Source organism: Galbibacter sp. (assembly GCF_048266365.1).
Taxonomy (GTDB): Bacteria; Bacteroidota; Bacteroidia; order Flavobacteriales; family Flavobacteriaceae; genus Galbibacter.
In genome coordinates this window covers 173,015-220,545 of record NZ_JBLWZP010000007.1, presented here as the reverse complement: position 1 = coordinate 220,545, position 47,531 = coordinate 173,015, and the positions used below count along the sequence as shown (strand labels likewise).

General features: G+C 37.7%; 48 protein-coding genes, 1 tRNA gene and 1 pseudogene (1 of these 50 cut by a window edge). 24 read left to right on the top strand and 26 right to left on the bottom strand.

Annotated features, from left to right (window positions below; genetic code table 11):
- Positions 1 to 211 precede the first annotated feature (211 nt).
- The 3 genes from ACN0TV_RS12140 to ACN0TV_RS12130 form a co-directional block, all read right to left on the bottom strand.
- Positions 212 to 379: a hypothetical protein gene (locus ACN0TV_RS12140; protein ID WP_417363183.1), complete on the bottom strand. Its 168-nt coding sequence runs from the start codon at positions 377 to 379 to the stop codon at positions 212 to 214.
- A 405-nt stretch (positions 380 to 784) separates the two neighbouring features.
- Positions 785 to 1,954: a HEPN domain-containing protein gene (locus ACN0TV_RS12135; protein WP_417363182.1), complete on the bottom strand. Its 1,170-nt coding sequence runs from the start codon at positions 1,952 to 1,954 to the stop codon at positions 785 to 787.
- Positions 1,955 to 1,994: 40 nt separating this feature from the next.
- Positions 1,995 to 2,312 carry a hypothetical protein gene (locus ACN0TV_RS12130; RefSeq protein ID WP_417363181.1) on the bottom strand — a complete coding sequence of 106 codons (318 nt, stop codon included), beginning with the start codon at positions 2,310 to 2,312 and terminating at the stop codon, positions 1,995 to 1,997.
- A gap of 164 nt (positions 2,313 to 2,476) precedes the next feature.
- Between ACN0TV_RS12130 and ACN0TV_RS12125 the strand changes: the two genes are divergently transcribed.
- A complete protein-coding gene (locus ACN0TV_RS12125; RefSeq protein ID WP_417363180.1) occupies positions 2,477 to 2,899 on the top strand; it encodes a helix-turn-helix domain-containing protein in 423 nt (140 codons plus the stop codon).
- Between the two features lie 68 nt (positions 2,900 to 2,967).
- On the opposite strand, the gene ACN0TV_RS12120 is transcribed toward ACN0TV_RS12125, so the two are convergent.
- From ACN0TV_RS12120 to ACN0TV_RS12110, 3 genes are all read right to left on the bottom strand, one after another.
- Positions 2,968 to 4,206, bottom strand: a complete 1,239-nt coding sequence (locus tag ACN0TV_RS12120; protein WP_417363179.1) for a site-specific integrase — start codon at positions 4,204 to 4,206, stop codon at positions 2,968 to 2,970.
- Between the two features lie 235 nt (positions 4,207 to 4,441).
- A tRNA-Asp gene (locus ACN0TV_RS12115) sits at positions 4,442 to 4,515 on the bottom strand.
- An 85-nt stretch (positions 4,516 to 4,600) separates the two neighbouring features.
- Positions 4,601 to 5,530, bottom strand: coding sequence for a DUF58 domain-containing protein (locus tag ACN0TV_RS12110; RefSeq protein ID WP_417363178.1), 930 nt, complete (start codon positions 5,528 to 5,530; stop codon positions 4,601 to 4,603).
- Between the two features lie 203 nt (positions 5,531 to 5,733).
- Here ACN0TV_RS12110 and ACN0TV_RS12105 point away from each other — a divergent pair, with 203 nt between their 5' ends.
- Genes ACN0TV_RS12105 through ACN0TV_RS12085 form a run of 5 tightly spaced genes read left to right on the top strand, consistent with a single transcriptional unit; the run spans position 5,734 to position 9,192 of the window.
- Entirely contained in the window at positions 5,734 to 6,612 is an 879-nt protein-coding gene (locus tag ACN0TV_RS12105) for a cell division protein FtsX (RefSeq protein ID WP_417363177.1), read from the top strand.
- A 4-nt stretch (positions 6,613 to 6,616) separates the two neighbouring features.
- Positions 6,617 to 6,874: a DUF3098 domain-containing protein gene (locus tag ACN0TV_RS12100; protein WP_417363176.1), complete on the top strand. Its 258-nt coding sequence runs from the start codon at positions 6,617 to 6,619 to the stop codon at positions 6,872 to 6,874.
- A gap of 6 nt (positions 6,875 to 6,880) precedes the next feature.
- A complete protein-coding gene (locus ACN0TV_RS12095) occupies positions 6,881 to 7,663 on the top strand; it encodes an undecaprenyl-diphosphate phosphatase (RefSeq protein WP_417363175.1) in 783 nt (260 codons plus the stop codon).
- Complete coding sequence (truB, locus tag ACN0TV_RS12090; RefSeq protein WP_417363174.1) at positions 7,663 to 8,352, top strand: tRNA pseudouridine(55) synthase TruB; 690 nt, start codon at positions 7,663 to 7,665, stop codon at positions 8,350 to 8,352. The genes ACN0TV_RS12095 and truB overlap by 1 nt, the downstream gene beginning before the upstream one ends.
- A 39-nt stretch (positions 8,353 to 8,391) precedes the next feature.
- The gene (locus tag ACN0TV_RS12085; RefSeq protein ID WP_417363173.1) at positions 8,392 to 9,192 is read left to right on the top strand and encodes a hypothetical protein; all 801 of its coding nucleotides are present in this window, start codon (positions 8,392 to 8,394) and stop codon (positions 9,190 to 9,192) included.
- Here ACN0TV_RS12085 and ACN0TV_RS12080 read toward each other — a convergent pair.
- On the bottom strand, positions 9,178 to 9,789 hold the full coding sequence (locus tag ACN0TV_RS12080) for a thioredoxin family protein (RefSeq protein WP_417363172.1): 612 nt from the start codon (positions 9,787 to 9,789) through the stop codon (positions 9,178 to 9,180). The two genes, ACN0TV_RS12085 and ACN0TV_RS12080, sit on opposite strands and share 15 nt — an antisense overlap.
- Before the next feature lie 102 nt (positions 9,790 to 9,891).
- Between ACN0TV_RS12080 and ACN0TV_RS12075 the strand changes: the two genes are divergently transcribed.
- On the top strand, positions 9,892 to 10,488 hold the full coding sequence (locus ACN0TV_RS12075; RefSeq protein WP_417363171.1) for a DNA-3-methyladenine glycosylase I: 597 nt from the start codon (positions 9,892 to 9,894) through the stop codon (positions 10,486 to 10,488).
- Here ACN0TV_RS12075 and aat read toward each other — a convergent pair.
- The 3 genes from aat to ACN0TV_RS12060 all read right to left on the bottom strand — a co-directional run bounded on the left by aat (position 10,485) and on the right by ACN0TV_RS12060 (position 12,768).
- Complete coding sequence (aat, locus tag ACN0TV_RS12070; protein WP_417363170.1) at positions 10,485 to 11,123, bottom strand: leucyl/phenylalanyl-tRNA--protein transferase; 639 nt, start codon at positions 11,121 to 11,123, stop codon at positions 10,485 to 10,487. The two genes, ACN0TV_RS12075 and aat, sit on opposite strands and share 4 nt — an antisense overlap.
- A 281-nt stretch (positions 11,124 to 11,404) precedes the next feature.
- On the bottom strand, positions 11,405 to 11,788 hold the full coding sequence (locus ACN0TV_RS12065; RefSeq protein ID WP_417363169.1) for a DUF3127 domain-containing protein: 384 nt from the start codon (positions 11,786 to 11,788) through the stop codon (positions 11,405 to 11,407).
- A gap of 107 nt (positions 11,789 to 11,895) precedes the next feature.
- Entirely contained in the window at positions 11,896 to 12,768 is an 873-nt protein-coding gene (locus ACN0TV_RS12060) for a flavin reductase family protein (RefSeq protein WP_417363168.1), read from the bottom strand.
- Between the two features lie 210 nt (positions 12,769 to 12,978).
- Between ACN0TV_RS12060 and ACN0TV_RS12055 the strand changes: the two genes are divergently transcribed.
- Positions 12,979 to 14,118 carry a sensor histidine kinase gene (locus tag ACN0TV_RS12055; RefSeq protein WP_417363167.1) on the top strand — a complete coding sequence of 380 codons (1,140 nt, stop codon included), beginning with the start codon at positions 12,979 to 12,981 and terminating at the stop codon, positions 14,116 to 14,118.
- A gap of 18 nt (positions 14,119 to 14,136) precedes the next feature.
- A complete protein-coding gene (locus ACN0TV_RS12050) occupies positions 14,137 to 14,481 on the top strand; it encodes a hypothetical protein (protein WP_417363166.1) in 345 nt (114 codons plus the stop codon).
- 6 nt (positions 14,482 to 14,487) lie between these two features.
- On the opposite strand, the gene ACN0TV_RS12045 is transcribed toward ACN0TV_RS12050, so the two are convergent.
- Positions 14,488 to 14,877 (bottom strand): HIT family protein, encoded by a 390-nt coding sequence (locus tag ACN0TV_RS12045; RefSeq protein WP_417363165.1) that lies wholly within the window; start codon positions 14,875 to 14,877, stop codon positions 14,488 to 14,490.
- Between the two features lie 172 nt (positions 14,878 to 15,049).
- Positions 15,050 to 15,412 (bottom strand): thioredoxin, encoded by a 363-nt coding sequence (trxA, locus tag ACN0TV_RS12040; protein ID WP_417363164.1) that lies wholly within the window; start codon positions 15,410 to 15,412, stop codon positions 15,050 to 15,052.
- Positions 15,413 to 15,542: 130 nt separating this feature from the next.
- Between trxA and ACN0TV_RS12035 the strand changes: the two genes are divergently transcribed.
- Complete coding sequence (locus ACN0TV_RS12035; protein WP_417363163.1) at positions 15,543 to 15,950, top strand: 3D domain-containing protein; 408 nt, start codon at positions 15,543 to 15,545, stop codon at positions 15,948 to 15,950.
- An 83-nt stretch (positions 15,951 to 16,033) separates the two neighbouring features.
- Here ACN0TV_RS12035 and ACN0TV_RS12030 read toward each other — a convergent pair whose 3' ends face one another.
- The 5 genes from ACN0TV_RS12030 to ACN0TV_RS12010 all read right to left on the bottom strand — a co-directional run bounded on the left by ACN0TV_RS12030 (position 16,034) and on the right by ACN0TV_RS12010 (position 24,869).
- On the bottom strand, positions 16,034 to 17,665 hold the full coding sequence (locus tag ACN0TV_RS12030; protein WP_417363162.1) for an SGNH/GDSL hydrolase family protein: 1,632 nt from the start codon (positions 17,663 to 17,665) through the stop codon (positions 16,034 to 16,036).
- A 20-nt stretch (positions 17,666 to 17,685) separates the two neighbouring features.
- A complete protein-coding gene (locus ACN0TV_RS12025; protein ID WP_417363161.1) occupies positions 17,686 to 20,436 on the bottom strand; it encodes a TonB-dependent receptor in 2,751 nt (916 codons plus the stop codon).
- 89 nt (positions 20,437 to 20,525) lie between these two features.
- Positions 20,526 to 22,373, bottom strand: coding sequence for a glutamine--fructose-6-phosphate transaminase (isomerizing) (gene glmS, locus ACN0TV_RS12020; protein ID WP_417363160.1), 1,848 nt, complete (start codon positions 22,371 to 22,373; stop codon positions 20,526 to 20,528).
- A gap of 21 nt (positions 22,374 to 22,394) precedes the next feature.
- Complete coding sequence (locus tag ACN0TV_RS12015; RefSeq protein ID WP_417363159.1) at positions 22,395 to 24,044, bottom strand: DUF4270 domain-containing protein; 1,650 nt, start codon at positions 24,042 to 24,044, stop codon at positions 22,395 to 22,397.
- Between the two features lie 15 nt (positions 24,045 to 24,059).
- Complete coding sequence (locus ACN0TV_RS12010; RefSeq protein WP_417363158.1) at positions 24,060 to 24,869, bottom strand: glycogen/starch synthase; 810 nt, start codon at positions 24,867 to 24,869, stop codon at positions 24,060 to 24,062.
- Between the two features lie 108 nt (positions 24,870 to 24,977).
- On the opposite strand from ACN0TV_RS12010, the gene panC reads away from it, so the two are divergent.
- The 4 genes from panC to ACN0TV_RS11990 are packed head-to-tail and all read left to right on the top strand — an operon-like array spanning position 24,978 to position 28,336.
- The gene (gene panC, locus ACN0TV_RS12005; protein WP_417363157.1) at positions 24,978 to 25,826 is read left to right on the top strand and encodes a pantoate--beta-alanine ligase; all 849 of its coding nucleotides are present in this window, start codon (positions 24,978 to 24,980) and stop codon (positions 25,824 to 25,826) included.
- A 12-nt stretch (positions 25,827 to 25,838) separates the two neighbouring features.
- Positions 25,839 to 26,189 carry an aspartate 1-decarboxylase gene (gene panD / locus ACN0TV_RS12000; RefSeq protein ID WP_417363156.1) on the top strand — a complete coding sequence of 117 codons (351 nt, stop codon included), beginning with the start codon at positions 25,839 to 25,841 and terminating at the stop codon, positions 26,187 to 26,189.
- 1 nt (position 26,190) lies between these two features.
- Positions 26,191 to 27,156 (top strand): lysylphosphatidylglycerol synthase transmembrane domain-containing protein, encoded by a 966-nt coding sequence (locus ACN0TV_RS11995; RefSeq protein ID WP_417363155.1) that lies wholly within the window; start codon positions 26,191 to 26,193, stop codon positions 27,154 to 27,156.
- A gap of 34 nt (positions 27,157 to 27,190) precedes the next feature.
- On the top strand, positions 27,191 to 28,336 hold the full coding sequence (locus tag ACN0TV_RS11990) for an alpha/beta hydrolase (protein ID WP_417363154.1): 1,146 nt from the start codon (positions 27,191 to 27,193) through the stop codon (positions 28,334 to 28,336).
- A 2-nt stretch (positions 28,337 to 28,338) separates the two neighbouring features.
- Here the strand turns inward: ACN0TV_RS11990 and ACN0TV_RS11985 are convergent, their stop codons facing one another.
- The 5 genes from ACN0TV_RS11985 to ACN0TV_RS11965 all read right to left on the bottom strand — a co-directional run bounded on the left by ACN0TV_RS11985 (position 28,339) and on the right by ACN0TV_RS11965 (position 37,133).
- A complete protein-coding gene (locus tag ACN0TV_RS11985) occupies positions 28,339 to 29,358 on the bottom strand; it encodes a LacI family DNA-binding transcriptional regulator (RefSeq protein ID WP_417363153.1) in 1,020 nt (339 codons plus the stop codon).
- A gap of 245 nt (positions 29,359 to 29,603) precedes the next feature.
- Complete coding sequence (locus ACN0TV_RS11980) at positions 29,604 to 30,578, bottom strand: acyl transferase (RefSeq protein WP_417363152.1); 975 nt, start codon at positions 30,576 to 30,578, stop codon at positions 29,604 to 29,606.
- 99 nt (positions 30,579 to 30,677) lie between these two features.
- Complete coding sequence (locus ACN0TV_RS11975) at positions 30,678 to 32,186, bottom strand: hypothetical protein (RefSeq protein ID WP_417363151.1); 1,509 nt, start codon at positions 32,184 to 32,186, stop codon at positions 30,678 to 30,680.
- Between the two features lie 176 nt (positions 32,187 to 32,362).
- Positions 32,363 to 34,303: a hypothetical protein gene (locus ACN0TV_RS11970; protein WP_417363150.1), complete on the bottom strand. Its 1,941-nt coding sequence runs from the start codon at positions 34,301 to 34,303 to the stop codon at positions 32,363 to 32,365.
- 40 nt (positions 34,304 to 34,343) lie between these two features.
- Entirely contained in the window at positions 34,344 to 37,133 is a 2,790-nt protein-coding gene (locus ACN0TV_RS11965; protein WP_417363149.1) for a TonB-dependent receptor domain-containing protein, read from the bottom strand.
- 257 nt (positions 37,134 to 37,390) lie between these two features.
- On the opposite strand from ACN0TV_RS11965, the gene ACN0TV_RS11960 reads away from it, so the two are divergent.
- The 3 genes and pseudogenes from ACN0TV_RS11960 (at position 37,391) to ACN0TV_RS11950 (ending at position 39,208) form a co-directional block, all read left to right on the top strand.
- On the top strand, positions 37,391 to 38,077 hold the full coding sequence (locus tag ACN0TV_RS11960) for a response regulator transcription factor (RefSeq protein ID WP_417363148.1): 687 nt from the start codon (positions 37,391 to 37,393) through the stop codon (positions 38,075 to 38,077).
- A 150-nt stretch (positions 38,078 to 38,227) separates the two neighbouring features.
- Positions 38,228 to 38,698, top strand: a pseudogene (locus tag ACN0TV_RS11955) (histidine kinase dimerization/phospho-acceptor domain-containing protein); the annotation flags it as partial.
- A 189-nt stretch (positions 38,699 to 38,887) separates the two neighbouring features.
- Positions 38,888 to 39,208: a sensor histidine kinase gene (locus tag ACN0TV_RS11950; RefSeq protein WP_417363188.1), complete on the top strand. Its 321-nt coding sequence runs from the start codon at positions 38,888 to 38,890 to the stop codon at positions 39,206 to 39,208.
- Here ACN0TV_RS11950 and ACN0TV_RS11945 read toward each other — a convergent pair.
- Positions 39,167 to 40,228 carry a glycosyltransferase gene (locus ACN0TV_RS11945; protein ID WP_417363147.1) on the bottom strand — a complete coding sequence of 354 codons (1,062 nt, stop codon included), beginning with the start codon at positions 40,226 to 40,228 and terminating at the stop codon, positions 39,167 to 39,169. The genes ACN0TV_RS11950 and ACN0TV_RS11945 overlap by 42 nt on opposite strands.
- A 70-nt stretch (positions 40,229 to 40,298) precedes the next feature.
- Here ACN0TV_RS11945 and trmB point away from each other — a divergent pair, with 70 nt between their 5' ends.
- The 7 genes from trmB (at position 40,299) to ACN0TV_RS11910 (ending at position 45,403) form a co-directional block, all read left to right on the top strand.
- Positions 40,299 to 40,985 (top strand): tRNA (guanosine(46)-N7)-methyltransferase TrmB, encoded by a 687-nt coding sequence (gene trmB / locus ACN0TV_RS11940; protein ID WP_417363146.1) that lies wholly within the window; start codon positions 40,299 to 40,301, stop codon positions 40,983 to 40,985.
- The gene (locus ACN0TV_RS11935; protein WP_417363145.1) at positions 40,973 to 41,623 is read left to right on the top strand and encodes a LysE family transporter; all 651 of its coding nucleotides are present in this window, start codon (positions 40,973 to 40,975) and stop codon (positions 41,621 to 41,623) included. The genes trmB and ACN0TV_RS11935 overlap by 13 nt, the downstream gene beginning before the upstream one ends.
- A gap of 40 nt (positions 41,624 to 41,663) precedes the next feature.
- Positions 41,664 to 41,990 carry an MGMT family protein gene (locus ACN0TV_RS11930; protein ID WP_417363144.1) on the top strand — a complete coding sequence of 109 codons (327 nt, stop codon included), beginning with the start codon at positions 41,664 to 41,666 and terminating at the stop codon, positions 41,988 to 41,990.
- 376 nt (positions 41,991 to 42,366) lie between these two features.
- Complete coding sequence (locus ACN0TV_RS11925; RefSeq protein WP_417363143.1) at positions 42,367 to 43,494, top strand: P-loop NTPase; 1,128 nt, start codon at positions 42,367 to 42,369, stop codon at positions 43,492 to 43,494.
- A gap of 13 nt (positions 43,495 to 43,507) precedes the next feature.
- Positions 43,508 to 43,747 carry a NifU family protein gene (locus tag ACN0TV_RS11920; protein WP_417363142.1) on the top strand — a complete coding sequence of 80 codons (240 nt, stop codon included), beginning with the start codon at positions 43,508 to 43,510 and terminating at the stop codon, positions 43,745 to 43,747.
- Between the two features lie 183 nt (positions 43,748 to 43,930).
- Positions 43,931 to 44,983, top strand: a complete 1,053-nt coding sequence (locus ACN0TV_RS11915; protein WP_417363141.1) for an NAD(P)/FAD-dependent oxidoreductase — start codon at positions 43,931 to 43,933, stop codon at positions 44,981 to 44,983.
- 90 nt (positions 44,984 to 45,073) lie between these two features.
- A complete protein-coding gene (locus ACN0TV_RS11910; protein WP_417363140.1) occupies positions 45,074 to 45,403 on the top strand; it encodes a ferredoxin in 330 nt (109 codons plus the stop codon).
- Between the two features lie 4 nt (positions 45,404 to 45,407).
- Here ACN0TV_RS11910 and ACN0TV_RS11905 read toward each other — a convergent pair whose 3' ends face one another.
- The 3 genes from ACN0TV_RS11905 to ACN0TV_RS11895 all read right to left on the bottom strand — a co-directional run.
- Positions 45,408 to 46,115: an SGNH/GDSL hydrolase family protein gene (locus ACN0TV_RS11905; RefSeq protein ID WP_417363139.1), complete on the bottom strand. Its 708-nt coding sequence runs from the start codon at positions 46,113 to 46,115 to the stop codon at positions 45,408 to 45,410.
- 344 nt (positions 46,116 to 46,459) lie between these two features.
- Entirely contained in the window at positions 46,460 to 47,353 is an 894-nt protein-coding gene (locus tag ACN0TV_RS11900) for a metallophosphoesterase (protein ID WP_417363138.1), read from the bottom strand.
- A 139-nt stretch (positions 47,354 to 47,492) separates the two neighbouring features.
- Positions 47,493 to 47,531: the end of a DPP IV N-terminal domain-containing protein gene (locus ACN0TV_RS11895; protein WP_417363137.1), read on the bottom strand. It continues 2,145 nt past the right edge of the window; the window shows 39 of its 2,184 coding nt (coding positions 2,146-2,184); the start codon falls outside the window, past its right edge — the gene reads right to left on this strand; the stop codon is at positions 47,493 to 47,495.

The window sequence follows — 47,531 nt, the reverse complement described above, 5'->3', positions numbered from 1 at the left end:
GATGTCTTTTTTGTCAATGAACTTTATTAGCTGATTAAAAATTGGCTGTCCGGTAAAATATGTATTTTTGCCCATGTCTTATTTTTTTGTGTCGTAACTCAAAAATAGACATACCGGGTTAGGCTGCAAAATGTCTGATCCGGTTATTTTTTAACCGGACACCAATGATTTTAAATATAAAAATGAGAGTTTGATGTTAAAATAAAAAATGCTAAAAAGCGCAAGAATCTATTACTGAGGCTGTGGCTATCCCTTTTGCGGCTAGTGCAACAATAAGACCAGCGCCACCAGTCACAAAGGCAAATCCTGCTGTTGCTGCAATCGTTCCAGCAATTGCTAATCCACAGCTCCAATCACTGCCGCCTTCGATAGTTTCCATTTCATGTAATTTTAATGTTTTCATTTTTTTTAGATTTTGATTTGTTAATAAAACTTCACATATCATCTTTTAATTACGCGTATATATTTTCGATGAAATATTAGGTTAATATAGAAATTATAGATTGTTTTCAAAATAAAATATAGAAAATATTTAAATTTTAATATTTAAGCTCAATGTGTAGTATAAGAGCGTTAATATTTTAATTCCTTTTTAAACAGAGCCATGCAGGTTTGAAAAGCCTGCTACACAATATAATAAATAAGCTATTTTTTTAGCTAGGAGTAATTTACATCTCCATTCATACAGATAGTATTAGTTATGGTAAGATTTGTGGGGCTGACCTCTCTATAAAAAAGGATGTTTTCAGAAAAATATTTACTTTTAGTAATATTGGTTTTGTCATCAATGATTCTCTGTTTTTAAAAGTAAGTCCCTTACTTTGTCCATAAACTCCATTTCTTCATAAGGAATTAATTTGAGTACGCATTTCAATACCTGTTGTACGGCATAATCCCCTGCATCTAAGGATTGTCCCGGAACTTCCATCGATTCCAATGCCATGATACTGACTTTTATAAGGTTTGCCGTTAGATAAGAAGTATCCAGATAACCTTTTGTCTCAATATGGATGTCGTAAACATCTTTCCGGTATATATTTCGCTTTAACAAATCAAAATGTTCATTTGCATAGTTCTTTATCTTTTTAAGGATTTCCTTTTCAATATTTACGCATATTTTTTGGTCAGAGGATGTTTTGTTGAAGTTTTGATTTTCAAAATATTTACAGGAATCCAACAGCTTGTTAGCTACATCAAACTTCGTCTTAAATAAGTAAACAACAGTGGTGTGTACTAAATTAGCCTTAGCCTCTATTTTTGAAATTTGTTCTTTGTTAATATGGTAGTTGTTCTCATATCGTGTAGCTACATACGCATCATCTAACAGTTTTAAAAGGTTAAGTTCCTCCTCGATTTCTGTATTGAATAAGCAGCCCAATTTTGGCACATAAGACTTGATATAAATTTGAAGTTCTTTAATACCATGCGATTTTCGTTCTTTCCCCATAATAAAAAGACCTGCAAAACGGAGCCATAGCTCAATATATTGATGCAATAAAAATGCCGCTTGTGAGTATGCCCCTTTATCGATAAAGAAAGTAGCCCCATCCCTAAAGGAAGCAATCTTGCCTTGTTCCCTTTTAAAGTTTGATTGGATGTTGTCTAGGGTCTTTTCAGTTATTTGATATTTATGGAAAACGTCCAATGAAGCATCAGGGTTTTGATAAATGAGCTTATCCCATGTGCATCCGTAAACAAAGAAGAGGTTTTCTGCCATTAACTGTTTTTCTGCATATTCAGAAGAAAAGATACGGTATAAAAAATCCGTTTCTTCTTGAAATATTTTGGCGACCATCGCCGATAATTCTTTTGTTAAACTGGTACAACTTCCTTTTAAAATGACAATCCACACTTTTTTAAAAGTATCTTCACCCACTTTAGTTGTTAAATAAATGTACTGCACTTCCAATAGGTTTGTAATTTTCTCGATGATTTGTTGTTCCGTCACTTTCATGATTTGTTTATTTTAAGTTTATAGTCAATAAGCTGATAAACTATTGTTGGTTAATGAAATATCTCAATGCTGGTCTTGATATCACTTTTTTGGCTTTTTTGCGAAAAGAGCCCCGTTCCCATACAGCACCCTCGTTTAACCGTAAAACCTCTTCAAAATATCCTATTTTAGTAATAACAAAGGGAACAAGGTTAAAAGGGATATCAGTTTCTATTATAGTATTATGTTTCTTGTCAATCCTAAGTATTGTATACCTAGCATTTGCATAGTCATTTGAAAATATTGGGTATTCAAAATACTTCATGATGGCAATGGGCTCTTGGCTATTGATGATTTCTTTTATAAAATTGGAATCCATTTGATTTTCCTTTTGATTTCCATAAAGGAACTATCGAATTTTCATGTACCGGACCAACGGCCCTTGTGGATTACCAATGATATCTGGTATTTTACCAAGAATATTTATAGATTTTCCACTATCTTTACTTACCGAACACATACAAATAGTATTATATTTGAACCATGAGTACAGCAACAAAACCAAACCATATAGGCAGAAAGATTAGCCGAATCAGGGAATTAAGGGGCATGAAACAAGAAGCCCTTGCTATGGAACTGGGCATTAGCCAACAAAGTGTTTCATTAATAGAGCAAAGTGAAACTATTGAAGATGAAAAACTGGAAAAAGTTGCCAAAGTTTTAGGGGTTACTGCTGAGACAATTAAGAATTTCTCTGAGGAATCTATGATTTACAATATCCAAAATAATTATGATGGCTCTAATAAAGGGGCTAACTCCATTAGTATATCAAATTTTAACTGTACATTTAACCCACTTGATAAACTGGTAGAAGCATACGAAGAAAAAGAAAAGCTATATGAGCGATTATTACAGGCAGAAAAAGATAAAGTGGCTTATCTAGAACAACTATTAGAAAAAAAATAAACATAAAACATTATAGCGGTTGCCCTACATAAGAACAACCGCTATTTTTATTTGCCTTAGCCATTTTTTTACCCATGTGCAACTTTATTATTAAGTTTCCCTTTCAAAGTAAGCATATCTTCCCCAATCTTTTGTTCCAATACCCTTGAATAAATTTGTGTAGTCGATATTTTTGTATGCCCCAAAAGTTTTGAAACGGTTTCAATGGGTACACCATTGGATAGGGTTATGGTAGTGGCAAAAGTATGTCTGGCCATATGAAAAGTAAGGTTCTTAGTAATCCCACAAATATCTGCTATCTCCTTTAAATAGCTATTCAATTTTTGGTTCGACATATATGGCATCAGACCTTCTGTATGTTTGGTTCTGGGATGATCACCATACTTCTTTATAATTGATTCCGCTATAGGCAACAATGGAATTTTAACAGGAGTCTTTGTTTTTATTCTTTCTGCCATTATCCATTGATTTCCATCAATTCCAGGTATGATATTATCCTCATTTAGTTTCATAATATCCACATAAGACATTCCTGTGTAGCAACTGAAAATAAATAAATCTTTTACTGCCGTAAGACGTTCAATTGAGGATGACAGATCCTCAATTCTTTGAAGTTCTGTTTTTGTTAAAAACTCGCGCTCCTTCTTTTCTAGTTTTGGTTTAAACTTAATAAAGGGATCTCGGTCGATCCACTCCATATTATAGGCTAGGGTAGCCATTCTTCTAAGTCTTTGGATGTGTTTCATTGTGGCATTGTTACCAATTTTACCCTGTGATGGTCTAGATTGATACGATCTTAGAAAACTCTCAAAACCTATCACAAATTCATAATCTAAATTTTGAAGGAATATATCCGAGACCTTGTACTTACTTGAAAGATATGCTAAAATATATTTTTGAGTAGTTTTATAATGCCCCATTGTGTCAGGCTTTAATTTATGTGTCATCACCTCATTGTGGTAGTCAAAAATATTTTTTAGGGAATAATTTATTTTATCTTCTCCTAAATATCTTGCCTTAATGAGTTCAGCCGTCAGGATTCTTTTTTCCGATTTAAGATCTCGGAAACATTGCATTATATCCGATTTTACCTCATCCAGATATAAATTAATTTCTTTTGCCCGGGCAGTATTCCCCTTCACTTTTTGGCTTTTTGCATCCCAGGCATCAATATCCACTTTTTCTTTGAGGCTGATGTTGACTTTTTTACCGTTTAATGTAATACGGACATAAATATCCGTTTGGTTGTTTCTGGCACGCTTGGCATAAATCCAAAAAAGCACCGAAAAGGTTAAAGAAGTACGCATAGTTGTCATCTTTAGATTGTTAAACATTCATTTTAGATGAAAGTCAAATCAACTATACAGAGTATTTCAATTCTCAGGCAGGTCTTCAACTATGTTGACGATTAAAAAATCACTGTTGACGATCTGTGAACTATTAAAGTTAATTATTATAACTTTAATATTATGCCTAAAAATGACAAAACCCTGTTAATCATATAATTAACAGGGTTTTGATTCTATTTGTGCTTTTGAAAAGCGGTCTGGACGGGATTCGAACCCGCGACCCCATGCGTGACAGGCATGTATTCTAACCAGCTGAACTACCAGACCTTTCCTGAATGCGGATGCAAATATACATCCCTTTTTTAATTGCACAAACCTTTTTTATTAAAAAAATCAATTATTTTTTTCAGCCTTAAATAAACTTCTGCTGCTCAACCAGATAAGTTTGCAAAATTTTATGAATATTTGTCGCGATGTCGACTTCGATGTATTTTATTCCGTACTGTGCGCATCGTAGCTTGAGATTTTCTTGATATTGTTCCATTGCCATTTTGTAATTTTCTTGGAGTTGTTCCGGAAACAAATCAATTTCTTGATTAGTCTCCACATCGACAAATCGCTTTGCTCGGTTTTCAAATTGAAAATGAAGTTCCTTTTCTTTATCCATCACATGGAATAAAACAACCTGATGCTTGTTGTACTTCAAGTGTTGTAATGCTTTGAAAAGTTGTTCCGAGTCTGTTTGAGTCTGAAACATGTCTGTGAAATACGCAATAAAGCTTCTCCTGTGGATTTTCTCTGCAATCTGATGTAGGTAAGTGTAGGAGTTTGTTTGGCGCCCTACAGCAGGCTTTTCTAGCAATTGCTCCATAGCTTGTAGTAAAAGCCTAAAATGACGCTCACTCCCCTTCTCCGGAGCATAAAACTCAAAAGTATCCGAATAGATGCTGAGTCCAACAGCATCCCTTTGCCTTTTGAGTAGATTCATCAATGAGGCGGCTGCCAGAACCGAAAATCCAATTTTATTGTAGCTATGAACATGTTGCTTCTTTAGAGCAGGATAATGCATTGATGAAGAATTGTCAATGATGATGTGACATCGCAAATTGGTTTCTTCGTCATATTTTTTGGTATAGAGCTTATCCGTCTTGGCGTAACGCTTCCAGTCAATATGCCTGGTACTTTCACCTTGATTATAAATTTTGTGCTCAGCAAATTCAGAGGAAAATCCGTGAAATGGACTTTTGTGCTTACCGCTAATAAACCCCTCGACCACCTGACTGGCTAAAAATCCTAGGTTTTTGGCTAATTCAATTTTGTTTATTTCTGTTTGTAAACTCACCTTTAGTTATTTAATCCTTTTTCGTATTTAATCTCCTCATTCCTAATTGTTGCCACTGATTACTCAACTCGTCTTAAAGTCAAAGTTTTGAAGTAGGATCACTTTATACACTTTTTATCTATTTAAACGTTTAAAGATTAAAGCGTAACCCTAAGCGAGATTAAATTTACTTTATTACTTTTACACATCCAATTAATTCTGGTATGAGCAAATCTTTTGAGCGCTATCAAAAACGCAAACTTATTTCTTCTTATTTTTCAGTAGTACTAAGTATTGCACTTGTGCTGTTTCTTCTGGGCTGTTTGGGATTGTTAGTTATAAACACCAACAAGTTAGCCAATCACTTCAAGGAACAGGTAGCAATAACTGTATTTTTAAAAGACAACGCAAAGGAAGTCGAAATAAACCAACTTCAAAAGAGTTTGGCTATGGCAGAATATACAAAATCGGCCACCTACGTTTCAAAGGATGAAGCTGCTGAGGCTCATAGTGAGGAAATTGGTGAAAATTTTTTAGAATTCTTGGGCTATAATCCCTTGCAAAACTCCATAGACGTGCACTTGAATGCGGCCTATGTAGCTACAGATAGTATCGCACAAATTGCAGAAGACCTAAGTTCAAAAATTTACGTCTCGGACGTAGCTTATGACAAACCGCTCATTGGCATGCTAAATGAAAATGTTAAGCGATTAAGTTTTTGGATTCTTGTTGCATCAGGTGTCTTTACACTCATTGCAGTATTACTTATAAATAGTTCTATACGCTTATCGGTTTATTCCAAACGATTTATCATCAAAACCATGCAGATGGTTGGGGCGACAAAAAAGTTCATTCGCCGCCCGTTCATATGGAACAGTATTAAATTGGGAATGGTTGGGGCCTTAGTTGCCATGGCAGCTATGGGCGGACTTCTCTTCTACATCAACTCCATCATGCCACAGTTGCAACTACTTTCAGATCCTGTCATAATTGTATCACTTTTTGTTGGAATATTCATAATCGGAGTAATCATTACGTGGATAAGTACGTATATTGCAACCCAAAGATTTTTAAATCTTAGAACAGACGATTTATATTACTAACAACATGGCAAAAAAACAATCTCAAAACTCAGATCAAAAAGAATTTGTTTTTCAGAAGAAGAATTACATAATAATGTTTATTGGCTTAGCGTTCATAGTACTTGGATTTATTCTAATGAGCGGAGGTGGCAGTGATGATCCCAATGTATTTAATCCTGACATTTTCAACTTTAGAAGAATTCGACTGGCTCCTACTTTGGTTCTAATTGGTTTTGGAATTGAGGTTTACGCCATAATGTTGAACCCTACAAAGAAAAAATAAACAGTATTGGATACATTACAAGCAATTATTCTTGCCATCATTGAAGGATTAACCGAATATTTACCTGTCTCTTCAACTGGACATATGATTATAACTTCATCTTTTTTCGGTATTGCGGATGATGAATTTACAAAACTTTTTACAATCGTTATTCAACTCGGCACCATCCTATCGGTGGTGGTATTGTATTTTAAACGGTTCTTTCAATCGGTAGATTTTTATTTAAAATTACTAGTTGCTTTTATCCCGGCAGTCATTCTAGGACTTCTCTTTAGCAGCACTATTGACGCGTTACTTGAAAGCCCTCTAGTTGTAGCCATATCACTTCTAATTGGTGGTATTGTATTAATTAAAGTAGATGATTGGTTTGGAGATGAACAAGGCACAGAGATATCCTATAAAACAGCATTCAAGATTGGGATGTTTCAATGCCTGGCGATGGTCCCGGGTGTATCTCGAAGTGCAGCGTCCATTATTGGAGGGATGTCTCAAAAGCTTTCAAGAACCGCAGCAGCAGAATTTTCATTTTTCTTAGCCGTTCCGACCATGCTCGGTGCTACTGCTAAAAAAGGATTTGACTATTATCAAGATGGGCTAACATTGAGTTCAGAACAAATCGAGCTCCTTGTCATCGGAAATGTGGTTGGTTTTGTTGTGGCTCTTTTTGCTATTAAAACCTTTATCGGCTATTTGAGTAAAAACGGCTTTAAAGTCTTCGGATATTACCGAATTTTTATCGGTGTTTTATTACTGGTTATTCACTATTTTATTAGTCCACTGAGTATATAATGACTTTAGAAGAAATACAAACCGGACAAGTACTACTGATTGACAAACCAATGGGTTGGTCGTCATTTCAAGCAGTTAACAAAATAAAATGGGATATTAAAAAATCGTATAAATTAAAGAAAATCAAGGTAGGTCATGCAGGGACTTTGGACCCTCTAGCTACTGGATTACTTTTGATTTGTACAGGTAAGTTTACTAAGAAAATTGCAGACCTTCAAGGTCAAGCCAAGGAATATACTGGCTGTATCACATTAGGAGCCACAAGGCCCTCCTATGATATGGAAACTGAAATTGATCAAACTTTTGAAACGGATCATATTTCAGAAGAAATGATTCAAAAAACTACGCTGGATTTTATTGGGGATATCGAGCAGTATCCTCCAGTATTTTCTGCCTTGAAAAAGGATGGAAAACGTTTATATGAATTTGCCAGAGAAGGAAAATCTGTGGACATTCAGCCCAGGACTGTCAACATCAGCAGCTTCGAAATCACCAGAATAGAAATGCCCAATGTGCACTTCAAAGTAACATGTAGCAAGGGCACTTACATTCGCTCATTAGCCTATGATTTTGGTAAAGTTTTAAATTCAGGCGCCTATCTTTCTGAACTTCGGAGAACCAAAATAGGTGATTATAACGTAAATAATGCAATAGACCCAAATACATTTAACAGCCTGCTAGAGTCATAACAAATTTTATTTTTATCTTTAGCTTGCCAAGTCATTGCAATGAATTTAGAATCAATACTCATAAAGCTAAAAGAAGTATCCCTCAAAACAGCGGACTTTTCATCTGATATACTGGATAAACTCGACCGGCTCAGTAACAGACAATTGTCACTGATTATAACCTGTTGTGTAATGGGGTTATTCTTATTGACCCTACTCAATATTCAAATGGCAGCAAAACAGGAAGAGGAGTTTTTATACGAACTCAGTTTTGACGAGGAACTCTTTGAAGAAGAAATTCCAATCGAGGAACTCTCAATGACGGAGCTTGAAACGCACAAAGCGTATAATCAAGCTATGAAAAGCGACTATGCTGATGAATTAGACAACTTCAAAACTTTAGAACAGCTCGAACAACAAGCGCAAGAAGCCGCCAGTCAGAATCCGGACAACGACAATTCCGAAGTTGGTGAACTTTCACTCGAAGGAGGTTTTGCCAGCGAATACGCCGAAAAACTTAAGGAACAACGCGAGAAGCTCGAAGCCATAAAACGAAAAGGAAAGGCTCCCAAAATAAATATTAAAAGGCATACTACCATCACCTACTCTTTGGTGGATCGCATGCACAGCTATCTCGCTAATCCTGTTTACACCTGTGAGAGTTTTGGAAAAGTAGTTATTAACGTTAAGGTGAATTCCAGCGGTCAAGTGACCGAAGCAAATTACAACCAATCCAGCTCCAATACCAAAAATGGGTGTTTAGTCGAAAATGCAATTAAATACGCCTTAAAATCAAGTTTCGATCCTAAACCAGGCACAGGAGAACAAGTAGGCACTATCACCTACTTATTCCAAGGCTAGCATCTTAAGGATATCACTTACAATATTTAAGCCTTTATCTTTGGTGTACCACTTTTGAAGTTCGGTTCTGAACTCTACTGTAATTTCACCGAATTTCTCCTTTTGTTCCTTAACCATGGCTGTTGCAATTGAAGGACGAGGCCCCCAAGTATCCTGGATTTCTCTTGTGGCTTCATCAAGCATAATCAACTTCGGAATCGAGCGACCACCATCAGTTAAGAATTGATCCATTAGTGGAAGATTTTGATCTCTCAATACAATTTTCAAAGAAATGTTTGGCGATGCCTCAGCCATCTTGTTAAGAACAGGTAAACTCTGAGCACCATCCCCACACCAGCTCTCAATGAGTACAACCCAGATCACCGGACGCTCTACTTCTTTGAGCCCGTCACGTACGGATTCACTAAGTTTGAAACTCTTATCTAGACGTTTCATCCGTTGCTGATTCAACAACCGATACTCTAAATACTCATCAGTCTGTTTCAGATTTCCGGATTTTACGGCGTCAACCAGTGCATCCAATTCTGCTCTATACTGCTTGTACGATATTGCCGTTTCAAGGGCTTTATCAATAAGATTATCAACGATTACTTTCATGCTTTTATTACTTAAATTACCTTTGAATAGGTTAGACCCATTCTCACAGAAACCTTACACTAAAACAATACTATTTTCTCATAATTTAAACCGATAAAAAACATGGAAAATTCAACAGTAAAAGATACGAGAATCAGGTGCGGATGGTGCAAAGGAGACCCTCTTTATGAAGCTTACCACGATACGCAATGGGGCGTCCCGGTATATGATGACCAAACACTGTTTGAATTTTTAGTTCTTGAAACCTTTCAAGCCGGATTGAGTTGGATTACCATTTTGAGAAAGCGAGAAAACTTCAGGGCGGCTTTCGATCAGTTTAACTATAAGAAAATTGCCACATACGACGAGGCTAAATATGAATCCCTCTTGCAAAATCCAGGCATCATTAGAAATAAATTAAAAATAAAAGCGACCATCACAAATGCCCAACATTTTATAAAAATTCAAAAAGAGTTTGGCAGTTTTAGCAAGTACATCTGGGATTTTGTGGATGATAAACCGATTCAGAACAAAGTCAAACATTACAAAGATGCAGCTGCCACCTCAACGATATCAGACGCCTTGAGTAAGGATCTAAAGAAAAGAGGATTTAAGTTTGTAGGTTCTACAGTTATTTATGCACATATGCAGGCCACAGGGATGGTCAATGATCATCAAATGGACTGCTTTAGGTATAAGGAGGTTCAAAAGCTGATCTAAGCGTTTTTTAAAATCTTTATAAAGTCTTTTCGACGGATTTCCTTGGCTCCCATAGAAGCTAAATGCTCAGTGTACAACTGGCAATCGATAAGACTGTATTGCTTTCCTTCTAATGTTCTTGCTAGACTAATGAAGGCTACTTTGGAAGCATTACTCATCAAAGAAAACATACTTTCTCCACAAAACATATGACCAAGGTCGACACCATAAAGCCCTCCAACAAGTTTGGAATCATACCAGACTTCAACAGATTTGGCAACACCCTCTTGATGTAGTGCATTATAAGCGCTAATCATCTCGCGGGTAATCCAGGTATCATCCTGACCCTCACGTACTACTGAGGAACAATGACGAATCACCTGATCAAAGGCAGTATTATAGGTCACCTTGAACAGCTTCCGGTTTAGGATGTTTCGCATACTCTTCGAAACCTTGACTTCTGAGGGTACTAAAACCATTCTAGGATCGGGACTCCACCACATAATCAAAGAACCATGATCAAACCACGGAAAAATCCCTTCTGAGTATGCTTCGAATAGCCGTTTAGTAGACAATTCACCACCGACCGCCACTACACCTTCTGCGGTGGCATTTTCAACTGGAGGAAATCTCGTATTTTCTGTAAGAAAAACCATAGTATATCAACGTATCGTTAAAACTTTTAGTAAAATAACATTAAAATTGAAATTTTTATTGGTTTTATCCATTTATTATCCCTACTTTGGAAGCGTCTTTGTAATCAAATTTTTTCATCATTGCTTTTTTGAGTTTACTGCAAAGACAAACCTAAAACCACAAAATTAAGCCTCGACGTTATTGAAATGTCGAGGCTTTCTTCTTTTATATATTTTATCGCCCTTTGTGGCCTACGCAAATTTCGTAGGAAGCGATCAATGTCATAATTTACACTGCATCATTAAAATGGCAGATCATCATGCTCTTCTTCATTGAAATTGTTTGCCGGCTCAAAAGCATCCTGAGGAGATACCGGAGGATGATTCACAGGCGAATCGCTTTGTGTTGCTTCAATGTTTTCAATTCTCCATCCTTGAATAGAATTAAAATACTTGGTCTCTCCTTGTGGATTTGTCCACTCTCTACCTCTAAGGTTTATGCTTATTTTCACTTGTTGACCAACCTGATATGCATTGAGCAAGTCACATTTATCCTGTACAAATTCCACCATGATGTGTTGTGGGTATTGCTCCTCAGTTGTAACGACAACCTCTCTCTTTCTAAAACCGTTATTTCCGAAGGTTTTAGTTTCATCAATCAACTTAATTCTTCCTTGTAATTCCATATCTTACTTTAATTTATATTGTAAATTCATTAATTTCCCCAAAAATCAGATGAATTTACCTTAATATTCACGTTCTGACAAATCGTTTCCAAAGGTAAAAAAATTAATTACTTTGCCAGTAATAGTTTCCAAGCTTCTGCTACTTTATTTTCTTCAATCAGTCGTTTGGCTTTCATTTGGATTTGTGTATTATCATCACCACTTAAAAGTTCTCGCACTTTGATGTTTTCATTAATATAAGCTTCAACCTCCTCTTTTTCGGGTATTCGCTCCACATTCCCCAGCCTTCCGAGATCATTACCTGTTAAAACGGTACTATTTCTTATAAACTCTGGAATCTGATCCACACCAATACCTTGGGTCCTTAGTGGCTTAGGAACTTGAAACATACCTTCTGAAGAACGTGAGTACCAATCTCCACCCATCCTTGCCACAAGATCAATCTTTAGGGGATCTATTTCGCCGAAATCATCTAACACCTCTGGGCGAATATGCATTTTTAGTACTTGGGCTATAATTAAATTCCCAGCTCCCCCTTGATCTCCCAGAGCGATAACTTCATTGACCTTGCATTCAAACTGTACCGGAGACTCAGCCACTCTATAGGGTCTCACCTGTTCTGACTTACACATGGTCAAACCAGACTTCATAAACTCATTTACCCCTTTCGGATATTCTGTACTACACAATGAGGCCTGGTGTACAAGGTCGTGGTTGACAATATTTATAACAACCTCTTTGGTCTGTAATATATTTTCAAGTGTATGTTTTGTGCTGTTATCCCTAACTCTTCTATTGGCAGAGAATATCATAATAGGAGGGTTCGAACTATAGACATTGAAAAAACTAAATGGCGACAAGTTAACTTTTCCTTTTTTATCAATGGTGCTGGCAAAGGCTATTGGCCTGGGCGCTACAGCATTTAACAAATAAGAATGTAATTTAGCTGTTGGTATTTCGTTTGGATCTATGGTTAACATATATGTGTTTTAAACAAAAATAACCTAAAAAATAATGGCTTAAACCAATAAAGCGCATATTGGTGAATCTAGTCGAAAATTATGAACCGTGTTTGGAGGTGTATTCGAATTTTAAATGCTTTGAAAATGTTTCTTAAGTCCGGTCGAATACAATAAATTTACATCTTTTGCTTTATCTTTAGTGACAAAGGCAAACTAAAATTTGATCTATTGAAAAAAACCACCCGTTGGATACTAATCATATCTTCTATTGCCATAGTGGGCTCAGTATTGTGGAACACCTATGTGTTTTTTCAACGTTTTAAGGAAGAAGAGCGGTCCAAAATGAAAATTTGGGCAGAGGCACTCGGTGAATTTATTCAAACAACGGATTTGGATCGGGACATGGGCACTGTAACTTTGGCTGTGATGAAAAACAACACCAGTACACCCATAATATATGTTGGTGATGAAGGTGAAATTACCTCCAATAACCTTCCCGAAAACCGAGTTGATGACAGCCTGTATATTCAGAGAAAAATTCGACAGTTTACCACGGAGAACCCTCCCATCGAAGTAACCTTCAGAAATACTAAATACGGCACTTTATACTATGGGAACTCAGATGTTTTGAACAATCTGAAGTATTATCCTGTGGCTCTTTTAATGGTTATATTTCTCTTTGCAGCTGTGGTTTATTTCTTCTATAGAACCTTTAAGGTTGCAGATCAAAATAAATTGTGGGCAGGGATGGCCAAAGAAACCGCCCATCAGATTGGAACACCCTTGTCATCTCTCTTAGGATGGAGTGAGCTATTAAAGGCTGAGAATGTGAACCCGGAGATTACTACGGAAATTGAAAAAGATATTGACCGTCTATTGGTGATTACAGAACGCTTTTCCAAAATAGGATCCGTTCCGGCACTGGAAAAATCCGATGTGGTTGCTGAAACCTACAAGACTTTCCAGTATTTAGAGCTTAGAAGTTCAAAACTAGTCGAATTTGATTTTAAATCCCCGGAAATTCCTATATATTGTGAGATTAATAGGCAACTCTATAGCTGGACCATTGAAAACCTGATAAAAAATGCTATTGATGCTATGAAAGGGAAAGGCAGACTTACTGTTGAAGTCGAATTGGATAAGAAATTTGTCAAAATAAACGTTATAGACATAGGAAAGGGAATTCAGAAAAATGATTTCCACCAAATATTTGAACCGGGGTATACTACCAAAAAAAGAGGATGGGGGCTTGGTTTATCTCTGGTAAAAAGAATAATTGAAGATTATCACAACGGCAGAGTTAGAGTTTTTGCCTCTACCATAGGCAAAGGAACTAAGATGCAAATTGTGCTAAAGACATCACCATAACAGGTAAAATTTTATATCGTGAAAATTAGACAAAAAGAAATCAAGCAAACCACACTGACTAACAACTGCCCTGAATGTTTTTCTAACGAAGGCTTACTGTTGACTTTTTATCAAAAACATATTGAAAGTGCCTGGTATAAAAAGGCAACCGGTGAAATTACCGATAGTATAAAATGCCAAAACTGTAATACGGATATTTATCCGGTGCGCTGGACGGATGATATCGAAAGGGTTCGAGAGTTTTATCTTAAATCTATTGAAAATCCAACGCGCTATTTTAAACTGACTCGTTTGGCGATCCTTACCCTACTCGGTATTGCTGTAGTGGGTATTGCAGTTTATATTTTGATAAGCAAATTATAATTAAAACTATAGCGCAGCTCGAATTTTACTCGCAATATCAGCAAATTCTTCTTCGGTAAGTTGTACCTTCGATTGGAAGGTTACATCACTCATTTTATTTAAAGGGATAAGGTGGACGTGCGTATGTGGCACCTCTAGTCCAACAACAGACATCCCGATACGTTTGCAGTCAATAACTTTCTTTATGGCAATGGCTACTTTTCTGGAAAAAGCCATCAGATCCATATAAGTTTGCTCATCCAAATCGAAGATTTTGTCTATCTCTTGTTTTGGTATACACAAGGTATGACCGGCTGTATTAGGATTAATATCCAAAAAAGCAAAGAACTGATCATCTTCTGCAATTTTGTAACAAGGGATTTCTCCTTGGATTATTTTAGTGAATATGGACGCCATAGCTGTAAAGGTTTATTCTAACACTAAAGTAAAAAAGCTTTGGCAATAGTTCAAACCTTTTTTTGAACTAATTTCATTGCCCTTAGGTATTGTGATATAAAAATACCACCCAAAATCAAGTTTTGAATGGTATTTTTATAATTCGCTTACCTTTTTGGTAATTTTTTACTAACTACAAAAGTGAGTCGATTGCATCGGTATAAGCATTTTTAGGAGCAACACCTACTTGGCGTCCTACTAGCTCACCGTTTTGGAAAACCAATACTGTAGGGATATTTCTAACTCCGTACTTAGCTGCAAATTCTTGATTCGCATCTACATCCAGTTTACCAACGATAGCCTTTCCTTCATACTCTTCACTAATTTGGTCAATGATTGGTCCAACCATTCTACATGGTCCGCACCAAGCTGCCCAAAAATCAACTAAAACCGGTTTGTCACTTTTTAAAACTACCTCATCAAAGGTAGCATCTGTTATTTCTAAAGCCATCTTAAAATATTTTAGCGTTTCACTTTCTTTTAATGTGTTCTGCAAATTTAGTCAAATATTTTTGCCTTCCTTACAATTGGATTATTTGTTTTGACTATCAGTGCATTTGAATCATTTATACTAATAGTTATTTGTCAGCGTTTTATAGCAAACCGAATCTCAAAACACAAGAACAATGAAGTTTGTTTTAGTTTCCCTTTGTGCAATTTTTTGTTGTTATTACAGCTATGCGCAACAGGATGTTGACCCAGATGATTATGTTTGGGTTGAAAAGAAAGTAAAAGCTTCTGCCTACAATTCTACCAAAGCTCAGACCATGGGGAACCCATCCATCGGTGCATGGGGTGATATCCTTGTACCCGGAATGAAAGCTATAGCTATATCCAGAGATTTAATTAAACTTGGCATTGGCAGAAATACACCATTTAAAATAGAAGGATATCCAGGTTATTACCTGGTGAAAGATAAAATGAATGCCCGCTACAAAAACAAGATCGACTTATATATGGGAAAAAATATTCAAAAGGCGCGTGAGTTTGGAGTTCGCCATCTTAAGGTGCAGTATGGTATTAAAAAAAAATAAAGACTGGCGCCTCATAATTGATTAACCAGTCTTTGTGAAAATTGCGTGTTTATTTTTAGTTCATTAGAAAGACCTTTTTTATGTTAAGGCAATTGGGCGGGGTACATGATGTTATAATCCGCAGCTTTCACACGAGGTAAACTCGCATTATAAGTCTCCTCTATAGCTTCTAAAAAGGCATTAGCCAGAAAGGCATATCCTCTTGCCGTTGGATGAACTCCATCCAATGAAAAGGCGCCTCCAAAAACCAAATCACCCTTTAAGGTAAAGGCATCAAAAGCTACTCCTGTTTCTGCGACCGCTTTTAAAATGGCATTGGCATCCACAAAGGCTAACCCTTTAGCTTCTGCTACTGCTGCAATGGCTGTATTATAAGCCTGGGTAGCATTTCTAACTGCGGTTTGTTCCTGTGGAACCAGCACCCATTTGTCCTCCATAGGCAGCGTAATTCCTTCTACCGAAAATTGCCCAGCTAGCGCTTGACTAAGCCCCATACTTATTAAGCTTTGCATGGCAGTCATATTTACCGTTCCTATGGCATTACTGCTTGGAAGTACTAATAAGTCCTCTTGAGTTGCTTGTCTAGACTGCCCATACATACTCCCTAGTAAATTAGCCACCATAGGCGCAGCTTGTGCCGGGAGTCCAAACTGAGCAATAAAGGTTGGAAAACCTGGATTTGCATTTAAAGCACCCTCAATCTGAAGCGAGATATCCGTCAGATATTCATCTTTAATCACCACAGCGCTAGGTGCATCTTCTGAAAACTCAATGACGCGCTCAGGCATTTGTAAGGCGACAAAGATCTGATTCAATGCCCCGAAAATTGAATTCAACATCGGTATCTGAGCCCCAAATTCAGGGTTTGCCGGACTTAGCGGATTAAAAGGTACAGTGGTGAAAAACGGAACCGCAGTAATGTCCGGAATATTAGCCACAACACCCTTGGCGTTGTTATTGCTCAAGTTATTTACAATATGGCTGTATGTAATTTCAAAAACCCTAGGGTCAGTAATATCAGTAGAAGCATAGCTACTCGGATCGAAATTACCAGTTTGGTCCACACCCACACCTCCAGATGTGGCAAAACCTAAAACATCATTATTACCGATCCAAAGGGTGAAAAATGTGGGTTGCTGAGCTAAGGCGTCTGCAATAATACTCGTTGATGGGCTTGATGCAAAACGTGCAAAATACGGATTGGCTTGTCCGGTTGGCACTCCTGCAATGTTTCCATATCCTGGAGCCATCAGATGATAACTCAGAGCACCCGGAACTCCCAAATTATTATAAGTCCCTGAAAGGGCAGTTGAAACTTCTGTAGTTGGCGTTGCCGTTAAACGCACAGGACCTGCGCCATTGAAATACAATCGCGTATCCTGAATTTGTGTCCCACCTAATGTCAAGCCTCCAATATTATCAGCCATTAGTGGCTGAGTGAAAGTTCCGCCGCCAACAAGGGAAAATTGATTAGCCAAAATGTTAGGTAGAGAATTTTGTTGACTTGCAGCAAATAGGGCTCCATCGGTATAACCGGAAGTCAACGAATTCCCAATAGCCACATAAGTTGAAAAATCAGCCTCTCCGGCAGAATAAACCACCTCGGGTTCTTGTACCGACCCGGCATCATCATCGGAACTACAACTATAGCTTCCAAGACATAACAAAATTAGCAAGCTCACATAGGGTATATATCTATTTGTATTGATTTTCATGATCTTTATTTTTGGTTAGCTTAAAAGTTGTTTATTGTCCAAGAGACATAGAGTTGTGTTCCTATATGTCCAGTTCCATAGGCCGTATAATATTCATCTCCGGATAAGTTGGCCGCACCCACTTTAAACATCGATTTAATTTTAGGAACGGTGTAGTTCAACTGGGCGTCAAAAACTGAAATGGATGGGATGTTACCATCACCGAAACTAGATTGCCAGAAATAAGAATCACTCCATCTATAACTTAAATTAAATCCGAAATTTTTAACGAGCTCTGTATGGCCAAAGGAAGCTTTAAACTTATGTTTAGGCGTATTAAAACCGGCTCTAAACTCTGTATCATCTTGCTCAAAATCAGCGAAGGTATAATTACCACTCAAATCAAATCCATTGAGTACTTTAGCTGTTACTGCTATTGATGCACCGTAGGATTGCACTCCCGAATCTGCATTGGTATACGCTTGAAAGACTTTGTAATCTCCACTCTGTAATGCCAATAAAGAAAGTGAGTTATCACCTACCTCTCCATAAAGAGGGGCGATTACGTTCTGTGAAGCAATAAAATCATTGTAATCTGTATAATAGGCACTTAGGTCAATGGTTACTTTCCCAAAATGTCCACGATACCCGAGTTCATAAGCCATTGCTTTTTCAGGTTCCACAAGCTCCACGCCTGAAGCTACCGGTGCACCTTCCTGTACAGAAGCTACAGAAAATGAATTTTCATAGGCTGCTCTACCACTGATTGTAGCCGTAGCGTCCCCCCCATTTGCAGCTCTGTTATTAACAGTAAAATCTCTGACATAACGATCTAAATTGTCTTTCGAGGATCCCACCAAAATAGCTCTACCCACATCCAATCCGATATAGAGATCTTGAGTGGTCGGATTTCTAAAGGCCGATTGAACTGAAGCTCGGAAATTGTGATTTCTTTTACTTCCTGCCGTATACCCTATAGAAAACCGCGGTGTCATCTGTCCGTCAAACAACTCCGATTTATCATAGCGAAGTGACCCGGTAAGCTTAAGACGCTCATCCATGAGTTGTTTTTGTATTTGAGTATAAAGTCCCAATTCACTATAGCTGATAGGACCGTCATAATCAGTAAAAATAGTACCGAATGAATTCAGACGATAAGTTCTGTAAGATCCACCTACTTGGATATCGGCAAAATCAATCAAATGTGAAAAGTTATAATTTCCATCTGCATGATACAATTGGGAACCGTCCCTGAATTGGGAACCACTTCCAAGATCAGGATTGGTTGTTACCGAATTAAAGGCGCTTTCAAATCCGGGAGTACCTGGAATAAGTCTTCCGGTTTCCGCTGTTTGCCTGGCTAACTGATGCGCCTGTTCGTCTGACGCTCCGCCTAGTGTGGCTTGTATATATGCACCGGCGTATTCTCCAAACCATTGCTGATCACTTTTCCAAGACCTATTGATATTAATACCTGTGAAACGCATATCGTAAGAATCTCCTGCATCTTCATCTGTCATATACCCCCGTATAAAGAAATTATCATTTCTGACTTCAAACTTGTGTTGTTGTAAAAAGAAATTCTTTAGAGAATAACGGTTGGCACCCTGATAGATCGTAGCCCCCTTCCCTACTTTGACTTGGTATATCAATTCCAAATCATCAGCAAACGGTCGATAATGAAGTGCCGCGTCAAATTTTATACTTTGAGCCTCATAATCCGTTAAATCGCTCTCCAAATATCCTGTCCTGCTCACGGTCTCATTCGGAAGTAAGTTCACTGCTCCTGCGGGAATGAGTCCGGCTTGTGCCATGCTTATACCTACAGCGTGTATATTTGTACTCACCTCATCACCGTAGACATTAAGTCCATCGTAATCATTGAGCTCACGTCCCGTACCGGGCATAAGTACATTATCCTGACTCACAGCAAACCAATCCGTACCTTCCAAATATGAGAAATTGACTTTTGCGGCGAACTTTTCAGAGAACTTTTTAGCTGCGCGTATTCCCAAATCCCAAAATAGATTGTCTCCTGCTGCTTTTTGAGAGGTCAAACCTGATTTTGCATAGGTGCTAATACCCTCAAAATCGAATGGGCTCTTACTTCTCATAAATAAGATACCATTAAAAGCATTGGCACCGTAAAGTGCGGAAGAGGCTCCTGGAAGAAGTTCGACACTTTGTACATCAATCTCTGTCATCCCAAGTAAATTCCCTAAGGCGAAGTTTAAGGCTGGAGCAGAATTATCCATTCCATCTACCAATTGAACAAACCTGGTGTTGGCAAAAGAAGCAAATCCCCTAGTATTAATGGATTTAAAGGTCAAACTGTTGGTGTTGATATCAACACCTTTTAGGTTTTCAAGACCATCATAGAAATCCACTGAGGCTGTGTTCTTGATTTCCTTTAAACCAAACCTTTCCACTGTAACCGGTGATTCAAAAATACGTTCCGGAGTTCTCGATGCCGAGACCACGATCTCACCCAAACTCATCGTCTCTTCCTCCATCACAATAGTCAGTGTTTCCGTATCAGATAACGAAATCGTTTGCGTAACAAAACCAATACTAGATATCCTTAAGCTCACTGGCAAAGCTTCTAATTGGAGCGTAAAATTTCCGTCAAAATCAGAGGCGACTCCTTGAGTTTGCCCTACGATTTGAAGACTTGCGCTAGGAATTGGCTGATGCCGGGCATCAACTACCTTACCTTGAATGGTAATTTGTCCTAAGCATATGCTAGTGCACAAAAAACTTAGAACAAAAAAAATTGTTCTTATCATAATCATTAGGTTTTAGATTGACTTAGATAAGAACAATATACATATTTTTTCAATTCCGTAATTATTTAGTGAAAAAATTACAGAATTAATATTTTTTACTCAACTGTTACGGATTTTGCTAAATTCCGTGGTTGATCAACATTACACTCACGCATTACCGCGATGTGGTAAGAGAGTAATTGTAATGGAATGGTTGTGATTAGCGGTGCTAGACCTTCCAGAGTTTCCGGCACTTCGATCACATGATCAGCCATTTCTTTTACCTCTGTATCTCCCTTAGTCACTACTGCAATGATCTTAGCTTTTCTAGACTTGATCTCTTGAATATTGCTAATAACCTTTTCATAATGTCCTTTCTTAGTGGCAATAACTACTACAGGCATATGCTCGTCAATCAAGGCGATTGGACCATGTTTCATCTCTGCAGCAGGATAACCTTCAGCATGGATGTAGGAGATCTCTTTTAGTTTCAATGCACCTTCCAAAGCAACAGGGAAATTATACCCTCTTCCCAGATATAAGAAGTTTCGTGAATCCTTGTACATCGATGAGATATACTTCACATGCGCATCAACTTTCAAACACTCCTCTACTTTTGTCGGAATAGCTTCCATTTCTGCGATGTACTCACGGAATTGTGAAGCCGATAGCTGTCCTTTATACTGAGCTAATTTCAATGCGATCAAAGACAACACTGTGATTTGCGTGGTAAAGGCTTTGGTTGAAGCTACACCGATTTCCGGTCCTGCGTGGGTATAAGCACCTGCATGGGTTTCTCTTGCAATAGATGATCCTACTACATTACAAACGCCAAATACGAATGCTCCTTTTTCTTTTGCGAGTTTAATGGCTGCTAAAGTATCCGCTGTTTCACCGGACTGAGAAATTGCAATCACTACATCATTTGGTGTGATTACCGGGTTTCTATATCGAAATTCCGAAGCGTATTCCACCTCAACCGGAATGCGGATTAAATCTTCAAAAATATATTCTGCTACAAGACCGGCATGCCATGAAGTACCACAGGCTACTATGATAATTCGTTGGGCATTAGCCAGGCGTTCTATATTATCTTCAATCCCAGCCATCTTAATGATTCCATCATTGATTCTCAAACGACCTCTATAGGTGTCTTTGATCGCTTCCGGCTGTTCATGAATTTCTTTTAACATAAAATGATCATAGCCATTCTTTTCAATTTGTTCTAAATTGAGTTGCAATTCTTGAACATATGGAGCTACAGCTTTATCATCTTTAATTTGACGAACCTTAATGTCCCTACCGATTCTGATAATGGCCATTTGTTCATCTTCAAGGTAAATTGCGTTATTGGTGTATTCGATAAATGGAGAAGCATCAGAGGCGATGAAGAATTCATCCTCTCCAACTCCAATGGCTAATGGACTTCCCAATTTTGCAGCAATGATTTCGTCTGGTTTGGTTTTATCAAATACCGCTATGGCATAGGCACCAATGACTTGGTTCAAGGCTATCTGAACTGCCTTACCCAGTTTGACGTCTTCATTAAGTTTAATATCTTCGATCAAGTTGACCAAAACCTCAGTGTCTGTGTCAGACTCAAAATGATAACCTCTTTTTTGTAGCGCTTTCTTTATGGCACCATAATTCTCGATGATCCCGTTATGGATAATTACAAGATTTCCGGAATTTGAATAATGCGGATGGGCATTGACATCGTTAGGGACACCATGGGTTGCCCAACGGGTATGACCTAATCCGATGTTTCCGGAGGTTACTCCTTCCAGTTCAGCTTTTGATTTAAGATCTGCTACCTTTCCCTTAGTTTTACAAAGTTTGATGGTATCAGTGTCAAACAGTACAATACCAGCACTGTCATATCCCCTATATTCAAGACGTTCAAGACCTTTGGTCACTATAGGGTAAGCTTGCTTACTCCCTATATATCCGACTATTCCACACATAAAATTTTCTTTAAAATTGGTTTATTTTTCAGGTTCAGTATAGTATATTTCTAATTTAAGTTTTTTATCACTTTCATTACTAGGAACATTACTGCCATATAGAACTGTCCCTTGAAAATTAGGTATACTGGCTTGGGGAACTTTTATTAAACGTGTATCGGACTCTAATATTGCAGAAACATTCGCAACATTCAAGATACTACTGGTGGTGCTTAACCCGAGCTTTATATTTAAAGAATCTTTTTTTATGATATCATTGATATAATTTGTGATTCTAAACTTATAACGAGGTCCGATACTATTTTCCTCATCCAATCTTCCATCGAAGATAGCATAGCTAGTAGAATCGACCCCGGTATTCTGGCTTAAATCCACGGTATAGTCGACCAAATGCCGTTGATTTTGATAATCGTATAGGTAAATGCGTTTTGGAAGCGTTGCTGAGGACCCCTGAGATATTGCCGATTCATCCACGTAAAATACCAAACTCGCTTCGTTGATTAACCATCCTTTAGCTTTGGCTTCCTGAAGCTGATTTAAGGCATCTCCACTTCCATTTGAAATATCAATCTCAACTATGGATCCAGCACCCCCTTGAACATAGAGTCTAGAAGCATCTTGGTTGTTAAATTGATCAGCAATTGGTTGTGGATACGGATCTTGTTGGAAATAGTTTACTTTATTGGTACTATTAGCACTAAGTGCTAGTTTCATTGATTTCTCCGAGACTATCGCTGCTCCTTCACTATCGGTATCATCGTAGTTATAGTGAATCTCAACATATCCATTTGCAACATCAAGTAACATTGCCAAATCCTTGTTTGGGGATTCCATACTTACGTATATTCCTCTTAAGAATTCTTGGAAATTACTAACACTTAACAAAGGGCTTTTCCCTTCGTTATTGAGGATTTTTTCCTGGAAAAACTGCTTGTCCAACGGAATACGAAGTCTTGGTGTCAATCGTTCAGAAGGTACTTCGGATTCATCCTCATCCGGTGTATCCGGATCATCAACATTATCAAAAAAGAGCAATTCATCTTGGTCTATTGTTAAATCTCCATCATAGAGTACTGTCGATATGAATGGAGTCGGATCTTCGTTCGAATAATATTCTTTAGCTTCTTGAAAATTACTTTCAGGATCCAACACTCTTAAATATTTAGTATACTCATTGACCTTCAAATTGAAGGTAGCATTTCTATCCCCAAATATTGAATCTACCCTGAAATCCTTAGGACTAGAAGAATCATCGCTAATGGTATCACTTACAAGGGTACTGTAGAATGGGATATGAAGATATACCTCGGTAACCATTTCATTTTCTTGCTTGCCGGATGATGCGTCTTCATTTTCCTGTGAAACATCTCCAATGGTTGGGTTAGGATTTGCAAGTGAAAGTTGAGAAGCAAAAGATGCTTTTTGAGCTCCGAAAACCGGATGCTCGTAATCTGCCAATTTATACCCCCTCAAACCATCTGTCCTTACAGCTGATAATTTTCTGTTATAAGCCATTACATCAAAACTGATTTTTTTGATGTTAGTAGAGCCATCATCTACAATATCAACTCCAATGGTATTATATTCCCGCTCACAAGCAGTAAAAAAAATAACACCACTCATCACAAGTAGTGTTACTAAAACATTGCTTTTTAAAATATTTTTTATCATCTCGAATCCTCTGGATTAACTTAATACTTTTGTCTCGTAAAAATTTGTATAGGCTTCCTCAAATTCGAAAATAGGAATATGAGGTAGTACGGGTTTGGATAGTGAGTCAATGTGTTTTCTCAAATCCTCCGGTAATTCTTCAGAAGCTACCACAACAGCATCTGAATGATCAACCGCAACTTTTAATAAATTACTGTAGTTAGGTGTCTCTAATGAAGCAACATCTTTCTGATCGATACCATCAAACTTAATCTTATCCAACATCCCCTTATCTAACGTTCCTTCAAAACCTTTGTTGTACACAGAGGTTACAATTTTACTTTCGGCAAAAAGCGGCTCATCAGCGTAGTATTTTTTAAGATACAACGGCAGTAAAGAAGCCATCCAACCGTGGACATGAATAATGTCAGGATTCCAGTTGAGTTTCTTAACAGTTTCTACCACTCCTTTTGCGAAAAAAATAGCGCGTTCATCGTTATCCGGAAATAGATTTCCATCCTCGTCTGAGAACGTTGCTTTGCGTTTAAAGTATTCCTCGTTGTCTATAAAATAAACTTGAATTCTTTCTTTCGGTATAGAGGCTACCTTGATTATCAAAGGCATATCCATATCGTTGACTACTAAGTTCATTCCGGATAGTCGAATTACTTCGTGTAATTGATGCCTTCTTTCATTAATGTTTCCAAATCTGGGCATAAAGATTCGTATCTGTCCACCTCTATCATTCACCATCCTAGGACTCTCATAAGCCATCGACGAAACCTCGTTTTCAGGCAAATAAGGAACCATTTCAGAAGCGACAAATAATACTCTTTTGTCTGTCATATAATCTATTTATTACTTTCAACTAAAGGTTAAAGCATGCAAAAATACAAAAAATATGCCTAATTCGTTTAATTTATATAGCTTTGCAGGCTGTTAATTTTAAAACTGATGCACGTTTTTAAACAAAAAGAAGCATTAATTTCTCAGCTGAGCGCAGAGAAAATCAACTATAAAACCATCGGACTAGTCCCTACTATGGGTGCGTTACACAAGGGACACATCTCCCTAGTTTCACGTGCATTAATGGAAAATGACGTTGTTGTAGTTACTGTTTTTGTCAATCCAACGCAATTTGATAATCCTACGGATTTAGAGAAATATCCCAAATCACTAGACAAGGATATTGATTTACTCGAGGAGCTTAAAGGACAAGTGATAGTTTTCGCACCTTCAGCAGAGGAAATGTACCAAGACAACATAAAATCTGAAAAATTCGATTTTGACGGTTTGGAGTTTCAGATGGAAGGCAAATTTAGACCTGGGCATTTCGACGGCGTTGGTACCATAATCAAAAAACTTTTTAGCATTGTAACCCCAGACAGGGCTTACTTTGGAGAAAAGGACTTTCAGCAACTTCAGATCATCAAGAAACTGACAGAAAAAGAGCAGTTAGATGTGGAGATTATAGAATGCCCGATTACCAGAGAAGACAGCGGTTTGGCAATGAGTTCAAGAAACGAACGTCTTCCGGAATCCATAAGAAAGAAAGCTGCTTTTATATACCAAACTATCACTAAGGCTAAGGAAAATTTCAGTTCCCAAAGCATTCAACAGACGCTAGATTGGATCTACGAACAATTTGAAAATCATGAAAATTTCGAGTTAGAGTATGCAGAAATTGCTGATGAAAAAACGCTAAAATCTGTTAAAACCAAAAAAATTGGTGAGCATTATCGTTTATTTGTGGCTGTATACGCAAATGAGATACGACTTATTGATACAATTGCTTTAAATTAATAACTTTGTAGCATGCAAATTGAAGTAGTAAAGTCCAAAATACACAGAGTAAAGGTCACAGGTGCTGACCTTAACTACATAGGTAGTATCACAATCGATGAAGCGCTGATGGAAGCTGCAAATATCATTGAAGGAGAAAAGGTTCAAATCGTCAATATAAACAACGGTGAGCGCCTGGAAACCTACGCTATTAAAGGAAATCGAAATAGCGGGGACATCACCCTTAACGGCCCAGCCGCGAGACGCGTCCAACGCGGAGATATCATAATCATCATCGCTTATGGCACACTTGATTTTGAGGAAGCCAAGCACTTTAAACCTTCCATTATTTTCCCTAACGAAAATGACAATTCTTTAAAATAAGGTGAATTCCAGATTAAAAAACATACTTAAAAAGACTCTCCCACTATTGTTGGGAGTTTTTTTAATCGGTTATTCGTATTCGATAACCTCTGCCGAGGATCGCGAGAATATCGTAGAAGCTATCAAAGAAGCTAACTACTTCTGGGTTATCATATCACTCTTATTAGGATTCTTAAGCCATCTCTTCCGAGCAATTCGCTGGAATTTATTACTAAAACCAATGGGGTATCAGCCGCGATTGATCAACAACATCATGGCAATATTTACCGCATATTTGGCCAATTTAGGAATCCCTAGATCCGGTGAATTATTAAGAGCAACCACTATTAGCACCTATGAGAACGTCCCTTTTCAAAAAGGATTTGGAACCATCATAGCAGAGCGCGTCCTTGATGTGGTTATGTTGCTTTTAATTGTCCTAATCACCGGAATCTTACAAACAGAAATTATTCTTGACTATTTTGCTGCCAAGCAAATAAATTTTGTCAAACTCATCACAGTGGGTGTCGGATTACTTATTTGTGGAAGTCTATTTCTGTTTTATATAAAGAAAGCAAAGAGTGGAATTTTGCTAAAAATAAAGCATATCGTACAAGGGTTAATCGAAGGCATAAGCAGTATATTCCAAATGAAGAACAAAGGCTTGTTTTTAGTCTACACCATTGCCATTTGGGTTTTGTATATCGCCATGTTCTGGGTGGTTAAATTTTCCATACCGGAAACAGCACATCTTCCAGTCAGCGCCATTTTAGCTGCGTTTGTAGCAGGAGCTTTTGCCATGACTGCAACTAATGGCGGTATTGGCCTATACCCTATTGCCGTGAGCAATATTCTATTGATATACGGTGTCGATAAAACTGCCGGGGATGCCTTTGGTTGGATCATGTGGTCCTCTCAAACAATAATGGTCGTACTCTTTGGAGCGCTATCATTTCTTTTCCTTCCGATATTAAATAAAAACAAATAATTTCATATCTTTCCCATACCAAATCTTATGTATCATGAAAAAGAATGCCCTCCTAAGCATTTTCCTATTGCTATGCACCTACCTTAGTGTTGCTCAAGTTACCACAACCACTATCGAGTCTATTAAACTCGCTGAGAAAAGAAACATCCGGCTTTATGTCCCAGAAGATTATAGCGCCGAAAAAATCTACCCACTTGTCGTAGTTTTAGACGCAGATTATTTGTTTGACATCACTGTCGGAAACGCTAAATTCTATGCCCATAAAGACAAAATGCCGCAATGCATCATTGTAGGGATCGATCAAACAGACAGCAGATATGAGGATTGTTATTTCAATCCAGACAGTGGATTTCCAGACAAGAAAGGGAATAAGTTCTTTGAATTCATCACGATGGAGCTCATTCCTATGGTGGATAAGAATTACAACTTAGCCAACTTTAAAGCAATTGTCGGACATGGAGTAACGGCTAATTTTTCAAATTACTTTTTATTTAAAAAAGCACCCGTTTTTAATGCTTACATAGAACTATCTCCTTCCTTTGCTCCTCTAATGGAAAGTAAAGTTCCTAAGCGATTAAGCGAAATCCAGCAAATGGTATTCTACTATTTGGCCACTGCAAATGAAGATAATTTTGAAAACCAACAACGCATTCAAGTTTTTCACAATCAATCTAAAGGATACAACAACGACCAACTGCACTACTATTACAGCAATTTTGAAAATGCCGACCATTATTCCGTTGCTTCTTTTGGAATCCCGGTCGCATTGGATCAATTCTTTAAGGTTTACAAACCGATCAGCGTTAAAGAATACAAGGAAGAAATACTAGCCTACAACGGTCCGGTCATCGAATACTTAACCGATAAATACACCACTATCGAAACCTTGTTTGGATTCAAAAAACAGGTGAGTTTAAATGATATGATGGCCATCTATGCGGCGTCTAAAAAGAAAGAGGACTTAGAATCTATTCATGAGTTGAGCAAAATTGCCAAAGCTGAATACCCCAACACCATGCTGGGATTCTTCTGGGAAGCAGAATACCTAGAGCAATTAGGCGAACCCAAAAAGGCCCTTCGAACCTATGAGAAAGCCTTCGGTATGAGTGAAATTGATTTTGCGACCAAAGATTTGGCACTTGAGCGCATGGAGGCACTTAAGGCTGATTTTGGCTGGTAGTCTTAAAGTGTTGATTCTCTTTTTACCAGACTGGATTTGATGATTTCTGTAACAAAAGGTCTGTTTTCATAATCAGGATCCTCAAGGCGCTTGATCAACAGATCTGCGGCCTTCTCCCCAATCTCTTCACCACCTTGACTTACAGTAGTAAGTGACGGGCTACTGCTTATGGAGATTATACCATCGGTAAATCCAATTATGGAGATATCTTTAGGCGCAGATTTCCCCATTTTCTGGGCTATTTTCATCGCAGAAACTGCAAAAAATTCAGTGACCCCGAACACGGCATCAACGGTATGGTTTACCAGTAATTGTTCAATGACTTCTGATCCCCCATAAGGATCTTCTACTTTGACAATTAAATTATCATCCACCGGGATTCCGTGATCTTCCAGTGCCTTACGATATCCTTGAGTTCGTAAATTACCAACACTCATATAATCAGGCATACCGATTAAAGCAATGTTTTTACGACCTGACTCTATCAAATAGGTAACGGCATTGTATGCGCCTTGGAAGTCATCGATAATAACCTTATCGCATTCCACTTGATCCGTTACCCGGTCAATCATCACTACCGGCATTCCCTGGTTAATTACCTCCTTAATATGGTGGAAATCCTGTTTGTTTTCAGTCCCCATTGAAAGCGACATGATAAAACCATCTATACTTCCGTTGGCTAACATCTGCATATTGATCACCTCTTTATCAAAGGATTCGTTTGAAATACAGACGATAACATTATAGCCCTTTTCGGTAGCCAATCGTTCAATTCCTGTTATAACCGAGGAGAAGAAATAATGCACAATTTCCGGAAGGATAATTCCGAGATTCTTGGTTTTTTGATTCTTCAAACTCAAGGCAATATTATTTGGCTTGTAATGATGCTCCTTGGCAAATGCCTGTATAATCTCCTTTGTTTTTTCACTAATCTCCGGGCTGTCTTTCAGCGCTTTGGAAACTGTAGAAATAGAAACATTGAATCGTCTCGATATTTCTTTTAGCGTTATTTTTTGCCTCATTATCCTTATCCTTTAATGCGAAATCAAAATTAAGCTTTTTATCGTATCCACCGCAATATCCCGATAACATTACTGCATTATTGATAATTTTAATTAAAATGATATTTATTTTAACGAAACATCAACTAATACCTTACAGGCTGTAAAACCTACTAAAAGCTCCTTAATGTAAATATACAGAATGTTTTTTTGAAGTGTCAACCATTACGTATCACATCCTTATAGCCAGGTAACAATACCTTGAATTAAAGCACCATTAAATTACAACCCCTGATATCAGAGTGATCAAAGCGCCCGATAACCTCAAAGCCCTCCCCGTGAAGTTTCCCCAAATCTTGGGTTGCAATAAACGAACAGGAATTCAGATTGGCCAGATCGACAATATTCAATCCTCCAGATTTACCAGCAGGCAGTAAACTTAAAGGATCCTCAGGATCCCTAATGAGAATTTTCATCCATGGCGGGCACCCAAACACACCATCATCTTTTGAATAGGCCTGTGAAAGTAGTTCGGTCATTCCGTATTCTGAGTGAATACTATCCACTCCAAAACCGTGACAAAGCATTTGATGTAATTCATTTCGGATAAGCTCTTTTCGTCTACCTTTCATACCACCGGTTTCCATGATTATGGTATTTTTCAGATCGAACTTATGTTTTTCAACGAGGTCCAATAAGGCAAAAGACACCCCTATAAGCAGCACTTTTTTGCCGGAATTATCCAACTCCTTTAATTGGTAGGCGAGTTGATCAATGTTGTGCAGATAAAAGCCACTTTCTTTTGCACCTGACTGCTCAATCATGTCATTAGCCATATAGATCAATGAGGAGCCTGTACGCTCCAGATAAGAAGGTAATAGGGCTAGAACAGTATAGTCTTTGATGTCGTCGTAGAAGTGGGTAAATCCTTGTCTAAAACTTTGCTTATACACCCCCAAATCAGTGACGTAATGCTTACTGGTCACGCTTCCCGTGGTACCGCTGCTAGAAAAAATTATATCCTCGGCATCCGCAGAGCAAACAATCTTTCGGGATTTAAAAAATTCGATAGGCAAAAATGGAATATCAGATACAGCCGTCACTTCTTTAGGTGTTCTACCAAGGTGATTACAAAACTCCTGATAAGTTTTATTTTTCTTATATTGAAGTATAAACACCTCCAAAGCTACTTCCTCGAAGTCATTTGCCGATTGAATATTGAAAATAGCTTGGGAATCCATGTATCCGTTTTATCTGCGCAAAAATAGGGAAATTAGAAAACAAAAAAAACAGTCAGGTTTTTATACAAAAGGCCGTCCCTATATTCTATTCAAAATAATTTAATCCTTAGATATTTTAAAGGTTTTATCATTTGCTTTGATAATATAACTTCCTCCTGGCAAACTTTGTATTACTTCTTCTTCCTCTTCTTTACTTCTTACTGTTTCTGATGAAACTTGGTTCCCCGAAAAATCGTATGCCTCAAGTTGATATGATTTTAAAAATGTTTTGGAGGACGTATTTGTAGAATAAATAATTCCTATGCTATTTATATATTCATAGACACTATTGTTGCTACTTTCAAAAACTACTGAAAAAATAAAATAATACCCTTGACCATTTGAAACGCTTGCAGGACCTATATAGTTATTACCCGGAGTAACGTAGGTTCTAAGCGTAGCTTGACCTCCAGACGAGATCGAACTTACTTCATCATCATCTATGAAATAGTCATTATAGCTATCGAATGTACTGTTGTATGAAAAAAACTTTGCTAAATTAACATTAATTCCCTCACCTCCCGTATTTTCTAAAGTAAATATAAATTCATAATTATTGTTATAACTTAAAGTAGGTGTACTATTAATATCAGAATTATAAATCTCAGTACTTCCATTGCGCAATATTCTTAAATTAGTGATTTCAATATCTGCTAATTCTGATACTGAGCAATCAGCTATAAATGAACTACCAATATTAGAATTATCTATAGTTATTGGCGCTGATGGATTTGAATTATCTTGAGCAGAGGTTACTTCATAATACCTATGTCCAATTCCGGTTCCTCTATCTATATTATAAATCCTACCAACTGTAAGCTTTTGAGAAATATTAATGTTAACTCCCACCGAATTCTCAGTATCATTATTACATTTTGAAGCCTCTGCTTCTTGTTGTGTTTGTCCTCTATATTTAATTACATGGTATTTCCCATTATTATCACATGCATCAATAATCCCGTCATTATCCGAATCCGGGAATCTAACTGGAGACATAGAAGAAGTATCTTCCAACATATCGTCTTCATCAGAAGAATCATAATAATATGAAAATTTGAGATAATAATATCCTGGTGGATAGCTATTTAAACTTCTGTCTACATAATAAACCCTATCAGATGTTAAAGGTTCGAGTGTTAAAATGTCAACTTTAGCATCATTAGTATTAGTTGCTATATTACAATATTCCTGTTGAGCCTGCAAGGCTGTGTTACCTAGGTAATAAAACCGATGATACTTATAAGTATATGTACATATATCTTGTACAGTTATCGTAGCTCCATTTATTGTATAGTCTTGATCACTGGTACTAGTATCATGTGAATATGTAACAGCCCAAAGCATAGTTCCTTCTCCAAAGTTGTAATAAAATGTTGTTCCAACTGGAAGTCTGTCTTCTATAAGAATATTCAATTTACGATCTAAAGTAGATGTTGTTCCATTTAAACAAAAATCCTGTATTGAAGAACCATTTGTGTATACCCTTTTTACCCTATGGTATTTTTCGGTTACCTGTGCGGCAACATTAGTGGTACAAAGAATAATTAACAATAAAGTAATTTTTTTCATGATTTAAAGATTTAGGATTTAATACTTGAAATTATAAAAAAATCCTTGTCTAAAAGAACCCCATTTATGAATTAATTGTTAGGAAATAATAAATAAAAACCCCTATCCGAACAATGTCAGATAGGGGTTTCTATATATTATCTATTGGTTATTAACCTTCTTCGAGGTGATTTGAATTATAAAGAAGCATTAATCCAAGACCACCCAGTTATATCAACCTGAGTTCCAGCGGTATAATCACCAGCTGGATCAGCAACAGCACCATCTATTTGTACATTAGAAAGAGCTCCTCCATCAACCATATCCACCTGAGTTGCATAACCACTCAAGTATAGGTTAGTAATGCCAGCTCCGGACTGCTTCTTGAATTGAAGTGCCGTACCATCAACTGTTGAAATTGCCGTAAAGTTAACCAACTGAGGATCATTGTTGATACCATCAGCCTCAAGGGCAGTAGAAAATCCTGCAACAGTATGTGAAACATATGTATTGGTAACCGTACCATTCCAACCTTCTGTCCAGTCAACCGCATCATCTTCATTGTTTTCCAAATAAAGATTAGTAGCAGAAACGGTTCCTCCGAAGAATTCAACCCCGTCATCTGCACCATTCTTAACTGCTATATTTTCAACAGTTGTACCTGAACCAACAGCATAGAAAGAAACTCCGTTATACTGAGACTCTGAGTTAATCTGAGCTCCCGTCCCAATAATAACCAAGTTAGTTATGCTACCAGAACTATCGGTATCGTCAGTTCCTCCGTAAACAAATCCTCCAATTTCTGCAATTGCGTCAACGCCTTCAGTAGTGGTTGCATTACCACAGATGGTCAAACCACCCCAATCTCCAGGTTGAGCCGTTTCCGAAGCCATGACAACAGGGTTTTCAGGAGTTCCCTGAATATCAATTTGTCCGCCTTTAAGTACTGCAATATAAACTGAAGTTCCACCGGAGGCAGCTGTAATTTTAGTACCAGCAGGGATAATTAATTTACCACCATCTTTTACAATAAAAGATGAATTTAATTTATATGATACAGATGCATCCAAAGTAACCTCTGATTCTAATACACCCTGTAATACATCTTCCGAAATCGTTGTACCAGATTTAACCCATGCAAATGCACTTACATCCACAGAGGCTTCAGTTGTATAACTCGAATAAGGATCAGCATCAGCACCTTCTATTTGAATATTAGTCAAAGCACTATCATCTGGTCTATCTATAGAAGTTGTATACCCGATTAAAGATAATCCAGTAATAGTAGCACCGGACTGCTTTTTAAACTGTAAAGCTGTTCCACCGGTAGTTGATACTGCAGTGAAATTGATAATTTGAGGATTGTTATTATCACCGTCGGCTTCGATAGCAGTTGAAAATCCTTCAATAGCATGCAACACATATGTGTTTTCTACCGTTCCATTCCAACCTTCTGTCCAGTCAACTGCATCATCCTCATTGTTTTCTAAATATAAGTTTGTTGCTGACACAGTACCTCCGAAAAATTCAACCCCGTCATCAGTACCATTAAGGATTGCTACATTATCTATGGTAGTTCCTGAACCTACTGAATAAAGTGTAAGACCATTGTATTGAGATTCAGGCTTGATCTGTGCCCCGGCGTAATTAATAATAAGATACTTGATAGAACCAGAATTATCAGTATCGTTAGTTCCCCCGTATACAAAACCACCGACCTCAGCAATAACATCTAATCCTGCTGTAGTAGTCGCATCTCCTAAAATAACTAAACCTCCCCAATCTCCTGGAGTTTCATTAACAGAAGTCATCGTAACAGGATTTGCTGCAGTTCCCTGGACATCAATTTTAGCCCCTCTGTCAATAGCTATATAATGATCTGTTCCAGTCTCAGAAACGATTTTTGTTCCAGCAGGAATGGTTAAAGTAGCTCCCCCGGTTACAAAGAACTCCCCTGCTACTGTATATTGAACAGTCGGATCCAAGGTAAGGTCTTCATCTATAGTACCAACAAGGGCGTTATTAGATGAAGGTGGTGGAGTTACCCCCGAGTCATCATCGCTACTACAGGAAGTAGTTATGATAAGCGCACAAACCACAGTAAGAAATAGTGATAATTTAATTAATGATTTTTTCATGATTGCTAAATATTAAAAATTAATTTAAGAGTTTCAGTTTTTAAAAAGTATAATTAATACCGAGACTTAAAACAGCCCCGTTAGAGTACGAACTGATAACCTCCTCGGTTTCAATGCCAGTTGTACTAGGTCTAATTTTTTGAGTTCTTTTTATTTCAGGATTCAATAAATTCTGTCCGGTTAATCTAAGCCCCCAATGCTTATTGAACTGTTTACTTATTACGGCATCAAGCAATAAAAAACCCTGCTCTATAATAGCATCGTTATAGTAAGTCTCGCTTTGGGTCTGAATAGTTGGAGCGCCAAGGGCATACACCTTATCCGAAGCATAACTTGCGATTAAAGCTACATCAAAAGGATTCTCTGAATTCGTTGAGAAATTAAGACTTCCGTTAAAAATCCAATCTGAAGCCCCTTGTAACTTGGTCTCCGTTATTCCTTTATATCTAAAGGTTCTTACAAAATTCCCATCCTCATTGTATATTTCTTTAAGATCCTGATTATGCCACATTCTGGTAGCATTAAGATTGAGATCCAAGCCATACCCCTGACCTTCCTCAGGTTTAATCAGATTAAGTCTGGTTTCAAATTCCAACCCATAAACATTAGCCCGTTCAGCAGAATTAAAATAAGAAAACACTCCAGCTGATCCTCTGTCCAAAACTTTGTTTATTGGATCATTAATCTGTTTGTAAAATCCGGTTAATGAAATCAGTTGGGTCCTGGAAGGAAAGAATTCCCACTTTAAATCATAATTATAATTTGTGGATGCCATTATATCAGGATTCCCTCTAGTCACCTGTCCTGTAGGAGACACATACTCAAACGGCGCTATTTCCTTAAATTCAGGTAACGTAATGGTTCTACTAGTTGCAAAACGAAGACTGTGCTTCTCTCCTAAGCTGTATTTTAAGTTTAAGCTCGGATAAAAATTATCATACAAATTATAAGATTCTCCTAGCCTTCCTGGAATATTCCCGACATTATATGCCACATTTAACTTATCATTCTGATACCTTACTCCTAGATTAACATTGAGGTTATCCACCTCGATATTAAAGTTCGCAAAACCAGCTATAGATTCTAATTCTCCTTCATAGGTATCCGCTTGTAGTTCATTGTATATCAAATGACCTCTTTCAAAATTATCATAAGTAAAAATACTGGACATCTCATCTACCGAAGTAGGGTGTACTACATTTTTAACACGTTCATATACTCCGTAAAACTTTGAATAAAAGTCACGCTTCTTGTTCCTGTAACTCGCACCAAAACTTAGACTCTGTGTATTCCCTTCCTCTCTAGAAAAGTAAATAGCATCTTTAATTATGGCATTAATCTCGTTGTCATCAATCTCCTGTTTGGATTTTCTTTGTTGGAACCCACCAGTTCTTCCCAACTGAACAAAGCTGTCCTGCATATCGACATTTAGCTCATTTCGTATACGATTTGGTTGATCGGCATTGACCAAATTGTATCCAACCCCCCAATCAAGAGTATTATTCTCAGTCAATTGGTGTGTGCCAAAGAGTTGATTAACCCACAAATTTGTTTGTATAATGTTCTGATCTCGAATAAACTGAGATAAGCCTTCAGCCGGAGCTGTTTCTTCAAAAATTGACGCCTCACCATTGCGTCCTCCCTCAAACACTGCATCGTTAAGTTTATTAATAAATAAACTATTGAATTTCAACTTATGCTTGGTGTTTAGACTATAATTAACGTCTAATAACCCGGTTGTATTAATAGTCTTGGAATAAGTGGTTGCATCCGTAATTGAATCATCAATGAAATTTGAGTCGTATTGTCTAAACAAGCCTTCTCTGTAGTTGTGTTTTGAAGATTGATATCCAGTAAAAAGAACCTTGAGCTTTTCTCCTATTCTTTTTCCTGCAGTAAGTGTGTATTGGTAATCAACAGGAGCATTTACTTTTTCAGTATCCCAACTTTGTCCTATAATTGATCCTTCTGAAGCTCCGGATTCAGTGTAAACCCCTAAAACTACATCTCCTTTGTTAGCTGTTGCCCTAAAGTTGTCAAAAACCCCACTTTTAGTGACATTGGTATTTACACCTCCCTTGACTCCTAAACTCAATTCAGAATCTCCCACTAGTTCTCTGGAAGAAACATCTATATTACCCGAAGACTGGTCTGCAGACTGGTCTGTCGAATAGGTTTTACTAATTCCAACGTTTTGGATTATACTTGTAGGAAACAAACTTAAATCGATATTCTTACGTTCAACATCATCTGATGGGATTGGCATCCCGTTTAAGGTTGTGTGCAAATATCTATCCCCAAGTCCTCGAACAAATAAATCTCCAGAAGCTTCACTGCTGGTTACCCCGGAAATTTTAGTTGTTGCCGTGGCAACATCCGATACCCCCAATTTAGATAATTGTTGGGCTCCTATACTTTCCTTAATCTCAATAGCTCTTTTCTGTTCCAAAAGGAGAGCCACTTGAGAATCCCTTCTAACAGTAGTTGTTACTACTACTTCATCTAGACTTACGCTGCCTGCTCCGATTCCAGTGTTGAGCTCAGTTACTTTGCCGGCTTCTACTTTGATATTTGGAACCTCAAGGGTTTCATAACCGATAAAACTAATAACAATGGTATAGGTGCCCGGTTCAACGGTGCTGATTTCATACAAGCCGTCTATATCTGTAGTAGTTCCTTTTGATGTGCCTTTAATTTGCACATTAGCAAACGGCAGTGGACCATTATTCATCTCTTTGTCCGAGATTATACCAACTACTGATCCAGTAGTTTCCTGTGCGCTTATAAGGGCGCATGTGAACAGTAATACAACTGTAAATAAATGCCTCATTTTTTAATTTTAATTCCGTTGCAAATAAACGAGGGTTATCCAACTTTAAAGTTACCTTCGAGTTAAAGATCAACAAGCGTTATGTTACCATTTGGTTATCATATTAAATGAATGTTAAGTGCTTTAATTATTTAATATTATCTTTACTTTTGGGCTGTAATAATCGAAGTCATAGTTTTTTAAATGTTTTAAAATCTTTGGGTTAGATAGCAGCTATAAACTGTATATTACTGTTTTAATCAAATAATAATATTGCAATGAAAAAAAGAGAAATTAAGATCCTCTTAGTAGATGATGAGCCGGATATTCTGGAAATCGTTGGGTACAACTTATCCTCAGAAGGATACAATGTGACCACTGCGAAAAATGGAAATGAAGCCATCGCTAAAGCAAAAAAGGAAAGACCACATCTAATTATTCTAGATGTTATGATGCCTGAGATGGATGGTATTGAAACTTGTGAACATATTCGCAAATCGCCAGAATTAAAAGACACCATTATTACCTTTTTAACAGCCAGAGGAGAAGATTATTCTCAAGTAGCTGGGTTTGATGCAGGTGCAGATGATTACATCACCAAGCCGATTAAACCGAAATTACTCATCAGCAAGGTCAAAGCCCTGCTTCGACGACTTAAAGATGAGGAAGGCCCAGCAGAAAGCATAGTACACGTTGGAAACATTACCATCAATAGAGACGAGTACAAAATCGTACAGTCCGGTAAAGAATTAATACTTCCGCGAAAGGAGTTTGAATTGCTTTCCTTATTAGCTAGTCGTCCCGGAAAAGTTTTTAAAAGGGACGAAATATTAGATAAGGTATGGGGAAATGAAGTGATTGTTGGAGGGAGAACCATCGATGTACATATCAGAAAATTAAGAGAAAAGATCGGAGATGACCATTTTAAAACCGTCAAAGGAGTGGGTTATAAGTTTGTCTTATAGCCAGCGATATATACGACGAACAAAATATAGAGTTGGCTCTGAAATAACATTAAATAAAAAGCTTAAACAGCATCTTTGAAAACCAAATTAAAAAAGTCATACCGCTTTGCACTGCGTTCCTCAGGCATTATTTCATTTTGTGTTTTATGCATGTTACTGCTTTTACACTACCTGAATTTAAACGGGTTTTGGTTAATTTTCACAATTGTGGTCTGTCTATTCATCCTCTCTTTTATTGTACTCCAATACAGAGTGGAGCGCTTTATATACCGAGGAGTTAAAAAGATTTACGACGATGTGTCTTTATTAGAATCTACTTCATTCCAGGATCAACCGGTGACTACGAATATGCAGACCCTGACAGAGGAGATCGAGAAATTCGCTAACAATAAAAAGGTTGAAATTGAAACCCTTAAGATTCGTGAAGGGTATCGCAAGGAGTTTTTAGGAAATATATCCCATGAACTCAAAACGCCGCTCTTTACCGTACAGGGCTACATTCTAACCCTTTTGGACGGCGCCATGGAGGATAAACATATTCGAAAAAAATATTTAACTAGGGCGAGTAAAGGTGTTGAACGGCTCATATATATAGTGAGAGATCTGGATATGATTACGCGCCTAGAAGCAGGGGATTTAAATTTGGAGTTGGAAAACTTTGATATTATTGAGTTGATACAGGGTGTCTTTGACATGATGGAGATGAAGGCACATAAAAAAGACATCACGCTGACTTTTGATACCGTATACAAGAATCCTATAATGGTTTATGCGGACCGGGAACGCATACAACAGGTCGTATCTAATCTTGTGGTAAACTCTATAAAGTACTCCAAAGAATCAAGTACAACGGAGGTTAGTATAGAGGATCTGGTCAAGAATAAAATCATTGTTCGTGTTACAGACAATGGAGAGGGAATAGAAAATCAATACATTCCGAGGTTATTTGAACGCTTTTACCGAGTAGATAAAAGCGGGAGCCGAAAAGAAGGAGGCTCAGGTCTTGGTCTGGCCATTGTAAAACACATTATAGAGGCGCATAAGGAGAAGATCTATGTGGAAAGTGTGTTTGGTGTTGGTTCAGAGTTTTCATTTACCCTGGAAAAGACCAAAGAAAGTACTAAGGTCTAATTCAGAATCTACGGCACTTAGGCCTTTAAAGTCTGAGACACGTTCCAACATTTTAAGTTCGAACTGCTCTTGTTTACAATAAGGCACCAGGTTTTCTTGTTCCAATCGCTCCGCTAGATATTCTTGCTCATACTGTCCGGGAGTTGGTATAAAAAAAGCGCGCTTACCCAGTTTTGCCAAGTCTAAGACTGTTGTATATCCAGAGCGTGACAGTACCAGTTTACTTTGATTAAAGGCCTTTTCAAGCTGCATAGTGTTCATATAATTATAAACGAGGATATTGTTTTTTTGTGTGATTTCTTGCTCGGCTTCTATCTTGCCCTTGATGAAAATGACCTCACCGGTGTAGCTAGTGAGCTGTTCCAATAATTTAGACTCCAGCATAGATCTTTGGGGTTCTGGACCAGAGATCAATACCATTAAATCATATATTTTTTCGTGATCCAATGTATTTAATCGACTCAAGGCTCCAATGTATTTTACTTTAAGATCTTCCTTAGCTAAATGCCCTAATCGGCCACTTAAGTTTGGATTTCCTTTTACATCCGGCACCCAACACTCATCAAACTTTTTGATGACTTTTTGATGGACTTTAGAACTAAACCAAGTGGTCGTACCGGTAAGCACATTTAATTGATGGGTGATAAATACAGAAGGCACCTTTTTGCATGACACACCCAAACGATTATCAGATATAATACCACAGATACCCAAGCTTTCTACTAATTTTTTGGTTTGACGGTTCTCTGCAGTTATGGCTTTTAATATTTTAGGCGTATCCCACAGCATCTTTAGCTTAAAATACCTTGCTTTTTCTGCATATTGAATTTTGTAGGATGGAAATTCAACAAAGCGCAGCTGAGGAAATTCCTTTTTCAACAAGGCAAGAGCATCGCCGTCGGAAGCAATGATAGGCTCTAAACCATGATCCAAAAGCCCCCTTATAATGGGTATGCATCGTGTGGCATGGCCTAAGCCCCAATTTAAGGGTGCAACTAGAATTCGTTTTCTATTATCCATAACTTCAAAAGAACAAAATTTTTCACTGTGAAAGATTTCCTTAATTTTGCCAAATAATTAAATAATTGTAGTGGGAAGTAAAAACAAGTTAAAGCGATTTAGAGAAAATGAAACATTTTCTAACGTTATCCAACCCAGTCGAGAGGATTTGGTCAATGGGGATTTTGCATTAAAAGGACATTGGAATAAAAACTTCTTTCACAATGACAACCCGATTATTTTGGAGCTGGGTTGTGGGAAAGGTGAATACACCGTAGCTCTGGCTAAAAATAATCCAAACATAAACTACATCGGCGTAGATATCAAAGGTGCACGATTTTGGAGGGGTGCTAAAACCGCCGTAGAAGAAAACCTGAACAATGTCGCCTTTATCAGATCGCAAATAGAACTTGTAGAATATCTTTTTGGAGCCGAAGAGATTCTTGAAATCTGGATTACCTTCCCTGATCCACAAATCAAGTTTAAACGCACCAAACACAGACTTACCAACCTGGAGTTTTTAAACCGATATAAAAAAATACTACACGACGATGGTTTTATCCATCTTAAGACGGATAGTGAGTTTATGCACGGTTATACCCTTGGCTTATTACATGGACTCAATTGGGAGATTTGCTATGCTAATCACCACATTTATCGCAACGAAGGAAGCCCAAAAGAAGCCACTTCTATACAAACATTCTACGAAAAACAGTATCTTGAACAACATAAGCCGATTACATACCTAAAGTTTAAACCGAAAGAATGTCGCATTTAATTATACTCTTCTTCGCTACTTTTTCAGCTTCCTCAATGGCAATTGTCTTTCCAGGACTAGTCAATATCACGGCTGCAAAGACCAGCGCAAAGAAAGGTAAAACCAATGGTATTGTATTTGCGATAGGCGCCTCTATAGTGGTATCCTTACAGGCATATTTAGGGGTTCTCATCTCAAAATATCTCTATAAAAATCCCTTTGTAATAGATTTACTCCTAAAAATTGCCTTGGTGGTTTTTGCATTTTTCGCGATATACTTCTTCATACTTGCCAAAAAGAACAAGCATAAACACAAGCATAAGGTTAGAGAGATGACTATTGAAAGCAATAGAGTTCGCACCTTTTTTAAAGGCATGCTTATCGCAGCTTTAAATGTACTCCCAATCGCCTACTTCTGTGGGATGAACGCTGCTTGGAACGTATCAGGCTGGATTAAATTTCAGCTGTGGGACATCTTAGTGTTTGTGATAGCATCCGGTGTAGGCACCTTCGCCATGCTTTATATGTATGTGTTTTATTTTGACAAACTCGAGAGTAAGACCAATAATTTTTCCAGGTATTCTGATTATATCTTAAGCGGTTTGATGGGCTTGTTATTGATTATCACTTTAATTCGTCTGTTTTATATCACATATTAAGTTTCAAAATCCCAAAGGAACTTTGTAATTTCACCAGCATATGGAACAAAACTTTTTTCAACGCGTTTATGAAGTAGCAAGAAGCATCCCTTATGGTCGGGTGACTACCTATGGTGCAATTGCAAAATATTTAGGCACTGCGAAAAGTGCGCGCATGGTAGGATGGGCGCTAAATGGAAGTAGCGTTAAGGAGGATGTTCCGGCACATCGCGTAGTAAACCAAAAAGGAATACTGACCGGAAAACATCATTTTCAGGGCACCAACCTAATGCAACAACTTCTGGAAAGCGAAGGCATACCAGTAAAGGACAACCAAATCCAAAATCTAGGAAACTACCTTTGGGATCCTTCTAAGGAATTACTTTAAAAAGATTAGCACAATACATGCTAGGGGTATTCAAGCTAGGTTGTCCTAATTTACCCATTAAAAACACACCATTTTGATTTACTGGTTATTGTGATCGATTATATAGTGATAAGCAGTTCCAAAAAATAGAATTTTTTAGGTAATATTTCATCAATTTTGATCTCCTAAAACAGTAATTTGCCTTTCATTCTAAGCCTGTACAATTAATCTACAATTACTCCCCAAATAATATTTAATGTGTATCTTTGTAATTTAGAATGAGTTTAAAAAAGGAATTCTACATATTCATTAAAATACACCATTTCCAAATTGAATTTCCATAGAGGTTCGCTTTTAACTCATCGCTTTAGAATAAAAATTGCTGAATTATAAGTACATGAAAATTAACAAGACAGAAGTTTTACAAGCTTTAGAAACTATATCCGCCCCGGGAGAAGGTAAAAACATGATTGAAAGTGGTGCTGTAACCAATGTCATGGTTTTTGGGGATGAAGTGGTTGTCGATATTACCATCAACAATCCTAGCCTTCAGGCCAAAAAGAAAACAGAGGTTGAAATCTTAAAGACCATTCACGATAAAGTATACCAAAAGGCCAAAGTAAAAGTCAATATTAAGGTAGAGGTTCAAGAAAAGCCTCAGATTAAAGGTAAGGAAATTCCAGGAATCAAAAACATTATTGCAGTTGCTTCCGGAAAAGGAGGAGTCGGTAAGTCTACCGTTACTTCTAACTTAGCTGTAACCTTAGCAAAAATGGGATTTAAAGTTGGTCTGCTGGATGCTGATATTTACGGACCTTCTGCCCCAATAATGTTTGACGTGGCGAACGAAAAACCAATGGCAGTTAATGTTGATGGCAGATCCAAAATGAAGCCGGTTGAAAATTACGGCGTAAAAATTCTTTCTATCGGGTTTTTCACCCAACCGAATCAGGCTGTAATATGGCGTGGACCGATGGCTTCAAAAGCATTAAATCAAATGATCTTTGATGCAGCTTGGGGGGAATTGGACTTTCTAGTTTTGGATTTACCTCCCGGAACAGGTGATATTCACCTGAGCATTATGCAATCCTTGCCTATCACAGGAGCAGTAGTTGTTAGCACACCTCAGCATGTAGCCTTGGCAGATGCTAAAAAGGGAGTGGCCATGTTCCAACAAGAGAGCATTAATGTTCCTGTATTGGGGATTATAGAGAATATGGCGTATTTTACGCCAGACGAATTACCTGACAACAAGTATTACATCTTTGGTAAAGAAGGAGCCAAGAACTTAGCAACAGACTTACAGGTACCGTTTTTAGGAGAAATACCACTGGTTCAAAGTATTCGCGAAGCTGGTGATACAGGGAGACCTGCAGCACTACAAAATGACACGCCATTTGACGATGCGTTTACAGTATTGACTCAAAATATAGTACAAGAGGTAGTAAGAAGAAATGACAGCCTACCTGCTACAGAAGCCATAAAAATAACAACCATGGCAGGTTGTTCGGCCGTTAAAAATTAATCAGTTTAAAAAGATGACATCCGAAGAAATCAAATTAAATGTGGAAAAGGCACTGGCAGAAATCAGACCTTTCTTAGAAAGTGATGGAGGGAATATCAGCCTCGTGTCCATTGATGACAATAAATTTGTTAAGGTCAAACTTGAAGGGGCTTGCGTTGACTGTAGTGTCAATCAAATGACCCTTAAAACTGGTGTCGAGATGACGATTAAGAAATACGCCCCTCAAATAGAAAGGGTCATTAATATTGATTAAAACACACCAGCTGTAATTGAATTGGGGTTATTCAATGCATTTGAATTGTCCTAGATTCCAAGTTTAGATTCGCTCTATTCCCAAGAAATTTCATTTTGGGCAGGAAATCGCATATTACAGCTAGAATTAAATAGAAATAGTGTAATAGCGCAGGATTTACAACCCTGAACAAAGATTGCTTTCATGATTAAAACAGATATACTTATCATTGGAGCCGGCCCTACTGGATTATTTGCCGTATTTGAGGCTGGTCTTTTAAAACTAAAATGTCACCTGATCGATGCTTTACCGCAACCTGGTGGCCAGTGTGTTGAGATTTACCCAAAAAAACCTATCTATGATATCCCGGCCTATCCGGAGGTCTTAGCTGGAGATTTGGTCAACAATCTAATGAAACAAATAGAGGCTTTTGAACCGGGTTTCACCCTTGGTGAAAGAGCAGAGACTATCGAAAAACAAGAAGACGACAGCTTTATCGTTACAACGAATAAGGGTACAAAACACCAAGCTCCTGTGGTAGCAATTGCAGGTGGACTCGGAAGTTTTGAGCCTCGAAAACCACAGCTTGAAAATATAACAGATTTTGAGGATCACGGGATTGAATATATTATTCGCGATCCTGAATTGTACAGAGATAAAAAAGTAGCCATTGCCGGTGGTGGAGATTCTGCGCTGGACTGGGCCATTTACCTAACAGATGTCGCTGAAGAAGTTTCGTTGATTCATCGAAGAAATGAGTTTAGAGGAGCTTTGGATTCCGTAGAAAAGGTAGAGGAGCTTAAAAAGCTAGGTAAAATTAGACTTATCACTCCCGCGGAAGTAACCGGATTAAAAGGGGAGACTTCCCTAGACGCCATTCAAATCAAACAAGGCGATGAAACCTTCGACTTGGAAGTGGATCACTTTATCCCTCTATTTGGTTTATCTCCAAAGCTTGGTCCTATTGCAAACTGGGGATTAGAAATTGAAAAGAATGCTATCAAGGTAAATAACGCCTTGGATTATCAAACTAATATTCCAGGAATCTATGCCATAGGAGATGTGAACACCTATCCTGGTAAATTGAAGCTGATTCTATGTGGATTCCACGAGGCAACACTGATGTGTCAGAGTGCCTACCAACGTATATTTCCAGACAAAAAATACATCTTAAAATATACTACTGTAAGTGGCGTGGATGGCTTTGATGGAAGTAGAAAGGAAGCTGAAAAAGCAGTGGTAAAATCCATTAATTAAAAGTCGACCTATAGGATTGAAAATTATTCTCTAGTAAATTAGTAGACTACAAAAAGTTTTAATTAATTTTACCGCTCAAAATTCCAACGAATGTCTGATATTACGATAAAGATAAAAGATAGAGACGGTGTAGTACACCAGGTAGAGGCGCCCACTGATATGGCCATGAATTTAATGGAGGTTGTACGCTCCTATGAATTGGCCCCAGAGGGGACAATTGGCGTGTGCGGAGGTATGGCAATGTGCGCTTCTTGTCAATGCTATGTGACTTCTGATCATCAATTACCTGAAATGGGTTATGATGAGGATCTTATGCTTGCTGAGGCATTTAACGTTAAGGATAATTCGCGCTTAGGCTGCCAAATCCAAATGACTGAAGACATCGATGGTCTTGAGGTGGAATTAGCTCCAGAAGTTTAGCGATTTAAAACAATTGCTTTATCTTAATTTCAAACAGAATTTCTGAAACAAAGCTACTATAGGCAGTAGCCGAAGGGTGGAGTTGATCCTCAGCAATCAGATCTGTATTGGTTAATCCTTGCCTGCTGATATCGGTGATATTGACAAAGGCTATCCCATTAGCATTAGCTAATTTTTTAGCAATACCGTTGTACTCATTTATAGCTGAACTAATACTTGCTGGATCTGCACTACTTTGTCCCTTGGGCGTATAGGCATAATCAGGTATAGAAACTAGAATCACCTTATTCCTATCACCACCAGCGTACTGTACTGCCTTAAGCAACAGACTGGATAGATCCATTTCATATGCTGATATATCTTTATGTTGATATTGGTTATTCACCCCTATTAGTAGGGTTACAAGATCATAATCGTTTCTGAGATTTTTCGTACGTAGTCCACTGATGAGATCGGAACTTGTCCAACCTGTTTCAGCCACGACCTCAGTGATCACTTTTACTTTAGCATCCTTGGCAATACGCTCCATGAGTTGCATAGGAAAACTACAGGATTCACATACACTTTCACCTTGGGTATAACTATCTCCTAAAGCTAGGTATTTTACGGTTTGTCTTTCTAAGTCGGATACACCTTGGCTACTGCTTACCGCAATTCCTTTACATCCAACAAAAAGTGTAACAACTCCTATAAAAAGTACTATTTTTCTCATCACTATACGGTTTCAAACATGATAGGTATCTAAAGCTTATAAAATCAAATGTAGGCTAATGTTTTCACTAAACCCCCGTGTTATATTAAGTCCTCAGAAATTTACATCTTCAACATATACGTTTAAAATGTTCATTAAGGACGCCTTATGGGCTATTTGTTTCCTTAAGCAATTTACCAATATTTCGGTAATTTGCCCGAAAATATTCTGTTTTTGTTAAGGCTATGGGCTCACTCCATTACTTATAACAAGAAATATCATCAGATTAGAAAACTCATTCACATGATTAATTTACGACATATGGAGAGCTCGGTTAGACAAGTTTTAGGCTACAAACTGTATCCTTACTGTTGGTAAGCGCTCAATTTCCTAGGTCCTTCCAAAACGCTACGAACGACTTGAAGAAAACCTTGATCGGTAGTATCTACATACCATTTCACCAGACAAATGCTTCCTTTTTGGATCTCAATCCCTGTGATACTTCTAGGGAAAACACAGCTTCCATCGTTAAAAAAGGGGATTTCTCCAGGCTCCGGGAATCTTGGTCGATGGGTATGTCCGGTAATGGTCATTATCCAACTGTTTTTGAGCATCCATTTTTTGATTCGTCTCTCGACTCTCATTAATTCTTTGTGATTCTTTGCAGGACTTGTAGGATCTGAAATACCTACAACCTGCAAGGGTCTCCACAATACCCGAACCATAAACCTGCTGAGTCGCCAAAAACGATGATTCCACCAATCAGCTTGATGACCGTGAGTCAAAAATATTTCTTGGCCTGTCGTAGTCTCTTTAAGTACTAAGGCCTCGTGATATTTAAGCCCCGGCATAAGCGGAACTTGCTCTAGGGTGTTGGGATCCTTCCAACTATCATAATGCTTTTTGGTGATTTCTTGACTGGTATAAATCATGTCATGATTGCCGTACAACATATGAAGGCGGTTATCATCATAAAATTCCTTCAGCAGTAGAAATACGTTTTTATGAGACTCAAATATGCTTTTAAAATGTATGTTCTCCCAGAGTTCGTTTCCATCACCAAGTTCAATATAGGTAAAACCCTCTTTAAGGTATTCCTTAAGGGCGTGAAAATAGGTATTCCTATTGTTGGCAAAATCATCGGCAAAACTATTATCGCCTCTGTGACAATCACTGAAAATTATAAATTTTGAGTTCTCATCAAAAGGGATATTGGTTGCGTTCTTAAAGGCCGAGTTTAAACGTTTTTCAGTTGACATATCTACTGGTAAAAGTAAAGAAAAATGGCATATTGAATCTATTTTTTGGATGGAATTCACCAAAGGCATAGACCTCAAAATTCAAAAACCGAGGTTAAACCTCGGTTTTCTAGTAAAAACAACACTGTTATTCTAGCTATTATTTGTTATGTTCTAACAGATAATTAGAAATCAGTGT

What these genes read in the sequence shown, in the direction of transcription:
- ACN0TV_RS12140 (WP_417363183.1), bottom strand. Translation starts at nt 379, where the DNA reads ATGGAAACTATCGAAGGCGGCAGTGATTGGAGCTGTGGATTAGCAATT.
- ACN0TV_RS12135 (WP_417363182.1), bottom strand. Translation starts at nt 1,954, where the DNA reads ATGAAAGTGACGGAACAACAAATCATCGAGAAAATTACAAACCTATTG.
- ACN0TV_RS12130 (WP_417363181.1), bottom strand. Translation starts at nt 2,312, where the DNA reads ATGGATTCCAATTTTATAAAAGAAATCATCAATAGCCAAGAGCCCATT.
- ACN0TV_RS12125 (WP_417363180.1), top strand. Translation starts at nt 2,477, where the DNA reads ATGAGTACAGCAACAAAACCAAACCATATAGGCAGAAAGATTAGCCGA.
- ACN0TV_RS12120 (WP_417363179.1), bottom strand. Translation starts at nt 4,206, where the DNA reads ATGCGTACTTCTTTAACCTTTTCGGTGCTTTTTTGGATTTATGCCAAG.
- ACN0TV_RS12105 (WP_417363177.1), top strand. Translation starts at nt 5,734, where the DNA reads ATGAGCAAATCTTTTGAGCGCTATCAAAAACGCAAACTTATTTCTTCT.
- ACN0TV_RS12100 (WP_417363176.1), top strand. Translation starts at nt 6,617, where the DNA reads ATGGCAAAAAAACAATCTCAAAACTCAGATCAAAAAGAATTTGTTTTT.
- truB (WP_417363174.1), top strand. Translation starts at nt 7,663, where the DNA reads ATGACTTTAGAAGAAATACAAACCGGACAAGTACTACTGATTGACAAA.
- ACN0TV_RS12085 (WP_417363173.1), top strand. Translation starts at nt 8,392, where the DNA reads ATGAATTTAGAATCAATACTCATAAAGCTAAAAGAAGTATCCCTCAAA.
- ACN0TV_RS12080 (WP_417363172.1), bottom strand. Translation starts at nt 9,789, where the DNA reads ATGAAAGTAATCGTTGATAATCTTATTGATAAAGCCCTTGAAACGGCA.
- ACN0TV_RS12075 (WP_417363171.1), top strand. Translation starts at nt 9,892, where the DNA reads ATGGAAAATTCAACAGTAAAAGATACGAGAATCAGGTGCGGATGGTGC.
- aat (WP_417363170.1), bottom strand. Translation starts at nt 11,123, where the DNA reads ATGGTTTTTCTTACAGAAAATACGAGATTTCCTCCAGTTGAAAATGCC.
- ACN0TV_RS12065 (WP_417363169.1), bottom strand. Translation starts at nt 11,788, where the DNA reads ATGGAATTACAAGGAAGAATTAAGTTGATTGATGAAACTAAAACCTTC.
- ACN0TV_RS12060 (WP_417363168.1), bottom strand. Translation starts at nt 12,768, where the DNA reads ATGTTAACCATAGATCCAAACGAAATACCAACAGCTAAATTACATTCT.
- ACN0TV_RS12045 (WP_417363165.1), bottom strand. Translation starts at nt 14,877, where the DNA reads ATGGCGTCCATATTCACTAAAATAATCCAAGGAGAAATCCCTTGTTAC.
- ACN0TV_RS12035 (WP_417363163.1), top strand. Translation starts at nt 15,543, where the DNA reads ATGAAGTTTGTTTTAGTTTCCCTTTGTGCAATTTTTTGTTGTTATTAC.
- ACN0TV_RS12030 (WP_417363162.1), bottom strand. Translation starts at nt 17,665, where the DNA reads ATGAAAATCAATACAAATAGATATATACCCTATGTGAGCTTGCTAATT.
- ACN0TV_RS12025 (WP_417363161.1), bottom strand. Translation starts at nt 20,436, where the DNA reads ATGATTATGATAAGAACAATTTTTTTTGTTCTAAGTTTTTTGTGCACT.
- glmS (WP_417363160.1), bottom strand. Translation starts at nt 22,373, where the DNA reads ATGTGTGGAATAGTCGGATATATAGGGAGTAAGCAAGCTTACCCTATA.
- ACN0TV_RS12015 (WP_417363159.1), bottom strand. Translation starts at nt 24,044, where the DNA reads ATGATAAAAAATATTTTAAAAAGCAATGTTTTAGTAACACTACTTGTG.
- ACN0TV_RS12010 (WP_417363158.1), bottom strand. Translation starts at nt 24,869, where the DNA reads ATGACAGACAAAAGAGTATTATTTGTCGCTTCTGAAATGGTTCCTTAT.
- panC (WP_417363157.1), top strand. Translation starts at nt 24,978, where the DNA reads ATGCACGTTTTTAAACAAAAAGAAGCATTAATTTCTCAGCTGAGCGCA.
- panD (WP_417363156.1), top strand. Translation starts at nt 25,839, where the DNA reads ATGCAAATTGAAGTAGTAAAGTCCAAAATACACAGAGTAAAGGTCACA.
- ACN0TV_RS11990 (WP_417363154.1), top strand. Translation starts at nt 27,191, where the DNA reads ATGAAAAAGAATGCCCTCCTAAGCATTTTCCTATTGCTATGCACCTAC.
- ACN0TV_RS11985 (WP_417363153.1), bottom strand. Translation starts at nt 29,358, where the DNA reads ATGAGGCAAAAAATAACGCTAAAAGAAATATCGAGACGATTCAATGTT.
- ACN0TV_RS11980 (WP_417363152.1), bottom strand. Translation starts at nt 30,578, where the DNA reads ATGGATTCCCAAGCTATTTTCAATATTCAATCGGCAAATGACTTCGAG.
- ACN0TV_RS11975 (WP_417363151.1), bottom strand. Translation starts at nt 32,186, where the DNA reads ATGAAAAAAATTACTTTATTGTTAATTATTCTTTGTACCACTAATGTT.
- ACN0TV_RS11970 (WP_417363150.1), bottom strand. Translation starts at nt 34,303, where the DNA reads ATGAAAAAATCATTAATTAAATTATCACTATTTCTTACTGTGGTTTGT.
- ACN0TV_RS11965 (WP_417363149.1), bottom strand. Translation starts at nt 37,133, where the DNA reads ATGAGGCATTTATTTACAGTTGTATTACTGTTCACATGCGCCCTTATA.
- ACN0TV_RS11960 (WP_417363148.1), top strand. Translation starts at nt 37,391, where the DNA reads ATGAAAAAAAGAGAAATTAAGATCCTCTTAGTAGATGATGAGCCGGAT.
- ACN0TV_RS11945 (WP_417363147.1), bottom strand. Translation starts at nt 40,228, where the DNA reads ATGGATAATAGAAAACGAATTCTAGTTGCACCCTTAAATTGGGGCTTA.
- ACN0TV_RS11935 (WP_417363145.1), top strand. Translation starts at nt 40,973, where the DNA reads ATGTCGCATTTAATTATACTCTTCTTCGCTACTTTTTCAGCTTCCTCA.
- ACN0TV_RS11930 (WP_417363144.1), top strand. Translation starts at nt 41,664, where the DNA reads ATGGAACAAAACTTTTTTCAACGCGTTTATGAAGTAGCAAGAAGCATC.
- ACN0TV_RS11925 (WP_417363143.1), top strand. Translation starts at nt 42,367, where the DNA reads ATGAAAATTAACAAGACAGAAGTTTTACAAGCTTTAGAAACTATATCC.
- ACN0TV_RS11920 (WP_417363142.1), top strand. Translation starts at nt 43,508, where the DNA reads ATGACATCCGAAGAAATCAAATTAAATGTGGAAAAGGCACTGGCAGAA.
- ACN0TV_RS11915 (WP_417363141.1), top strand. Translation starts at nt 43,931, where the DNA reads ATGATTAAAACAGATATACTTATCATTGGAGCCGGCCCTACTGGATTA.
- ACN0TV_RS11910 (WP_417363140.1), top strand. Translation starts at nt 45,074, where the DNA reads ATGTCTGATATTACGATAAAGATAAAAGATAGAGACGGTGTAGTACAC.
- ACN0TV_RS11905 (WP_417363139.1), bottom strand. Translation starts at nt 46,115, where the DNA reads ATGAGAAAAATAGTACTTTTTATAGGAGTTGTTACACTTTTTGTTGGA.
- ACN0TV_RS11900 (WP_417363138.1), bottom strand. Translation starts at nt 47,353, where the DNA reads ATGTCAACTGAAAAACGTTTAAACTCGGCCTTTAAGAACGCAACCAAT.